45 protein-coding genes, 1 tRNA gene, 1 rRNA gene and 2 pseudogenes (1 of these 49 running past the window's edge) are annotated in these 57,671 nt (G+C 72.2%); 33 read left to right on the forward strand and 16 right to left on the reverse strand.

Annotated elements, in window-relative coordinates:
* The 3 genes from rrf to ACIRPP_RS29115 form a co-directional block, all read left to right on the forward strand.
* A 5S ribosomal RNA gene (rrf, locus tag ACIRPP_RS29105) occupies nt 1–94 on the forward strand; the annotation flags it as partial.
* A gap of 114 nt (nt 95–208) precedes the next feature.
* Complete coding sequence (locus ACIRPP_RS29110; RefSeq protein ID WP_403649017.1) at nt 209–877, forward strand: DegT/DnrJ/EryC1/StrS family aminotransferase; 669 nt, start codon at nt 209–211, stop codon at nt 875–877.
* Between the two features lie 76 nt (nt 878–953).
* A tRNA-Thr gene (locus ACIRPP_RS29115) sits at nt 954–1,026 on the forward strand.
* A gap of 91 nt (nt 1,027–1,117) precedes the next feature.
* On the opposite strand, the gene ACIRPP_RS29120 is transcribed toward ACIRPP_RS29115, so the two are convergent.
* A complete protein-coding gene (locus ACIRPP_RS29120) occupies nt 1,118–3,874 on the reverse strand; it encodes a SpoIIE family protein phosphatase (protein ID WP_403648838.1) in 2,757 nt (918 codons plus the stop codon).
* A gap of 411 nt (nt 3,875–4,285) precedes the next feature.
* On the opposite strand from ACIRPP_RS29120, the gene ACIRPP_RS29125 reads away from it, so the two are divergent.
* From ACIRPP_RS29125 to ACIRPP_RS29170, 10 genes are all read left to right on the forward strand, one after another.
* A complete protein-coding gene (locus ACIRPP_RS29125; protein WP_403648841.1) occupies nt 4,286–9,751 on the forward strand; it encodes a HAMP domain-containing protein in 5,466 nt (1,821 codons plus the stop codon).
* Between the two features lie 307 nt (nt 9,752–10,058).
* On the forward strand, nt 10,059–10,736 hold the full coding sequence (locus tag ACIRPP_RS29130) for a two-component system response regulator (RefSeq protein ID WP_164334149.1): 678 nt from the start codon (nt 10,059–10,061) through the stop codon (nt 10,734–10,736).
* A 179-nt stretch (nt 10,737–10,915) separates the two neighbouring features.
* Complete coding sequence (locus tag ACIRPP_RS29135) at nt 10,916–13,663, forward strand: DNA translocase FtsK (RefSeq protein WP_403648843.1); 2,748 nt, start codon at nt 10,916–10,918, stop codon at nt 13,661–13,663.
* A gap of 252 nt (nt 13,664–13,915) precedes the next feature.
* Nucleotides 13,916–14,746, forward strand: a complete 831-nt coding sequence (locus tag ACIRPP_RS29140) for a helix-turn-helix domain-containing protein (RefSeq protein ID WP_403648846.1) — start codon at nt 13,916–13,918, stop codon at nt 14,744–14,746.
* Nucleotides 14,747–14,839: 93 nt separating this feature from the next.
* Nucleotides 14,840–16,315 carry a 30S ribosomal protein S12 methylthiotransferase RimO gene (gene rimO, locus ACIRPP_RS29145; RefSeq protein ID WP_403648849.1) on the forward strand — a complete coding sequence of 492 codons (1,476 nt, stop codon included), beginning with the start codon at nt 14,840–14,842 and terminating at the stop codon, nt 16,313–16,315.
* The gene (pgsA, locus tag ACIRPP_RS29150; RefSeq protein ID WP_403648852.1) at nt 16,312–17,157 is read left to right on the forward strand and encodes a CDP-diacylglycerol--glycerol-3-phosphate 3-phosphatidyltransferase; all 846 of its coding nucleotides are present in this window, start codon (nt 16,312–16,314) and stop codon (nt 17,155–17,157) included. Before rimO ends, pgsA begins: the two co-directional genes overlap by 4 nt.
* Nucleotides 17,154–17,699 carry a CinA family protein gene (locus tag ACIRPP_RS29155; RefSeq protein ID WP_403648854.1) on the forward strand — a complete coding sequence of 182 codons (546 nt, stop codon included), beginning with the start codon at nt 17,154–17,156 and terminating at the stop codon, nt 17,697–17,699. The genes pgsA and ACIRPP_RS29155 overlap by 4 nt, the downstream gene beginning before the upstream one ends.
* 109 nt (nt 17,700–17,808) lie before the next feature.
* On the forward strand, nt 17,809–18,189 hold the full coding sequence (locus ACIRPP_RS29160) for a helix-turn-helix domain-containing protein (protein ID WP_164332985.1): 381 nt from the start codon (nt 17,809–17,811) through the stop codon (nt 18,187–18,189).
* A 207-nt stretch (nt 18,190–18,396) separates the two neighbouring features.
* The gene (locus ACIRPP_RS29165) at nt 18,397–18,867 is read left to right on the forward strand and encodes a Dps family protein (RefSeq protein WP_164332986.1); all 471 of its coding nucleotides are present in this window, start codon (nt 18,397–18,399) and stop codon (nt 18,865–18,867) included.
* A gap of 91 nt (nt 18,868–18,958) precedes the next feature.
* Nucleotides 18,959–19,195: a hypothetical protein gene (locus tag ACIRPP_RS29170; RefSeq protein ID WP_164438426.1), complete on the forward strand. Its 237-nt coding sequence runs from the start codon at nt 18,959–18,961 to the stop codon at nt 19,193–19,195.
* A 20-nt stretch (nt 19,196–19,215) separates the two neighbouring features.
* Here ACIRPP_RS29170 and ACIRPP_RS29175 read toward each other — a convergent pair.
* From ACIRPP_RS29175 to ACIRPP_RS29185, 3 genes and pseudogenes are all read right to left on the reverse strand, one after another.
* A pseudogene (locus ACIRPP_RS29175) lies at nt 19,216–19,979 on the reverse strand (SDR family NAD(P)-dependent oxidoreductase); the annotation flags it as partial.
* A 32-nt stretch (nt 19,980–20,011) separates the two neighbouring features.
* A complete protein-coding gene (locus ACIRPP_RS29180) occupies nt 20,012–20,812 on the reverse strand; it encodes an Fpg/Nei family DNA glycosylase (RefSeq protein WP_403648859.1) in 801 nt (266 codons plus the stop codon).
* Between the two features lie 279 nt (nt 20,813–21,091).
* Nucleotides 21,092–25,993: an ATP-dependent helicase gene (locus tag ACIRPP_RS29185; protein WP_403648862.1), complete on the reverse strand. Its 4,902-nt coding sequence runs from the start codon at nt 25,991–25,993 to the stop codon at nt 21,092–21,094.
* A gap of 144 nt (nt 25,994–26,137) precedes the next feature.
* Between ACIRPP_RS29185 and ACIRPP_RS29190 the strand changes: the two are divergent.
* The 3 genes and pseudogenes from ACIRPP_RS29190 to ACIRPP_RS29200 form a co-directional block, all read left to right on the forward strand.
* A pseudogene (locus ACIRPP_RS29190) lies at nt 26,138–26,890 on the forward strand (AraC family ligand binding domain-containing protein); the annotation flags it as partial.
* Nucleotides 26,891–27,048: 158 nt separating this feature from the next.
* The gene (locus ACIRPP_RS29195; protein ID WP_403648865.1) at nt 27,049–27,846 is read left to right on the forward strand and encodes an AzlC family ABC transporter permease; all 798 of its coding nucleotides are present in this window, start codon (nt 27,049–27,051) and stop codon (nt 27,844–27,846) included.
* Nucleotides 27,843–28,151 carry an AzlD domain-containing protein gene (locus tag ACIRPP_RS29200; RefSeq protein ID WP_164345168.1) on the forward strand — a complete coding sequence of 103 codons (309 nt, stop codon included), beginning with the start codon at nt 27,843–27,845 and terminating at the stop codon, nt 28,149–28,151. Before ACIRPP_RS29195 ends, ACIRPP_RS29200 begins: the two co-directional genes overlap by 4 nt.
* A gap of 256 nt (nt 28,152–28,407) precedes the next feature.
* Here the strand turns inward: ACIRPP_RS29200 and ACIRPP_RS29205 are convergent, their stop codons facing one another.
* On the reverse strand, nt 28,408–29,367 hold the full coding sequence (locus tag ACIRPP_RS29205; RefSeq protein ID WP_403648868.1) for a hypothetical protein: 960 nt from the start codon (nt 29,365–29,367) through the stop codon (nt 28,408–28,410).
* A gap of 79 nt (nt 29,368–29,446) precedes the next feature.
* On the opposite strand from ACIRPP_RS29205, the gene ACIRPP_RS29210 reads away from it, so the two are divergent.
* From ACIRPP_RS29210 to recX, 4 genes are all read left to right on the forward strand, one after another.
* Complete coding sequence (locus ACIRPP_RS29210; protein ID WP_164337572.1) at nt 29,447–29,641, forward strand: DUF3046 domain-containing protein; 195 nt, start codon at nt 29,447–29,449, stop codon at nt 29,639–29,641.
* Nucleotides 29,642–29,700: 59 nt separating this feature from the next.
* Nucleotides 29,701–30,975, forward strand: a complete 1,275-nt coding sequence (locus tag ACIRPP_RS29215; RefSeq protein ID WP_403648872.1) for an AI-2E family transporter — start codon at nt 29,701–29,703, stop codon at nt 30,973–30,975.
* A gap of 221 nt (nt 30,976–31,196) precedes the next feature.
* Nucleotides 31,197–32,318 (forward strand): recombinase RecA, encoded by a 1,122-nt coding sequence (gene recA / locus ACIRPP_RS29220; RefSeq protein ID WP_164344395.1) that lies wholly within the window; start codon nt 31,197–31,199, stop codon nt 32,316–32,318.
* Between the two features lie 2 nt (nt 32,319–32,320).
* A complete protein-coding gene (recX, locus tag ACIRPP_RS29225; RefSeq protein ID WP_403648875.1) occupies nt 32,321–33,184 on the forward strand; it encodes a recombination regulator RecX in 864 nt (287 codons plus the stop codon).
* Between the two features lie 111 nt (nt 33,185–33,295).
* Here the strand turns inward: recX and ACIRPP_RS29230 are convergent, their stop codons facing one another.
* The 8 genes from ACIRPP_RS29230 to ACIRPP_RS29265 all read right to left on the reverse strand — a co-directional run bounded on the left by ACIRPP_RS29230 (nt 33,296) and on the right by ACIRPP_RS29265 (nt 39,965).
* Nucleotides 33,296–33,739: a rhodanese-like domain-containing protein gene (locus ACIRPP_RS29230; RefSeq protein WP_403648878.1), complete on the reverse strand. Its 444-nt coding sequence runs from the start codon at nt 33,737–33,739 to the stop codon at nt 33,296–33,298.
* Complete coding sequence (locus ACIRPP_RS29235) at nt 33,736–34,302, reverse strand: cysteine dioxygenase (RefSeq protein WP_403648881.1); 567 nt, start codon at nt 34,300–34,302, stop codon at nt 33,736–33,738. The genes ACIRPP_RS29230 and ACIRPP_RS29235 overlap by 4 nt, the downstream gene beginning before the upstream one ends.
* 97 nt (nt 34,303–34,399) lie before the next feature.
* Nucleotides 34,400–34,486 (reverse strand): putative leader peptide, encoded by an 87-nt coding sequence (locus ACIRPP_RS29240; protein ID WP_360596883.1) that lies wholly within the window; start codon nt 34,484–34,486, stop codon nt 34,400–34,402.
* A 192-nt stretch (nt 34,487–34,678) separates the two neighbouring features.
* Nucleotides 34,679–36,307 carry an FAD-dependent monooxygenase gene (locus ACIRPP_RS29245; protein ID WP_403648884.1) on the reverse strand — a complete coding sequence of 543 codons (1,629 nt, stop codon included), beginning with the start codon at nt 36,305–36,307 and terminating at the stop codon, nt 34,679–34,681.
* Nucleotides 36,308–36,562: 255 nt separating this feature from the next.
* Nucleotides 36,563–37,468 (reverse strand): amino acid ABC transporter permease, encoded by a 906-nt coding sequence (locus ACIRPP_RS29250; RefSeq protein WP_403648887.1) that lies wholly within the window; start codon nt 37,466–37,468, stop codon nt 36,563–36,565.
* The gene (locus tag ACIRPP_RS29255) at nt 37,465–38,142 is read right to left on the reverse strand and encodes an amino acid ABC transporter permease (RefSeq protein ID WP_403648890.1); all 678 of its coding nucleotides are present in this window, start codon (nt 38,140–38,142) and stop codon (nt 37,465–37,467) included. Before ACIRPP_RS29255 ends, ACIRPP_RS29250 begins: the two co-directional genes overlap by 4 nt.
* Before the next feature lie 118 nt (nt 38,143–38,260).
* Nucleotides 38,261–39,106, reverse strand: a complete 846-nt coding sequence (locus tag ACIRPP_RS29260; protein WP_403648893.1) for a glutamate ABC transporter substrate-binding protein — start codon at nt 39,104–39,106, stop codon at nt 38,261–38,263.
* Nucleotides 39,107–39,188: 82 nt separating this feature from the next.
* Nucleotides 39,189–39,965: an amino acid ABC transporter ATP-binding protein gene (locus ACIRPP_RS29265; protein WP_164338348.1), complete on the reverse strand. Its 777-nt coding sequence runs from the start codon at nt 39,963–39,965 to the stop codon at nt 39,189–39,191.
* 285 nt (nt 39,966–40,250) lie between these two features.
* Between ACIRPP_RS29265 and ACIRPP_RS29270 the strand changes: the two genes are divergently transcribed.
* Together ACIRPP_RS29270 and ACIRPP_RS29275 are read left to right on the forward strand one after the other, a co-directional pair.
* Nucleotides 40,251–40,937 carry a response regulator transcription factor gene (locus ACIRPP_RS29270; protein ID WP_164338347.1) on the forward strand — a complete coding sequence of 229 codons (687 nt, stop codon included), beginning with the start codon at nt 40,251–40,253 and terminating at the stop codon, nt 40,935–40,937.
* A gap of 9 nt (nt 40,938–40,946) precedes the next feature.
* Entirely contained in the window at nt 40,947–42,371 is a 1,425-nt protein-coding gene (locus ACIRPP_RS29275) for a sensor histidine kinase (protein WP_403648897.1), read from the forward strand.
* On the opposite strand, the gene ACIRPP_RS29280 is transcribed toward ACIRPP_RS29275, so the two are convergent.
* The gene (locus ACIRPP_RS29280) at nt 42,361–43,356 is read right to left on the reverse strand and encodes a TAXI family TRAP transporter solute-binding subunit (protein ID WP_403648900.1); all 996 of its coding nucleotides are present in this window, start codon (nt 43,354–43,356) and stop codon (nt 42,361–42,363) included. The two genes, ACIRPP_RS29275 and ACIRPP_RS29280, sit on opposite strands and share 11 nt — an antisense overlap.
* 119 nt (nt 43,357–43,475) lie before the next feature.
* On the opposite strand from ACIRPP_RS29280, the gene ACIRPP_RS29285 reads away from it, so the two are divergent.
* The 5 genes from ACIRPP_RS29285 to ACIRPP_RS29305 all read left to right on the forward strand — a co-directional run bounded on the left by ACIRPP_RS29285 (nt 43,476) and on the right by ACIRPP_RS29305 (nt 49,594).
* On the forward strand, nt 43,476–43,880 hold the full coding sequence (locus ACIRPP_RS29285; RefSeq protein WP_403648903.1) for a MazG nucleotide pyrophosphohydrolase domain-containing protein: 405 nt from the start codon (nt 43,476–43,478) through the stop codon (nt 43,878–43,880).
* 175 nt (nt 43,881–44,055) lie between these two features.
* Nucleotides 44,056–45,993, forward strand: a complete 1,938-nt coding sequence (locus ACIRPP_RS29290; protein ID WP_403648906.1) for a glycoside hydrolase family 5 protein — start codon at nt 44,056–44,058, stop codon at nt 45,991–45,993.
* A gap of 123 nt (nt 45,994–46,116) precedes the next feature.
* Nucleotides 46,117–46,968, forward strand: coding sequence for an NAD(P)H-binding protein (locus ACIRPP_RS29295; RefSeq protein ID WP_403649020.1), 852 nt, complete (start codon nt 46,117–46,119; stop codon nt 46,966–46,968).
* A gap of 146 nt (nt 46,969–47,114) precedes the next feature.
* A complete protein-coding gene (gene miaB / locus ACIRPP_RS29300; RefSeq protein WP_403648909.1) occupies nt 47,115–48,641 on the forward strand; it encodes a tRNA (N6-isopentenyl adenosine(37)-C2)-methylthiotransferase MiaB in 1,527 nt (508 codons plus the stop codon).
* Nucleotides 48,642–48,841: 200 nt separating this feature from the next.
* Nucleotides 48,842–49,594, forward strand: coding sequence for a class III extradiol dioxygenase subunit B-like domain-containing protein (locus ACIRPP_RS29305; RefSeq protein WP_403648912.1), 753 nt, complete (start codon nt 48,842–48,844; stop codon nt 49,592–49,594).
* 143 nt (nt 49,595–49,737) lie between these two features.
* Here ACIRPP_RS29305 and ACIRPP_RS29310 read toward each other — a convergent pair whose 3' ends face one another.
* Together ACIRPP_RS29310 and ACIRPP_RS29315 are read right to left on the reverse strand one after the other, a co-directional pair.
* The gene (locus ACIRPP_RS29310) at nt 49,738–50,010 is read right to left on the reverse strand and encodes an antitoxin (RefSeq protein WP_403648915.1); all 273 of its coding nucleotides are present in this window, start codon (nt 50,008–50,010) and stop codon (nt 49,738–49,740) included.
* Nucleotides 50,011–50,035: 25 nt separating this feature from the next.
* Nucleotides 50,036–50,341 carry a hypothetical protein gene (locus ACIRPP_RS29315; protein ID WP_403648918.1) on the reverse strand — a complete coding sequence of 102 codons (306 nt, stop codon included), beginning with the start codon at nt 50,339–50,341 and terminating at the stop codon, nt 50,036–50,038.
* A gap of 139 nt (nt 50,342–50,480) precedes the next feature.
* Here ACIRPP_RS29315 and miaA point away from each other — a divergent pair, with 139 nt between their 5' ends.
* The 6 genes from miaA to hflX all read left to right on the forward strand — a co-directional run.
* Nucleotides 50,481–51,419, forward strand: coding sequence for a tRNA (adenosine(37)-N6)-dimethylallyltransferase MiaA (gene miaA / locus ACIRPP_RS29320; protein ID WP_403648920.1), 939 nt, complete (start codon nt 50,481–50,483; stop codon nt 51,417–51,419).
* Nucleotides 51,420–51,527: 108 nt separating this feature from the next.
* On the forward strand, nt 51,528–52,031 hold the full coding sequence (locus ACIRPP_RS29325) for a hypothetical protein (protein ID WP_403649023.1): 504 nt from the start codon (nt 51,528–51,530) through the stop codon (nt 52,029–52,031).
* A gap of 55 nt (nt 52,032–52,086) precedes the next feature.
* Nucleotides 52,087–52,956 carry a diaminopimelate epimerase gene (gene dapF, locus ACIRPP_RS29330; protein WP_403648923.1) on the forward strand — a complete coding sequence of 290 codons (870 nt, stop codon included), beginning with the start codon at nt 52,087–52,089 and terminating at the stop codon, nt 52,954–52,956.
* 300 nt (nt 52,957–53,256) lie between these two features.
* Complete coding sequence (locus ACIRPP_RS29335) at nt 53,257–55,419, forward strand: RelA/SpoT family protein (protein WP_403648926.1); 2,163 nt, start codon at nt 53,257–53,259, stop codon at nt 55,417–55,419.
* Between the two features lie 297 nt (nt 55,420–55,716).
* On the forward strand, nt 55,717–57,237 hold the full coding sequence (locus ACIRPP_RS29340; RefSeq protein WP_403648929.1) for a M1 family metallopeptidase: 1,521 nt from the start codon (nt 55,717–55,719) through the stop codon (nt 57,235–57,237).
* Nucleotides 57,238–57,461: 224 nt separating this feature from the next.
* A protein-coding gene (gene hflX / locus ACIRPP_RS29345) for a GTPase HflX (protein ID WP_403648932.1) crosses the window boundary here: on the forward strand, nt 57,462–57,671 show its 5' end (the start). 1,284 nt of this gene lie beyond the right edge of the window; only the first 210 of its 1,494 coding nucleotides appear in the window; the start codon lies at nt 57,462–57,464; the stop codon falls past the right edge of the window.

A 57,671-nucleotide genomic window follows, 5' to 3' on the forward strand; every position in this document is an offset into this window, starting at 1 on the left:
AACGCCCGGTTACATTCCGAACCCGGAAGCTAAGCCTTACAGCGCCGATGGTACTGCAGGGGGGACCCTGTGGGAGAGTAGGACGCCGCCGAACTATACGTGACAGGGTTGGACCCGGAACTTCGGTTTCGGGTCCAACCCTTTTTTGTTTCCCGTCACTTGACGTTCACGTCACGCAACGAGCATCCGGCACATGGGTATTGCCGCACTGCTCAGGGCCGCCGGCGTAGGCGTCGGGGACGAGGTCCTCGTACCCGCCTTCGGAAACGTGGAGATCGCCCGGGCCGTCATCCTGACGGGCGCCGTGCCGGCGTTCGCCGACATAGATCCGGTGACCTACGCACTGTCTCCGGCCGCCGTGGCGGAAGCCGTAACTGCCCGGACCGCGGCTGTTGTTGCTGTGCACCGGTTCGGCAGGCCCGCCGACCTGGCGGGCCTGCGAGCGCTCGGGCAACGGCACGGGCTGCTCGTGATCGAGCACCGGGACGGGGACGGCGAAGTGCCGCACGACGAGATCGCCCGGCGCAGGGAACGGGCCGCCTACCTCGACGCGCGACTGCGGGGCGTCGAAACACCCGACCGCGGTGCCGGACACACCTACGAGCAGTACGTCGTGCGGGTGCCCGGCAACGGTCGGCCCGACCGCGACGCGTTCGCGCACGCCGTACGGGCCAGGGGCGTTGCCTGTTCGGTGCCGGTGAAGACTCCTGTGCACCGGCTGCCCGGCTTCCGGCGGTGCGTGTCGCTGCCCCAGACCGAGCGGGCCGCCGACGAGACGCTGGCTCTCCCCGTGCACCCGGCGCTGACCAAGCGGGACATGCAGAAGATCGCGTCCGCGTGCAATGCGCTCGGTGGTCTGCTCCAGTCCGCCTCCTGAGGGCGGTTGGGAGCAGGGCGTTGTTCGGGGTATGATCTATTCCGTTGCCGCAGGGAAAGGTCCCAGCAGGTAACAGGCCCCTATAGCTCAGTCGGTAGAGCGTCTCCATGGTAAGGAGAAGGTCAACGGTTCGATTCCGTTTGGGGGCTCCGACAAAAAGGCCCCGCCCTCCACCAAGGGCGGGGCCTTTCTCGTGTTCACGGCCGGACGCCCGACAAGGGCGGCCGGGGCCCCTCCCCGTCAGTCCGTGTGCAGCCCGGGGACGCGCATCGCCAGGATCGCCATGTCGTCGGACGGGGCGTCCGAGGCAAACCGCTCGACCGCGCGCATGATGCGGGCCGCGACAGCGCCGGCCGTGAGGCCCGTGCACGTCGTCAGGACGTCCGCGAGGCCGTCGTCGCCGAGCATGCGGGAGCCCTCCCGGCGTTCGGTGACACCGTCCGTGACGCACAGCAGGACGTCACCGGGATCGAGGACGACCGTCTGCTCGTACAGCTCCAGGTCCTCCAGCACGCCGAGGAGGGGCTGCGGTTCGGCGGCGGGCTCTACGGTGCCGTCCTGGCGCAGCCGCAGTGGGAGCGGATGGCCGGCGCAGACGACCTTCAGTTCCGCGCTGCCGTCCTCCTGCGGGCGCAGCTCGCCGTAGAGGAGCGTGAGGAAGCGGCTGCGGGCGCCCTCGTCGAGGATCGCCGAGTTGAGGCGCTCCAGGACGGCCGGGCCGCTGAGACCCTCGCGGGCGAGCAGCCGCAGGGCGTGGCGGGCGAGGCCGGTGACGGCCGCCGCGTTCGGCCCCGTGCCGCAGACGTCGCCGATCGCGAAGCCGTAGGCGCCGTCGCTGATCGGGAACAGGTCGTAGAAGTCACCGCCGACCTCGTTGCCCTCGCCGGCCGCGCGGTAGATGACCTCGACCTCGACGCCGTCGACCAGGGGCAGCTCGGGCGGCAGCAGGCTGCGCTGGAGCGACTGGCTGATGGCGGTGCGCTCCGAGTACAGACGGGCGTTGTCCAGGGCCAGCGCGGCCCGGCGGGAGAGGTCCTCGGCGAGCTCCAGGATCTCCTGGCGGAAGTGCTCGTCGGTGGGCTTGCCCAGCGTGAGCATGCCGATGACGCGGTTGCGGGCGACCAGCGGCAGGACGACGATCTCGCCGCCGACGGCGGAGGCCGTGGCGAGCGTGGGACCGATGCCCGGGGTGACGCGGTGGTCCGGGCCGCCGCTCAGACCCAGGCTGCGCATGGAGGTGCGCAGGGCCGCCTGGTGGGCGACCTCGCCGGGCGCCGACCAGACACGGGCACCGGGAGTGGGGACCGGATCGGGCGGGGGGATCTTCGACAGCAGGGACTTGATGCCGTCGATGAGTTCCTCGTCCTCGTGCAGCACGTAGGAGAGGTACGGCTCGGACGACTGGTCGGCGATCGTGTAGACGGCGCACCAGGTGGCGAGGGTGGGGACCGTCATCTGGGCCATGAGGGCCAGGGTCTGGTCGCGGTCGAGGGTGCCGGCGAGCAGGTCGGACGCCTCGACGAGGAAGCTCAGGGAGCCGCGCCGCAGCCGCTCCAGTTCACCGAGGCGGGCCGACTCGACGGCCAGGGCGATCCGGTCGGCCGCGAACTGCAGGCGCAGCGCCTCCTCGTTGGAGTAGCGGCCGGGTGCCTCGGCGGCGACGCCGAGGGAACCGGTGAGACGGCCCTCGACCTTCAGCGGGACGGTGACGACGGAGCGCATGCCGGTGCCGTTGAGGAGGGGGACCGGGCCGTGAACGGCGGTGAGGTCGTCGTGCACGGCGGGCATCCGGGCGGAGCCGTAGCGGCCGGGGCCCGCCTCGACGGGCACGCGGGCGAAGCGCTGGCGGGCCGAGGGCAGCCCGGTGGAAGCGCGGACCTCCAGTTCCGTCTCGTCGTCGGTGGCGAGCAGCAGGAAGGCGGCGTCGCCGTCGAGCATGTCGCGGGCGCGTTCCACGGTGCGCTGGAGGAGTCCGTCGAGGTCGTCCGGGGCGGGGGAGCCGATGAACACCTCGAACGGGTCGGTGTTCTGGCCCTCGGAGGACGAGCCGGAGCCGTCGGACGCGGGCGTGCGCAGCGGTGTCTGGAGCACCGCGCGTTCGTGGTCGCGCACCAGCAGGCACACGGTGGACGGTTCGCCGTCGGTGTCGCGGACGCGCAGGTGGGAGGCGTACACGGGCAGCACGCGGCCGTGGGCGCCCCGGATGCCGTAGCTTCCCTCCCAGCGGGAGAGCTGGAGGGCCTCGGCGATGCCGGTGCCGGTGCCGGGGGTGTGCGGCCAGGCGGCGAGGTCGGTGAGCGGCTTGCCGGTGACCTGCTCGGCCGGGTAGCCGAAGAGTTCCTCGGCGTCCTCGTTCCAGGCCGTGATGGTGCCGGCGCGGTCGATCTGCAGGACGGCGACCCGGACCCGGCCGTCGGCGAGCGGGAGGAGGTCGGCGGGCAGGGCCGGACCGGCCGCGCGGGTGCCCACGGGGCGCTCCGGCAGGTCCAGCTGGAACCAGACGGTCTTGTGGGCGGGTGTGTACTCCACGCCCCAGCGGGAGGCCAGCGCCGCGCAGAGCTGCAGGCCGCGTCCGCCCTCCCGGTCGAGGCTGCCCATGGTGACGGCGGTGCCCTGGAGGGGGACCTCGCGCTCCGGATACCGGTCGGCCACCTCGATCCGCACGCCTTCGTCGCCGCGCAGACAGAGCAGGTCGGCGGCGGTGCCGGCGTGCACCACGGCATTGGTCACCAGTTCGCTGGTGAGAACGACGGCGTCGTCGACGATGTCACCGAAGCCCCAGCCCTGCAGGGTGTCGCGGACGAAGGCGCGGGCGCTCGCGACCGAGCGCCCGACGGGCTCGAAGGTGGCGGCCGCACGCGCGGTGATCACAGAACTCCTCGACCGGTACTCGACGGGCATGACTCCGTGGCCGACCGGCTCTCGCCGCTGTTGCGGCAGCTCACCCGTCGGCCGGGGGTCCGGGGGCTGTTCCCCCGGGATCAGTCCGGTGGTCATTGGTGCGGCCGCCCTCCGATGCCCGCTCGTCTGAAGTCCACCTCCCAGGCCGGACGGACCGGGGTGGCTGGACAGCCGCATGCAAGGTTACTTACCTTCGCGGTCCGAGCGGATGCCGGTCTGCTGTGTTTCCGTCCGGAGGGGTCTGCCGTCCGGAACGTGTGCGGACGATGTGCGAAGCTGCCGAACTGTTATGGCCTGGTTCGGTGGGGGTGAAACACTGGGCAGGCTAGTCGTGAAGGTCCGGGCAGGCGGAGTTTCTTTCGCGCCGGATGGGCAGCAGCCCTTCGGGGGCGCCCTGCCGTGCCGGGCGGACATCGCAGTAGTACAGAAATGCGCAGTAGTAACCGGTACACCGTGCGGTGATACCGGAGCACAGCGGTAACGGTCTACCCCTGCGGGAGGGACACAGTGGAGTCTGGCGCAGCGACGCGGAGCACGAAGACGCGCGCGAAGGGCGGACCGTCCTCCAGTGGCCCGGGCAAGAAGCGGTCCGGGACCACCGTGGTGGACACCGCGGCCCTGAACCGGCTCCTGGTGGCTCTGGTGGCGATGCGGGACGGCAATTTCCGCAGGCGGCTCACGGTGTCCGGCGACGGCGTGATGTCGGAGATCGCGGCGGTCTTCAACGAGGTGGCCGACCGCAATCTGCACCTGACCGGTGAGCTGGCGCGGGTGCGGCGGATGGTCGGGCGGGAGGGCAAGCTCACCGAGCGGCTGGAGACCGGGGCCTGTGAAGGCTCCTGGTCGACCGCGATCGACCACTCCAACGCGCTGGTCGACGACCTGGTGCGGCCGGTGTCCGAGGTGAGCCGGGTGCTGTCGGCGGTGGCCGAGGGTGATCTCTCGCCGCGCATGGAGCTGCGGACGCAGGCTCCGGACGGGACCGGGCATCCGCTGCGCGGGGAGTTCCTGAAGGTCGCGCGGACCGTGAACAACCTGGTCGACCAGTTGTCGACGTTCACCGACGAGGTGACGCGGGTGGCCAGTGAGGTCGGCACCGAGGGCAAGCTGGGCGGTCAGGCCCGGGTGCGCGGCATGTCCGGCTCGTGGAAGGACCTCACGGACTCGGTCAACACCATGGCGGAGCGGCTGACCGCGCAGGTGCGCGACATCGCCCTGGTGACGACGGCGGTCGCGCGCGGTGACCTGTCGCGCAAGGTGACCGTGCACGTCGAGGGCGAAATGCTGGAGCTGAAGAACACCGTCAACACGATGGTGGACCAGCTCTCCGCGTTCTCCTCCGAGGTGACGCGGGTGGCGCGCGAGGTGGGCACCGAGGGCGCGCTGGGCGGGCAGGCCCAGGTGCCCGGGGTGGCCGGGGTGTGGAAGGAGCTCACCGATTCGGTGAACACCATGGCCGGCAATCTGACGGCCCAGGTCCGGGGGATCGCCGAGGTGACGACGGCCGTCGCCAATGGTGACCTGTCCCGGAAGGTGACCGTGCCGGCCCGGGGCGAGGTCGCGCAGCTCGCCGAGACGATCAACCAGATGACCGAGACGCTGCGGATCTTCGCCGACGAGGTGACGCGGGTCGCCAACGAGGTCGGGGCCGAGGGGCGGCTGGGCGGCCAGGCGAACGTGCCGGGCGCGGCGGGGACGTGGAAGGACCTGACGGACTCCGTCAACACGGTGTTCCGGAATCTCACCACCCAGGTGCGGGACATCGCCGCGGTGACGACGGCGGTCGCCAACGGTGATCTGTCCCAGAAGGTCACGGTCGACGTGGCCGGCGAGATGCTGGAGCTGAAGAACACCGTCAACACGATGGTGGACCAGCTGTCGTCCTTCGGTGCCGAGGTCACGCGCGTGGCGCGGGAGATCGGTGTGGAGGGCGAGCTGGGCGGGCAGGCCCAGGTGCCGGGCGCGGCGGGGACGTGGAAGGACCTGACGGACTCCGTCAACACGGCGTTCCGCAACCTCACCGGACAGGTGAGGAACATCGCGCAGGTGACGACGGCGGTCGCCAACGGTGACCTGTCGCAGAAGGTCACGGTCGACGTCTCCGGCGAGATGCTCCAGCTGAAGAACACCGTGAACACGATGGTGGACCAGCTGTCGTCGTTCGCCGACCAGGTGACCCGCATGGCCCGGGACGTGGGGACGGAGGGCCGGCTCGGCGGTCAGGCCCGGGTCGACGGCGTCTCGGGCACCTGGAAGGAACTGACCGACTCCGTCAACTCGATGGCGGGCAACCTGACCTCCCAGGTCCGCAACATCGCGCAGGTGACCACCGCCGTCGCGCGCGGTGACCTGTCGCAGAAGATCGACGTCGACGCGCGCGGGGAGATCCTGGAGCTGAAGAACACCATCAACACGATGGTGGACCAGCTGTCGTCGTTCGCGGACCAGGTCACGCGCGTGGCCCGCGAGGTGGGCACCGAGGGCCGTCTCGGCGGTCAGGCGCAGGTGCCCGGCGTCGCCGGGGTGTGGCGGGACCTGACGGACTCGGTGAACGGCATGGCGTCGAACCTGACCGGCCAGGTGCGCAACATCGCGCAGGTGGCGACGGCGGTGGCACGCGGCGACCTGTCCCAGAAGATCACCGTGGACGCGCGCGGGGAGATCCTGGAGCTCAAGAACACGCTGAACACGATGGTGGACCAGCTGTCGTCGTTCGCCGAAGAGGTCACCCGGGTGGCCCGCGAGGTCGGTACCGAGGGCATCCTCGGCGGCCAGGCCGAGGTGCAGGGCGTGTCCGGCACCTGGAAGGACCTCACCCAGTCGGTGAACGGCATGGCGAACAACCTGACCCTCCAGGTGCGCAACATCGCCGAGGTCACCACCGCCGTGGCCAAGGGCGACCTGTCGAAGAAGATCACCGTGGACGCCAAGGGCGAGATCCTCGAGCTGGTCACCACCGTCAACACCATGGTCGACCAGCTGTCGTCGTTCGCCGAGCAGGTGACCCGGGTGGCCCGCGAGGTGGGCACCGAGGGCATCCTGGGCGGCCAGGCGCACGTGCCCGGTGTCACGGGCATCTGGAAGGACCTGAGCGACAACGTCAACCTGATGGCGAAGAACCTCACCACCCAGGTGCGCAACATCTCCCAGGTGTCCGCCGCGGTCGCCAACGGTGACCTGACGCGGCAGGTCAGCATCGAGGCACGCGGTGAGGTGGCGCAGCTCGCCGACACCATCAACATCATGGTGAAGACGCTCAGCGCGTTCGCCGAGCAGGTCACCAAGGTGGCGCGCGAGGTGGGCACGGACGGCATCCTGGGCGGCCAGGCGCACGTCCCGGGGGTGGCCGGCACCTGGAAGGACCTCACCGAGTCCGTGAACCAGATGGCGTCCAACCTGACCGGGCAGGTCCGCAACATCGCGATGGTGACCACCGCCATCGCCAAGGGCGACCTGACCAAGAAGATCGACATCGACGCGCGCGGTGAGATCCTGGAGCTGAAGACCACCATCAACACGATGGTCGACCAGCTGTCCTCCTTCGCCGAGGAGGTCACGCGCGTGGCCCGCGAGGTGGGCACCGAGGGCCAGCTCGGCGGCCAGGCGCGCGTGCGGGACGTGGACGGCACCTGGCGCGACCTGACCGAGTCGGTGAACGAGATGGCCGGGAACCTCACCCGGCAGGTGCGCGCCATCGCGCGGGTGGCGACCGCGGTGACGCGCGGCGACCTGAACCTGAAGATCGACGTGGACGCGTCCGGGGAGATCCAGGAACTCCAGGACTACATCAACAAGATGATCGCCAACCTGCGCGACACCACGATCGCCAACAAGGAGCAGGACTGGCTCAAGGGCAACCTCGCCCGGATCTCCGCGCTGATGCAGGGGCGCCGCGACCTGGAGGACGTGGCCTCGCTGATCATGAGCGAGCTGACGCCGGTGGTCTCCGCCCAGCACGGTGCGTTCTTCCTGGCGATGCCGCTGGTGGACGGCGAGGACCTGCACTCCGCCGACGACGACCAGTTCGAGCTGCGGATGCTCGGCTCGTACGGCTACTCCATGGGCTCCATGCCGACGTCGTTCCGCCCCGGCGAGGGGCTGATCGGCACCGCCGCCATGGAGAAGCGCACGATCCTCGTGGAGAACGCACCCAGCGGCTACCTGAAGATCTCCTCGGGGCTCGGTGAGGCGCCGCCCGCACAGGTCATCGTGCTGCCGGTGCTGTTCGAGGGCCAGGTGCTCGGCGTGATCGAGCTGGCCTCCTTCACGCCGTTCACGCACATCCAGAAGGACTTCCTCAACCAGATCGCCGAGATGATCGCGACCAGCGTCAACACCATCTCGGTCAACACCAAGACGGAGCGGCTGCTGCGGCAGTCGCAGGAGCTGACCGAACAACTGCGGGAGCGGTCGGCGGAGTTGGAGCAGCGGCAGAAGGCCCTCCAGGCGTCCAACGCGGAACTGGAGGAGAAGGCCGAGCTGCTGGCCCGTCAGAACCGGGACATCGAGGTGAAGAACACCGAGATCGAGGAGGCCCGGCAGGTCCTGGAGGAGCGCGCCGAGCAGCTCGCGGTCTCGATGCGCTACAAGAGCGAGTTCCTCGCCAACATGTCGCACGAGCTGCGCACGCCGCTCAACTCGCTGCTGATCCTGGCCAAGCTGCTCGCGGACAACGCCGAGGGCAACCTCTCCCCGAAGCAGGTCGAGTTCGCCGAGACCATCCACGGTGCCGGGTCCGACCTGCTGCAGCTCATCAACGACATCCTCGACCTGTCGAAGGTCGAGGCGGGCAAGATGGACGTCTCCCCGACGCGGATCGCGCTGGTCCAGCTCGTGGACTACGTGGAAGCCACCTTCCGGCCGCTGACCGCGGAGAAGGGCCTGGACCTGTCCGTGCGGGTGTCGCCGGAGCTGCCCGCGACGCTGCACACCGACGAGCAGCGCCTGCTCCAGGTGCTGCGCAACCTGCTGTCGAACGCGGTGAAGTTCACCGACTCCGGGTCGGTGGAACTGGTCATCCGGCCTGCCCGGGACGACGTCCCGCAGCGGATCAGGGAGCAGTTGCTCGAGACGGGTTCGCTGACCGATCCGCACGCCGATCTGATCGCGTTCTCGGTGACCGACACCGGCATCGGCATCGCGGCCAGCAAGATGCGGGTCATCTTCGAGGCGTTCAAGCAGGCGGACGGCACGACCAGCCGGAAGTACGGCGGCACCGGCCTGGGGCTGTCCATCTCCCGGGAGATCGCGCAGCTGCTCGGTGGTGAGATCCACGCGCAGAGCGAGCCGGGTCGCGGCTCCACCTTCACGCTGTACCTGCCGCTGCACCCGAGCGAGCTGCCGCCCAACGGCTACCAGCAGGCGCTGCCCGTCCTGGAGAGCGGCGCCCCGTCGGCCGCGGCCGGGCCCGAGACGGCCGGGTCGCCGGCCGAGCCCACGTCGTACGACACCGGGAACGGCAACGGCAACGCGGCGCTGTTCCGGCGCCGGCGCCGGAACCTGCCCGCGCTGGAGCAGCAGAGCTCCGCGCCGCAGCCCGAGCAGTGGACAGGGGCTGAGCAGGAGCCCGCGCCCCGGTCGGTGCGCGGTATCCGCTTCGGCGGGCAGAAGGTGCTGATCGTCGACGACGACATCCGCAACGTGTTCGCGCTGACCAGCGTGCTGGAGCAGCACGGGCTGTCGGTGCTGTACGCGGAGAACGGCCGCGAGGGCATCGAGGTCCTGGAGCAGCACGACGACGTGGCGGTCGTCCTGATGGACATCATGATGCCCGAGATGGACGGGTATGCGACGACCACCGCGATCCGGCGGATGCCGCAGTTCGCGGGGCTGCCGATCATCGCGCTGACGGCGAAGGCGATGAAGGGCGACCGGGAGAAGGCGATCGAGTCGGGCGCCTCCGACTACGTGACGAAGCCGGTCGACCCCGATCATCTGCTGTCGGTGATGGAGCAGTGGATGCGGGACCAGTGAAGCCGTCGTCCGCGTGGTGTGCGACCGTGGCGGGAGGCGTCGGTGTTCCCGCGGGGCCGCCGACGCCGTGTGCGGAAAGCCGTGTAGAAGGGCCGCATTCGGGGAACCTTCTGGTCTCCCGCCGCGTTTCCGGTGTGTGCACAGTGACATCACGGTGACAGGGTGTGGCGACGGGCGGGGTGCGGCTACGATGACCGGCACAAGGACGGGCGGCGCAAGGGAGCCGTCCCTCGGGGTGGCACCTGCCGGTGCCGTTCCCGGTCCTGCGAGTAGGGGAGGCCCCACGCCGGGGCGAGGAGGGCGGGCCATGGTGCAGAAGGCCAAGATCCTCCTGGTCGATGACCGGCCGGAGAATCTGCTGGCGCTGGAGGCGATCCTCTCGGCGCTCGATCAGACGCTGGTGCGGGCATCGTCCGGGGAGGAAGCGCTCAAGGCGCTGCTCACGGACGATTTCGCGGTCATTCTGCTGGATGTCCAGATGCCGGGCATGGACGGTTTCGAGACCGCCGCCCACATCAAGCGACGGGAGCGGACCCGGGACATCCCGATCATCTTCCTCACCGCGATCAACCACGGACCGCACCACACCTTCCGCGGCTATGCGGCCGGAGCGGTCGACTACATCTCCAAGCCGTTCGACCCGTGGGTGCTGCGGGCCAAGGTCTCGGTCTTCGTCGAGCTGTACATGAAGAACTGCCAGCTGCGAGAGCAGGCCGCGCTGCTGCGGCTCCAGTTGGAGGGCGACGAGAAGAACTCCGAGGAGCCGAAGGAGCCGGCCGGACTGCTCGCCGAGCTCTCGGCGCGGCTCGCCGCCGTCGAGGAGCAGGCCGAGGCGCTCACCAAGCAGCTGAACGACGAGTCGACCGACGCCGCCGCGGTGGCCACGGCGGCCCATCTGGAGCGGAAGCTGACGGGTCTGCGGCGCGCGCTCGACGCGCTGGAACCGGGCGCGGGAAACACCTCCTCGGTCCCGTCGCAGAACTGAGCCGTGCGGGCGGGCACAACCGCCGCCGCACGCAGGGGGGTTGCCCGTCCGCCGGGTTCCGCAGGGCATGAGGTTCCGTCAGCACCCGCGTCACCTTCACGCCTCAACGAATACGACACGAACGGGTGAAGCAGTGGGCACGCGTGTCCCCTGGCGTCTCCGGCGGTAACCTCACACCCATGGCCTCACGTCCCTCCGCAGCCAAGAAGCCGCCCGCGAAGAAGGCGGCCGCTTCCGCGAAGGCTCCGGCGAAGAAGGCCGCGGCCAAGAAGGCCCCTGCGAAAAAGGCCCCCGCCCGGAAGGCCACCGCGAAGAAGCCCGCACCCGCGCCCGCCCCGAACCCGACCAACGGGATCTACCGCCTGGTCCGCGCGCTGTGGCTCGGCCTGGCCCACGCCGTCGGCGCGGTCTTCCGCGGCATAGGGCAGGGGGCCAGGAACCTCGACCCGGCCCACCGCAAGGACGGGCTCGCCCTGCTGCTGCTCGCCATCGCCCTGATCGTCGCGGCGGGCACCTGGGCCGACCTCCAGGGGCCGGTCGGTGACCTGGTGGAGATCCTGGTGACCGGCGCCTTCGGCCGGCTCGACCTGCTGGTGCCGATCCTGGTGGCGGTCATCGCCGTGCGCTTCATCCGGCACCCGGAGAAGCCCGAGGCCAACGGCCGGATCGTGATCGGCCTGTCCGCCCTCGTCGTCGGCATCCTCGGCCAGGTCCACATCGGGTGCGGCTCACCCGCCCGCAGCGAGGGCATGCAGGCCATAAGGGACGCCGGCGGCCTCATCGGCTGGGCGGCGGCCACCCCCCTGTCGTCCACCATGACCGACGTCCTCGCCGTGCCGCTGCTGGTGCTGCTCACGGTCTTCGGTCTGCTCGTCGTCACCGCCACCCCGGTCAACGCCATCCCGCAGCGCCTGCGGCTGCTCGGCGTGAAGCTGGGCCTGGTCCACGACCCCGAGCCGGAGGACCTCGGCGAGGACGACCAGCGCTACGAGGAGCAGTGGCGCGAGGCGCTGCCCGCGAGCCGCCGCAGGCGGGGCCCCGCGCCCCAGGAGTACGACCCGGACACCGCGGAGCAGGAGGCGCTGACCCGGCGCCGGGGCCGCCCCCGCCGGTCCGCCGTGCCGCAGCCCGACATGGACCGGCCCATGGACGCGGTCGACGTGGCCGCCGCGGCGGCCGCAGCCCTCGACGGTGCCGTGCTGCACGGCATGCCGCCCTCCCCGGTCGTCGCCGACCTCACCCAGGGCGTGCGGGTCGGCGACGGGGAGCCGACCACCCCGACGCCCGTCCCGGCCGCCCGGCCGCAGAAGGACAAGCCCCGCCAGGACAGGGCGAAGCAGCAGCCGCCGAAGCAGGACCGGCCGCCGGCGGGCGTGCTGGACATGACCAAGGCGCCGCCCCCCGAGCCCCGGGACCTGCCCGCCCGCGCGGAGCAGCTCCAGCTCTCCGGCGACATCACGTACGCGCTGCCCTCCCTGGACCTGCTGACCCGCGGCGGGCCCGGCAAGGCACGCAGCGCGGCCAACGACGCCATAGTGGACGCGCTGCGGAAGGTCTTCACCGAGTTCAAGGTGGACGCCGCCGTCACCGGCTTCACCCGCGGCCCGACGGTCACCCGCTACGTGGTGGAGCTCGGCCCGGCCGTCAAGGTGGAGCGGGTCACCGCCCTGACCAAGAACATCGCCTACGCCGTCGCCAGCCCCGACGTGCGGATCATCAGCCCGATCCCCGGCAAGTCCGCCGTCGGCATCGAGATTCCCAACACCGACCGCGAGATGGTGAACCTGGGCGACGTCCTGCGCCTCGCGGAGTCCGCCGAGGACGACGACCCGATGCTGGTCGCCTTCGGCAAGGACGTCGAGGGCGGCTACGTCATGCACTCGCTGGCGAAGATGCCGCACATGCTGGTCGCGGGCGCCACCGGATCCGGCAAGTCGTCCTGCATCAACTGCCTGATCACCTCGATCATGATGCGGGCGACCCCGGAGGACGTCCGGATGATCCTCGTCGACCCCAAGCGCGTCGAGCTGACGGCCTACGAGGGCATCCCGCACCTGATCACGCCGATCATCACCAACCCCAAGCGGGCCGCCGAGGCCCTGCAGTGGGTCGTCCGCGAGATGGACCTGCGCTACGACGACCTCGCGGCCTACGGCTACCGGCACATCGACGACTTCAACCGGGCGGTCCGCGAGGGCAAGGTCAAGCCGCCCGAGGGCAGCGAGCGTGAACTGCAGCCCTACCCGTACCTGCTGGTGATCGTCGACGAGCTGGCCGACCTGATGATGGTCGCCCCGCGGGACGTCGAGGACGCCATCGTGCGCATCACGCAGCTCGCGCGCGCGGCCGGCATCCACCTCGTGCTCGCCACGCAGCGGCCCTCCGTGGACGTCGTCACCGGTCTCATCAAGGCGAACGTGCCCTCGCGGCTCGCGTTCGCGACCTCCTCCCTCGCCGACTCCCGCGTCATCCTCGACCAGCCCGGCGCCGAGAAGCTGATCGGCAAGGGCGACGGGCTGTTCCTGCCGATGGGGGCGAACAAGCCGACCCGTATGCAGGGCGCCTTCGTGACCGAGGAAGAGGTCGCGGCGGTCGTGCGGCACTGCAAGGACCAGATGGCGCCCGTCTTCCGGGACGACGTCGTGGTCGGCACCAAGCAGAAGAAGGAGATCGACGAGGACATCGGCGACGACCTCGACCTGCTGTGCCAGGCCGCCGAACTGGTGGTCTCCACCCAGTTCGGGTCGACGTCCATGCTCCAGCGCAAGCTGCGCGTGGGCTTCGCCAAGGCGGGCCGGCTCATGGACCTGATGGAGTCCCGGAACATCGTCGGACCGAGCGAGGGTTCGAAGGCTCGTGACGTTCTTGTGAAGCCTGACGAACTGGATGGCGTGCTCGCGCTGATCCGGGGGGAGTCTGAAGGGTAGGCATGCGGGACACGGTCGTCGCCCCGGCGCGGCCAGGTGGACGATCGTGACTCACCCGTAAGGGATCCGTGAGCAACCGTTTCCCCGTGACGTACGTCAAGTTGAGGGAAACAACCAAAAGCAGGAGCGTCGTCGGGGTGTCGGGCCATACCGATGGCGTACAAAGTCCGACCGCCCGGTTGCCCCACCCTCTCGTACCCCTCCTAGACTGAACCTCCAGCACAGGCGGCTACACGCTCGAAAGGCGCCCCCGTGTCCATCGGCAACTCCCCTGAAGACGAGCGTCCGTTCGAAGACGTATCCGAGGAAGCCCGCCCCTCCGTCGGCCGTGCCCTGCAGCAGGCCCGCATCGAGGCCGGGCTCACCGTGGACGACGTCAGTACCGCCACCCGGGTCCGGATCGCCATCGTGCACGCCATCGAGGCGGACGACTTCGCGCCCTGCGGCGGCGACGTCTACGCCCGCGGGCACATCCGTACCCTGGCCCGCGCCGTCGGCCTCGATCCGGCGCCGCTGATCGCCCGGTTCGAGACCGAGCACGGCGCCCGGCCGGCACCGACCCCGGCGGCCCCGCTGTTCGAGGCGGAGCGCATCCGTCCCGAACGCCGCGGACCCAACTGGACCGCCGCCATGGTCGCCGCGATCGTCGCGGTGATCGGCTTCGTCGGATTCACCATGGTCAAGGGCGGTGACGACGGCGGCAAGGCCAATGTGGCCGACGGCGCCACGCCCAGCGCCTCGACCTCACCCACCCCCAAGGCGGAGAAGCCCGCCGCCCCCGAGCCCGAACCCTCCGACAGCGCCATTGCCGCCGCACCCCAGGACAAGGTGACCGTCCGGGTCAGCGCCACCGACGGACCCAGCTGGATCTCTGCCAAGGGCCACAACGGCCGGATGCTCTTCGACGGCCTGCTCAAGAAGGGCGAGTCGAAGACGTTCCAGGACAGCTCGAAGATCAACCTGGTCCTCGGCGACGCCGGTCCGGTCGAGCTGTTCGTGAACGGGAAGAAGATCGAGGACGACTTCCAGCCGGGCGCCGTGGAGCGCCTGACCTATACCAAGGGCGACCCCCAGGCCGGCTAGCCGGACCCGGGGACCGACCCGCCGACGGGACCGGCCGGGACCGGCCAACCCCGTCGGCGGGGGGTGTCGGCGGGACGAAGTAGTCTTGAGCCCATGCCTGAACGCCGCACCGTCGCACTCGTCACCCTTGGCTGCGCCCGTAACGAGGTGGACTCGGAGGAGCTCGCAGGCCGTCTGGAGGCGGACGGCTGGCAGCTCGTCGAGGACGCCGGGGCCGCCGACGTCGCGGTCGTGAACACCTGCGGCTTCGTCGAGGCCGCCAAGAAGGACTCCGTCGACGCCCTCCTGGAGGCCAACGACCTCAAGGGACACGGGAGAACACAGGCCGTCGTCGCGGTGGGCTGCATGGCCGAGCGGTACGGCGAGGAACTCGCCGACGCCCTCCCCGAGGCCGACGGCGTACTCGGCTTCGACGACTACGCCGACATCTCCGACCGCCTCCAGACCATCCTCAACGGCGGCATCCACGCCTCCCACACCCCGCGCGACCGGCGCAAGCTGCTGCCGATCAGCCCGGCCGAGCGGCAGGATTCCGCCGCGTCCGTCGCGCTGCCCGGCCACGCCCCGGTGGACCTGCCCGACGGCCTCGCCCCCGCCTCGGGCCCCCGCGCGCCCCTGCGCCGCCGCCTGGACGGCACCCCGGTCGCCTCGGTGAAGCTGGCCTCCGGCTGCGACCGGCGCTGCTCCTTCTGCGCCATCCCCTCCTTCCGCGGCTCCTTCATCTCCCGCCGCCCCAGCGACGTGCTGAACGAGGCGCGCTGGCTCGCCGAGCAGGGCGTGAAGGAGATCATGCTGGTCTCCGAGAACAACACCTCCTACGGCAAGGACCTCGGCGACATCCGCCTGCTGGAGTCGCTGCTGCCCGAGCTCGCGGAGGTCGACGGCCTGGAGCGGGTGCGCGTCAGCTACCTCCAGCCCGCCGAGATGCGCCCGGGGCTGATCGACGTGCTGACCTCCACCCCGAAGATCGCCCCCTACTTCGACCTGTCCTTCCAGCACTCCGCGCCCGACGTGCTGCGCGCCATGCGCCGCTTCGGTGACACCGACCGCTTCCTGGAACTGCTCGACACCGTCCGGAGCAAGGCGCCCCAGGCGGGCGTGCGCTCCAACTTCATCGTCGGCTTCCCCGGCGAGTCCGAGGCCGACCTGGCCGAGCTGGAGCGGTTCCTCAACCATGCCCGCCTGGACGCCATCGGCGTCTTCGGCTACTCCGACGAGGAGGGCACCGAGGCGGCCACCTACGACCGCAAGCTGGACGAGGACCTCGTCGCCGAGCGGCTGGCCCGCGTCTCCCGGCTGGCCGAGGAACTGGTGTCGCAGCGCGCGGAGGAGCGCCTCGGCGAGACCGTCCACGTGCTGGTGGAGTCCGTCGACGAAGAGGAGGGCGTGTACGGCCGTGCCGCGCACCAGGCTCCGGAGACGGACGGCCAGGTGCTGCTCACGAGCGGCGAGGGTGTGAGTGTCGGCCGTATGGTCGAGGCGAAGGTGGTGGGCACCGAGGGTGTCGACCTGGTGGCCGAGCCGCTGTTCCAGGGCTCGCTCGCACGCACTGAGGAGGCGGGCAGATGACGGGCGCCCCGGCATCCGCGGCAGGCGGCCCCTCCGGCGCGAGGAGGCCGGCGGCAGCGAGTGCCGCCCCGGAAGCTGTTCCGGGGCCGGTGACCGGCCGTCCGGCGGCGCGCCGGGCCGAGGGCGCGGCACCGGGGAACGACCGGCTGTACGGCGACCCGACCGCCCCCTCCCGGGCGGCCGAACCGTCCGGTACCGACGACGGCGCCACCAGGGCCGCCCGCGGCAAGAAGATCACGGCGGCGGCCGTGAACCAGGCCAGCGTCTGGAACATCGCCAACCTGCTGACCATGCTCCGGCTGCTGCTGGTCCCGGCCTTCGTGATGCTGATGCTCGCCGACGGCGGATACGACCCCGCGTGGCGCTCGCTCGCCTGGGCCGCCTTCGCCGTCGCGATGATCACCGACCTGTTCGACGGGCACCTGGCCCGCGCCTACGACCTGGTCACCGACTTCGGGAAGATCGCCGACCCCATCGCCGACAAGGCGATCATGGGAGCGGCGCTGATCTGTCTGTCCGCGCTGGACGATCTGCCGTGGTGGGTCACCGGCGTCATCCTCGGCCGGGAACTCGGCATCACCCTCCTGCGTTTCCTGGTCATCCGCTACGGAGTGATCCCGGCCAGCCGCGGGGGCAAGCTGAAGACCCTCACCCAGGGCGTGGCCGTCGGGATGTACGTCCTGGCACTCACCGGCCCGCTGGCGACCCTGCGCTTCTGGGTGATGGCGGCCGCCGTGGTGCTGACGGTCGCCACCGGGCTCGACTACGTGCGCCAGGCCGTGGTCCTCCGCCGGCGGGGAATTGCCGAGCGCCGCGCGTCGTTGGAGGAGAAGGAAGCGTGAGTTCGACGGCCGCCCAGGTGGTGCGACTACTCACGGTGAACGGTGCGACGCTGGCCGTCGCCGAGTCGCTGACCGGCGGCCTGGTGGCGGCGGAGATCACCGCGGTACCCGGGGCCTCCAAGGTCTTCCGCGGTTCGGTGACGGCGTACGCCACCGATCTGAAGCACCGACTGCTCGGCGTCGACGACGCCCTGCTGGCAGCGCGAGGCGCCGTGGATCCGCAGGTCGCTGCGGAGATGGCGGCCGGTGTGCGCAGGGCTCTGGGCGCCGACTGGGGCATCGCCACGACGGGAGTGGCGGGCCCCGATCCCCAGGACGGACAGGACGTCGGCACGGTCTTCGTGGCCGTCGACGGGCCCTTCGGGACCGGTTCCGGTTCCCTCGCCGATGGAAAAGTGGAGCGTCTGCGGTTGAACGGCGGCCGCGCGGAAATTCGTATGGAGAGTGTACGCAGCGTACTCGCACTGCTTCTGAGGGAGCTTGCGGGCGAACAGACCGGAAATGAGCGGGCACAGGATACGGAACGGAACGGGGGGTTTTGATGTTTGCAGCCCAGAGTGAACACGACATCGCTCCCCGCACGGCCGCGGCGCGAGGCGGTACGGTGGGGCGAGAAGGATGCGGCTACACGGTCCGAGGAGGGAGCCACCGATGATTCTGCTCCGTCGCCTGCTGGGTGACGTGCTGCGTCGGCAGCGCCAGCGCCAGGGCCGTACTCTGCGCGAAGTCTCCTCGTCCGCCCGAGTCTCACTCGGCTATCTCTCCGAGGTGGAGCGGGGGCAGAAGGAGGCTTCCTCCGAGCTGCTCTCCGCCATCTGCGACGCGCTGGACGTACGGATGTCCGAGCTCATGCGGGAAGTGAGCGACGAGCTCGCCCTCGCCGAGCTGGCCCAGTCTGCTGCAGCGACCCCCAGCGAGCCCGTCACCACGCCGGTACGTCCGATGCTCGGCTCCGTCTCGGTGGCCGGTGTGCCGCCGGAACGGGTGACCATCAAGGCGCCCGCCGAAGCGGTGGACGTCGTCGCCGCCTGACGGCGGTGGCGCACGCCCGAGTGGTGTGACGCTCCAAGAGGCCCCGGTAGGGGCCCTTCCGGAATCTCCGGGAGGGTGCCGCCGGGGTTTTCGTCTGTCCGGGGCCGCCCGTCCGGGCGCCGGGGTGTGCCGTGGTGTGCGTTTGCCGGTACGCCGTGTGCCGGTCATCGTTGAGGGGACACACGGGGGTGACCCACGGAGGTGCGGATGTACGTCGTGAAGAGCCCGTTGTCCGATGCGAACCTGAAGACCGTGTCCGAGGCGTTGCAGGGTGCCCTCGTCGACCTGGTGGACCTGTCGCTGGTGGCGAAGCAGATCCACTGGAACGTCGTCGGGCCGCGTTTCCGGTCCGTGCACCTGCAGCTCGACGAGGTGGTGACGGTCGCCCGTTCCCACTCCGACACGGTCGCGGAGCGCGCCGCGGCGCTCGGCGTCTCACCCGACGGGCGGGCCGCTACGGTCGCCGTCGGCAGCGGTATCGGGGTGACGCCGGAGGGCTGGGTCGACGACACGGCCGCGGTGGGCGCGCTGGTGGACGCGCTGGGTGCGGTGATCGCCCGGATGCGCGAGCGGGTGACGTCGACCGAGGAGGCGGATCCGGTGAGCCAGGACATCCTCATCGCCGTGACCGCGGACCTCGAGAAGCAGCGCTGGATGTTCCAGGCCGGGAACGGCTGAGCGGCTTGTCGTCCGCTGCCGCAGCGGCCCGGCGGCGCGGGGGATGCCCGAGCCGCCCCGGGCGCACGGCGTCGGGCCGGAGGTGGCGGCGGTGACCGGGCGAATAGCGCGCCGGGGGGCCGCGATCGGGCTGGGCGCCCTGTGGTGGTGGGCGGTGGCCCGGCTCGTGTGGTCGCCCGACGCGGGTGTCCTGGAGGGCGCCGTCGCGGCCGGCGGCTGGGGGCTGAGCGTGCTGCCGGTGCACTGCACGCCGAAGTCGCGGGCCGAGGGGGCGCTCGCGGCGGGGCGCTGGCGGCGGGCCTGGCAGGCCGGCCGGGACGGGGCGTAGGGCGTCACCGGGTTACGTCGCCAGGGCATCGCCACGCCCCCGTCCGGCCGGAGGATCTGGCCGGTGACGAACGCCGAGGCGTCGGAGGCGAGGTACAGCACCGGGTGCGCGACATCCTCCGGTTCGCCCACCCGGCCCAGCGGCGCCGTCCGGGCCATCGCGGACTCGGTGTGGGGCCGCGTGCCGTGGCCGGGCCGGTCGGTCATCGGGGTGCGGATCATCCGGGCGGGACCGCGTTGACGCGGATGCCGTGCCGGCCCGTCTCGGTGGCCAGGGTCCTGGTCAGCTGGACCACGGCCGCCTTCGCCCCCCCGTAGCAGAACAGGCCGGGGCCGCCGGTGTCGACGGCGCCGGAGGCCATGGTGACGATGCTGCCGCCGCTGCCGCGGTCGATCATGAGCCGGGCTGCTGCCGCCCGGCAGGCGTGCAGGACACCCCTGAAGTTGACGTTGAGGACCCGGTCGAGGTCCTCGTCGCGGGTTTCCAGCACCGTGCTGCTGTGCATGATGCCGGCGACCGCGGCCAGGACGCCCAGGCGTCCGCAGGCGGCGACCGCCGCCTCCACCCGGGCGCGGTCGGTGACGTCCAGGGGGTGGACGCGGCAGGTGCCGCCCTCGGCCTCGATGCGGCGGGCCGTCCGGCGCAGGCCCGCGGTGTCGCGGTCGGCGCAGTGCACCTCGGCGCCGGCCTCGGCCAGCAGAATCGCGCAGGCGCGGCCGATGCCGCTCGCCGCGCCGGTGACGAAAGCGGTGCGTCCGGTGAGGTCGTACGCGGCGAGCGGCATGCGGGGACCGTACGAGCGGATCTGACGAGCCGTCAATCGGTCGGTGCCGGACCGGACTGGCAGACCGGGCACCAGTAGGTGGGGCGTTCCCGGGAGCCGTCGCCCTGCTCGGCGACCCGGACGGGGGTACCGCAGCGCCGGCACGGGCGGCGCCGGCGGCCGTACACGTAGAGGTCCTCGCCCCGGCGGCCGGTGGTGGTGCGGACCGGGCGCTCGCGGTTGAACTCCAGCAGCTCCCGGGCGAGGCCGGCCAGCCTCGCGGTCCGGTCGGCGGGGAGCTGTCCGACGGGCAGCCACGGGGTGACGCCGAGCAGGAAGCAGAGCTCGCTCTTGTACACGTTGCCGATGCCGGCGAGGTTGCGCTGGTCCAGCAGGGCCTCGCCGATCGGGCGGTCCCGATCCTGGAGGAGGTTGGCCAGCGCCAGGTCCGGGTCCCAGTCGGGGCCCAGGAGATCGGGGCCGAGGTGGCCGACGGCCCGGTCCTCCTCGGTGGTGCGCAGGAGTTCCAGGACGGGCAGGCGGTAGCCGACGGCCGCCCGGTCGGCGTTGGCCAGGATCGCGCGGATCTGGTGGGCCGGGCCTCCGTTCCAGCGCTGTCCGGGCGCGAACACGCGCCACGAGCCGTCCATCCGCAGATGCGAGTGCAGGGTCAGGCCGCCCTCGATCCGGGTCAGCAGGTGCTTGCCGCGCGGGGTGACGTCCAGGACGGTCCGGCCGGTGAGGTCGGCGGTGGCGAACCGGGGCACGCGCAGATCGCTGCGGGTGAGCACCCGGCCAGCGAGGGCGCCGTGCAGTCGCTTCGCGGCCTGCCAGACCGTGTCTCCTTCGGGCATGGACCCAGAGTGGCACGCCGGGCCTGGTCCGGGTCGGGGGCAGGAGTGCGGCCTCGGCTGTGGTGGGGGGTGCGGCCTGGTCGCGGTTGTGGTCGGGGGCGCGGTCTCGTCCCGGCTGCAGTCGGGTGCGCGGCCAGTACCGGCCGCGGTCGGGGGTGAGACCTGGTCCCGGTCATGATCGTCCCGGCCGCGGTCAGGCGCGCGGGTAGTGCCGGCCGCGGTCGGGGGCGCGGCCCAATCCTGGTTGTGGTCGCGGGCGCAGCCTGGTCCCGGCCGTGGTCAGGGGCGCAGCCGCAGGCCGCGTGGGGTGGCGACGAAGCCCGCCCCCTCCAGGAGGGCGCCCAGCGGGGAGGTCAGGGACGGGGTGCCGTTGACGCGCTCCACCGTGACCGTGCCGAGGGAGCCCGCCCGCGCCGCGGCCGCCAGGGCCTGCGCGGCGGCCGGGAGGCGGGCGTCGTCGGCGGGCTCGCCGTCCGGGTCGGCCGGCCAGGCCAGCAGGGTCTTGCCGCCCCGCTCCATGTACAGGGTCAGGTCCCCGTCGACCAGGACCACCAGGGAGCCCGCCTTGCGGCCCGGCTTGTGCCCGGCGCCGTCGGGCGGCTCGGGCCAGCCCAGGGCGGCCCCGTAGGCGTTGGCCGGGTCGGCGGCGGCGAGGACCACCGCGCGTGAGGCGTCGTCCGGTCCCGTGCGACGGCCGGCGAACGGGTCGTACGAGGGGCGCCCGCCGTTCTGCCAGGGCGGCGGGGCGGGCTGCCGGGGCCGGTCGCGCCGGGAGACGTAGTCGCCCGGGCCCGGCCGGTACGACTCGGCGAAGCCGTCGGCGCCCGGCTCGGGAGGGAAGGCCGGCAGGCCGTCCCGACCGGGGAACGCGTCGGGGCCGGAGCCGGGCGGGGAGCCGGCGTCACCGGCGGCGAAGGGGTCGGGGGCGGGAACGTCGCCGCGGTCGCGGGCGTTGGCCGCCGCCCGGAGCCGGTCCACCGCGCCGTCCATCGCGAACTGGGCGGCACCGAGCCCCTCCACCACATAGCCGCGCCGTGCCTGGCCGGTCTCCTCGAAGGCGGACAGGATGCGGTACACCGCCGAGAAGCCGCCCTCGACTCCTTCCGCGCCGACGGCGCCCCGGGTCACCACGCCGTGCCGGTCCAGCAGGGTGCGGGCCAGGGCATGGGCGCGCACCGTGGTGTCGGGTTCGCGGGCCGGCAGCAGGGACCAGCGGCCGCCGACGGTGGGCGGTCCGGTGCGCGCGCTGCTGCGGGCGGCGGCGGTCAGCGAGCCGTAGCGCCCGCGCGGGACCTGCCGCTTCGCACGGTGGGCCGTGGAACCGGCGGTGCGGCCCGAGCCCAGCAGGGCACGCAGGGGACTGAGCGTGTCGTTCGTCAGCCGCCCCGACCAGGCCAGGTCCCACAGGACGTCCGCAAGCTGCGGGTCGGTGGCCTCGGGGTGCGTGGTGGCCCGGACCTGGTCGGCGATCTGCCGGAAGAACAGGCCGTAGCCGCCCGAGAGTGTGGCCAGCACGGACTCGTGGAGCGCGGTGAGCTCCAGGGGGTGCGGGGGAGGGAGGAGCAGGGGGGCGGCGTCCGCCAGGTAGAGCGAGACCCAGCCGTCCTTCCCCGGCAGCGAGCCGGCCCCGGCCCACACCACCTCCCCGGCGGCCGTGAGTTCGTCCAGCATGGCCGGCGCGTAGCCCGCCACGCGGGACGGCAGCACCAGTTTCTCCAGCGCGGAGGCGGGGACCGAGGCTCCCTGGAGCTGTTCGACGGCGCGCACCAGGCCGTCGATTCCGCGCAGGGCGTGCCCCTTTCCGATGTGCTGCCACTGGGGGAGGAACTGGGCCAGCGCCTGGGGCGGCACCGGTTCCAGCTCGTGTCGCAGGGCGGCCAGGGAACGACGGCGCAGCCGGCGCAGAACGGCCGCGTCGCACCACTCCTGGCCGATCCCGGCCGGGTGGAACTCGCCCTGGACGACCCGGCCCGCCGCGGACAACCGCTGCAGGGCGCCCTCGGTGACCGCCACGCCCAGGCCGAAGCGGGCCGCGGCGGTGGCAGAGGTGAACGGGCCGTGGGTGCGGGCGTACCGCGCCAGGAGGTCCCCGAGGGGGTCCTTGACCGGTTCGGTGAACGCCTCCGGAACCCCCACCGGCAGTGCGGTGCCCAGGGCGTCCCGCAGGCGTCCGGCGTCCTCGATCGCCGCCCAGTGGTCGGCTCCGGCCACCCGGACCCGGATGGCGCGCCGGGCGGCGGCCAGCTCCGGCGCCCACTGCGGTTCGGCGCCCCGCTCGGCCAGCTCCGCGTCGGTGAGCGGTCCGAGCATCCGCAGCAGGTCGGCGACGCCCTCGGCGTCCTTCACGCGCCGGTCCTCGGTGCGCCACTGCAGTTCCTGCTCCAGTTCGGTGAGCACCTCGGCGTCGAGCAGTTCGCGCAGTTCCGCCTGGCCGAGCAGCTCGGCCAGCAGACGGGAGTCCAGGGACAGAGCGGCGGCGCGGCGCTCGGCGAGGGGCGAGTCGCCCTCGTAGAGGAACTGCGCCACGTAGCCGAACAGGAGGGATCGGGCGAACGGGGACGGCTCGGGGGTGGTGACCTCCACCAGCCGCACCTTGCGGGCCTCCAGGTCGCCCATCAGCTCCACGAGCCCGGGCACGTCGAAGACGTCCTGGAGGCACTCGCGGACCGCCTCCAGCACAATCGGGAACGACCCGAACTCCCCCGCCACCTGCAGCAGCTGGGAGGCGCGCTGCCGCTGCTGCCACAGCGGGGTCCGGCGGCCGGGATTGCGGCGCGGCAGCAGCAGGGCGCGGGCGGCGCACTCGCGGAACCGGGACGCGAACAGGGCCGAGCCGCCCACCTGGTCGGTGACGACCTGGTCGACCTCGCCCTTGTCGAAGACGACGTCCGCCGCGCCCACGGGCGCCTGGTCGGAGTCGTACGCGGTGCCCGCCCGCGCCGGCTCCTGGTCGAGCAGGTCCAGGCCCATCAGGTCGGCGTCGGGCAGCCGCAGCACGATGCCGTCGTCGGCATGCATCACCTGAGCGTCCATGCCGTACCGCTCGGACAGGCGGGCGCCGAGCGCGAGCGCCCAGGGAGCGTGCACCTGCGCGCCGAACGGGGAGTGCACGACGACCCGCCAGTCGCCCAGCTCGTCGCGGAAGCGCTCCACGACGATGGTGCGGTCGTCCGGGACGTGGCCGCACGCCTCGCGCTGTTCGCCGAGGTAGGACAGCACGTTGTCCGCGGCCCAGGCGTCCAGCCCGGCCGCGAGCAACCTCAGACGGGCGTCCTCCGCGGGCAGCGAACCCACTTCGCGGAGGAAGGCGCCCACCGCCCTGCCCAGTTCCAGGGGGCGGCCCAGCTGGTCGCCCTTCCAGAACGGCAGCCGCCCGGGAACCCCGGGGGCGGGGGAGACCAGGACCCGGTCGCGGGTGATGTCCTCGATGCGCCACGAGCTGGTGCCGAGGGTGAAGACGTCGCCCACGCGGGACTCGTAGACCATCTCCTCGTCGAGCTCGCCGACCCGTCCGCCGCCCTTCTTGGGGTCGGCGCCCGCCAGGAACACCCCGAACAGGCCCCGGTCGGGGATGGTCCCGCCGGAGGTCACCGCGAGGCGCTGCGCTCCCGGGCGGCCGGTGATCTCGCCCGTGACACGGTCCCACACCACACGCGGGCGCAGCTCCGCGAAGGCGTCGGACGGATAGCGGCCGGCCAGCATGTCCAGCACGGCGGTGAACGCCGACTCGGGGAGGGAGGCGAAGGGCGCCGCGCGCCGGACCAGGGCCAGGAGGTCGTCGAACGGCCAGGTGTCCATGGCGGTCATGGCCACGAGTTGCTGGGCGAGGACGTCCAGCGGGTTGGCCGGGACCCGCAGGGACTCGATGGAGCCGGTGCGCATCCGCTCGGTGACCACGGCCGCCTGGACGAGGTCGCCCCGATACTTGGGGAACACCACACCCGTGGACACCGCGCCCACCTGGTGCCCGGCGCGCCCGACGCGCTGCAGCCCCGAGGCCACGGACGGCGGCGACTCGACCTGCACGACCAGGTCCACGGCGCCCATGTCGATGCCCAGTTCGAGACTGGAGGTGGCGACCACGGCCGGCAGCCGCCCGGCCTTGAGGTCCTCCTCCACCTGGGCCCGCTGCTCCTTGGACACCGAGCCGTGGTGGGCCCGCGCGATGACCGCGGGCGCGCCCTGGGCGGCCCCCGAGCCGCCCATCAGCTCGGCGGGGGAGTGCTGCTCGTCGAGCGGCTCGCCGGTGGCCCGCTCGTAGGCGATCTCGTTGAGCCGGTTGCACAGGCGCTCCGCCAGGCGGCGGGAGTTGGCGAACACGATCGTCGACCGGTGGGACTGGACCAGATCGGTGATCCGCTCCTCGACGTGCGGCCAGATCGACGGGCGTTCGGCGCCCTCCGAGCCGTCGGCGACGGGCGAACCGCCCAGCTCCCCCAGGTCCTCCACCGGGACCACGACGGAGAGGTCGAACTCCTTGCCCGACTCCGGCTGGACGATCTCCACCCGGCGGCCCGGGGACAGGAACCGGGCGACCTCGTCGACCGGGCGGACCGTCGCCGACAGGCCGATGCGCCGGGCCGGTTCGGGCAGCAACTCGTCGAGCCGCTCCAGGGACAGCGCGAGATGCGCCCCGCGCTTGGTGCCGGCGACCGCGTGGACCTCGTCGAGGATCACCGTCTCCACGCCCGACAGGGCGTCACGCGCGGCCGAGGTCAGCATGAGGAAGAGGGACTCCGGCGTGGTGATCAGGATGTCCGGCGGGCGCGTGGACAGCGCGCGGCGCTCGGCGGGCGGGGTGTCGCCGGAGCGGATGCCGACCTTCACCTCGGGCTCGGGCATGCCCAGGCGCACCGCCTCCTGCCGGATCCCGGTCAACGGGCTGCGCAGATTGCGCTCGACGTCGACGGCCAGGGCCTTCAGCGGCGAGACGTAGAGCACCCGGCAGCGCTTCTTGGGGTCAGCGGGCGGGGGCGTGGACGCCAGCTGGTCCAGGGCCGCGAGGAAGGCGGCCAGGGTCTTGCCGGACCCGGTCGGGGCGACGACCAGCACGTCCGAACCCTCGTGGATGGCCTGCCACGCACCGGCCTGGGCCGCGGTGGGCGCCGAGAACGCCCCCGAGAACCAGCCACGGGTCGCGGGGGAGAAGCCGTCCAGGGCTCGATGCGGAGTGCCGACCATGCGTCCATCCTGCACCCGGACACTGACAATGGCCCTGAGCTGCACGGACGGGGCGGGTCCGGCCCTCGCGGCGGGGCAGGCTGGGGGCGGAGCCGGGGGCCGGGGCCCCGCGAGCCTCGGACCGGAACGCGTGACAATGGCCGTATGGCCGAAAGGGGCGGGGAGCGCGCACGGCACTGGCAGTACGAGGAACTGCCCGGTGTCGACCTGCTGCGTGCCCGGTACATCCGGAAGACGTTCGTCCGGCACACCCACGAGCACTTCGTGATCGCCGCGATCGCCGACGGCGTGGAGATCTTCCATCACGGCAGCGGCGACCAGTACGCCGGCGCCGGGGCCCTCGCCCTCGTCAACCCGGACACCCCGCACACCGGCCGGGCCGGAGTGCCCGAGGGCTGGCGGTACGGGGCCGTCTACCCCTCGCCCGAGGTGGTGGGCGCGATCGCCGCCGAGACCACCACCCTGCGCGGCACACCCGGCTTCGTGACTCCCGTGCTGGACGACCCCTACACGGTCCGCCTGGTCCACCAGGTGCTCCGGGCCACCGACGAGGGCAACGCGCTCGCCGCCGACACCCTCCTGAAGGTCGCCGTGACCCGTCTGCTCAGGCTGAACGGCGGCTTGCTGGCGCGGCGGGAGGTGCGGACGGCCGGCGCCCGCACCGCGGCCCGCGCGCGTGCGCTGCTGGAGGAGCGGATGGCCGCGCCGCCGACGCTGGAACAACTGGCCGTCGAACTGGGGACCAGCCCGTTCGCCCTGCTGCGGGCCTTCCGGGACACTTACGGCATGCCGCCGCACACCTGGCTCACCGACGCCCGGGTCCGGCGCGCCCGTCGGCTGCTCGACGCGGGGACGGCACCGTCGCAGGCCGCGCTGGAGGTCGGCTTCACCGACCAGCCCCACCTGAACCGGCACTTCAGCCGCATGATCGGCGTACCGCCGGGTGCCTACCAGCGGGAGCGCAGGAACGCGGCCCGGGACGTGCGGGGCAGTGTGCGAAGCGGGCGCAAGAATGTACAAGACGCAACTACCGGCCTTGTCCTACCGTCGGGTGTGTGGCAGCAGAACAGACAGCTCTCGCGCAACCCCGGAGCACCGGGGAGGACAAACCCGACGGTGCCGTCGTCCGGGACGCCCTCGGGGTCGGTGTCGCCGTCGGACTCTCCGGGTTCGCCTTCGGAGTGACCTCGGCGGGCAGCGGGCTCACGCTGCTCCAGACCTGTGTGCTGAGCCTGCTGGTGTTCACCGGCGCGTCCCAGTTCGCGCTGGTCGGGGCGATCGCGGCCGGCGGCAGCCCCTTCACGGCGGCCGCCGGGGCGTTCTTCCTGGGCGTGCGCAACGCCTTCTACGGCCTGCGCCTGTCGCAGCTGCTGGCCCTCCCGCGCGCGGTGCGGCCGTTCGCCGCCCAGTGGGTCATCGACGAGACGACCGCCGTCTCCCTCGCCCAGCCCACCCGGCGCAGCGCCCGCCTCGGCTTCGTGGTGACCGGCCTGAGCCTGTACGTCCTGTGGAACCTGACCACGCTGCTCGGCGCCCTGGGCGCCGAGGCCATCGGCGACACCGCCGCCTGGGGTCTCGACGCGGCCGGCCCGGCGGTGTTCCTGGCGCTGCTCGCGCCGATGCTGCGGACCACCACCGAGCGGCTCGTGGCCGGACTCGCCGTCGTGCTGGGGCTCGGCCTGCTGCCCTTCCTGCCGGCCGGTGTGCCCGTCCTGGTCGCGGCCCTCGCCGCACCGGCCGTCCTGTGGGCCCGAGGCCGGGCCACGGGCCCACCGCGCGACCATGCATCCGCCGCAGCTGACGCATCTGACACATCCGACGCACCTGCCGCATCCGAGGAGGAGGACCGTTGAACATCTGGATCGCCATCGGTGTGACCGTCCTCGGCTGCTACGCCGTCAAACTGGCCGGCCTCATGGTCCCGGCCGGGGTGCTCGAACGGCCTCTCGTGCGGCGTCTGGCCGCGCTGGTGCCGGTCGCCCTGCTCGCCGCCCTCACCGCCCAGCAGACGTTCGCCGACGGGCAGGCCCTGGTGCTGGACGCGCGGGCGGCGGGACTGGGGGCAGCTGCCGTGGCCCTGGTGCTGCGGGCTCCGTTCCTGGTCGTCGTCGCGGCGGCCGTCCTCGTCACGGCGGGCGTGCGGGCCCTGGGTGGCTGACCCGGGGCGGGACCGGCCGCGCGCGTGAGGCGCGGGCCGACTACGCGGGGGCGCGGACCGGCCTCACGCGTGGGGCACGGACCGACTACGCGCGGGGGGCGGACCGGCCTCACAGGCGGGCCGCGGACCGGCCTCACGCGTGGGGCGCTGAGCGGTACGCGGTCGGGTGTGCGGGCGCGGACCGGGCACCCGGCACCGGCGGCCGGTGCCGGTCGGTCTCAGTGCAGCCACCGGGCCGGGCCGCCCGCACGCCGCGTCAGTCGACGGCGCGGCCGTACGCCCGCAGGGTGCGCAGCGCGTCGATCGTCACCAGCGGACCGGCCTCCAGGGCAGGTGCCGGTGCCCAGGGGCGCCACCGGACCGGCCAGCCGCCGTCCTCCCGCTGCTCGGCCACGAGGAAGTCCAGCGACCGCGCCATCTCCGCATCCGTGAACCACGCCCGGGCGAGCGAGCGCGGGGCCGGCGCGTAGTCGTGCGGGAAATGGTGCTCCCCGGGGGCGTAGCCGGGCGCGACCGGGTACGGGTCCCGGTCGTCCGGGTCGAGCACGGCGAGCCGCTGCCGGCGCACCAGCCGGCCCAGCCGGTCGGCGGCGGCCTGTGCCCGCGGGCGGTCCGGGACGGAGTCCAGGAAGGCCACGGCGGCCCGCACTTCGTAGGGGTGGGACTCCGTCAGGTTCTCGACGGCCTGCCAGCAGAAGTCGGTGGCCCGGAACAGCCACGCGTGCCACACCTCGTTGCGGTGCAGCAGTCCCACCACCGGGCCGGTCGCGAGCAGAGAGCTGGGCGGGTCGTCCACCACCGGCACGAAGGGCGCCGTCGGGTAGCCGCGCTGGACCGGGTGGACGGCAGGCAGCGCGCCGTCCGCGGTGGACACGGACGTCAGGTAGCGGCACACGTGCTCCGCGCGCCGGCCGCCGCAGCGGCCCACGGCGTCCAGGACCCGCAGGGCGTGCGCGGTGTGCAACGGCTGGCTGACCGGTCCGCGCAGATCGGGCTCCAGTGCGTGGCCGTAGCCGCCGTCCGGGTTGCGGTAGGCGTCCAGGGCGGTCTCCACCGGGTCGGCGCCGCCGCCCCGGAAGTCGTGGGCGAAGAGTCGCTGTTCGAGCACACGCGCGGTGAGCCAGACGAACCGCTCCGCGCGCGCGAGCGGGGTGTGCGTCCGGGACGTGGGGGGTGCCGGGGACGGTGTGGCTGTGGAAGCTCCTGATTCGGCCATGGTTCCGACCGTAGAGCGCGAGGCGGTCCCGGCAGGGTGCCCCGGCCCCGGGGCACCCCGCAGGCGGGATACTGAAGGCATGCGGTTGACGGTCTTCTGGCAGCGGATGGCGGAACACTTCGGTTCCGGCTATTCCGACACGTTCGCGCGCGACCATGTCATGGCCGAGCTCGGCGGGCTCACGGTGCACCAGGCACTGGCGGCCGGCTGGGACGCCAAGGACGTCTGGCAGGTCGTCTGCTCGGTGATGGACGTTCCCCGGGAAAAGCGCTGATCGTCACAGTGACCGCCGGACGGCAGACGGCTGCCGGTGACGTGGGCGAAACTTGATCCGTGGCACCCACTGACGAGACCGGGCAGGCAGCCCAGCACCCCCCGACGCCCGGCGCGCTGCCCCCTGCCGGGCCGCCCCCTGCCGACCCCGCGGCCGGACAGAGCTCGGGCATGCCGCGGTGGCTGCCGCGCGCGATGGTGCTCGCCCTCGCCCTGATCGCCGTGTTCCAACTGGGCAGCTGGGCCTTCCACGAGCTCACCGGCCTGCTGATCAACATCCTCATCGCGTTCTTCCTGGCGCTCGCCGTCGAACCCGCGGTGAGCTGGATGGCCGCGCGCGGGGTGCGCCGGGGCTTCGGCACCTTCCTGGTCTTCCTCGGCGTGCTGATCGTCGCGGCGGGTTTCGTCACCCTGCTCGGGTCGATGCTCGCGGGACAGATCATCAAGATCGTCGAGGACTTCCCGGAATACCTCGACTCCGTCATCAACTGGATCAACGGTCATTTCCACACCGAGCTGCGGCGGGTGGACATCCAGGAGGGGCTGCTGCGCTCCGACTGGCTGCGCAACTACGTGCAGAACAGCGCCACCGGTGTGCTGGACGTCTCCGCGCAGGTCCTCGGCGGGCTGTTCCAGCTGCTGACCATCGCCCTGTTCTCGTTCTACTTCGCCGCCGACGGCCCCCGCCTGCGACGCACCATCTGCTCCGTCCTGCCCCCCGCCCGGCAGGCAGAGGTGCTGCGCGCCTGGGAGATCGCCGTGAACAAGACCGGCGGCTACCTGTACTCGCGCGGGCTGATGGCGCTGATCTCCGGCATCGCGCACTACATACTGCTGGAGTTCCTCGAGGTGCCCTACGCGCCGGTGCTGGCGGTGTGGGTCGGCCTGGTGTCCCAGTTCATCCCGACCATCGGCACCTATCTCGCGGGCGCCCTGCCCATGCTGATCGCCTTCACGGTCAACCCCTGGTACGCGCTGTGGGTGCTGATCTTCGTGGTGATCTACCAGCAGTTCGAGAACTACGTGCTGCAGCCCAAGCTGACTGCCAAGACCGTCGACATCCACCCGGCGGTCGCCTTCGGCTCGGTCATCGTCGGTACCGCCCTGCTCGGCGCCGTCGGGGCACTGATCGCCATCCCCGCGATCGCCACGCTCCAGGCGTTCCTGGGCGCGTACGTCAAGCGGTACGACGTCACCGACGACCCGCGCGTGCACGGCCACCGGGCCGTCGACGCCGGACGCGGCGTCGTCCGCGGCGTCCGGCGGCTCTGGCAGCACCGCCCGGGGGCGACACCTCCCGGGGACGGCGGTCCGGGTTCCTCGCCGGAGGACTGAGCGACCCCGCGCCGCGACCGCGTGGTGCGCTTGACACTGAAATCGAACATCCATTCTCATAGAGGCGCCGGCGAGGCTCGACGGTGGGTGTTCTGTTCCGGTTCACGGTGAATTGCACCCCCGTTGTCCACAGGTGGGACGTGCGTCGGGGCGCGTTGTCAGTGGCAGGCGCTAGCGTCTTTGACGTGAAGCGATCGACTCAAGCAAATCGGGTGGAACCCATGGCAGGAACCGACCGCGAGAAGGCGCTCGACGCCGCGCTCGCACAGATCGAACGACAATTCGGCAAGGGCGCGGTCATGCGCATGGGTGACCGGACGAAGGAGCCCATCGAGGTCATCCCGACCGGGTCGACCGCGCTCGACGTCGCCCTCGGCGTCGGTGGCCTGCCCCGCGGCCGTGTGGTGGAGATCTACGGTCCGGAGTCCTCCGGAAAGACGACCCTGACCCTGCACGCGGTGGCCAACGCGCAGAAGGCCGGCGGCCAGGTCGCCTTCGTGGACGCGGAGCACGCCCTCGACCCCGAGTACGCGAAGAAGCTCGGCGTCGACATCGACAACCTGATCCTGTCCCAGCCGGACAACGGCGAGCAGGCCCTGGAGATCGTGGACATGCTGGTCCGCTCCGGCGCCCTCGACCTCATCGTCATCGACTCCGTCGCCGCGCTCGTCCCGCGCGCGGAGATCGAGGGCGAGATGGGCGACAGCCACGTGGGCCTCCAGGCCCGCCTGATGAGCCAGGCCCTGCGCAAGATCACCAGCGCGCTCAACCAGTCCAAGACCACCGCGATCTTCATCAACCAGCTCCGCGAGAAGATCGGCGTGATGTTCGGCTCCCCGGAGACCACGACCGGTGGCCGCGCGCTGAAGTTCTACGCCTCCGTGCGTATCGACATCCGCCGCATCGAGACCCTCAAGGACGGCACCGAGGCGGTCGGCAACCGCACCCGCTGCAAGGTCGTCAAGAACAAGGTGGCGCCGCCCTTCAAGCAGGCCGAGTTCGACATCCTCTACGGCCAGGGCATCAGCCGCGAGGGCGGCCTGATCGACATGGGCGTGGAGCACGGCTTCGTCCGCAAGGCCGGCGCCTGGTACACGTACGAGGGCGACCAGCTGGGCCAGGGCAAGGAGAACGCCCGCAACTTCCTCAAGGACAACCCCGACCTCGCCAACGAGATCGAGAAGAAGATCAAGGAGAAGCTGGGCGTCGGCGTGCGGCCCGAGGAGCCTGCCGCCGAGGCGGGCGCGGACGCCGCGGCTGCCGCCGCTCCGGCCGCACCGGCCGCCGTGCCCGCCCCCGCGGCCAAGGCGGCCAAGTCCAAGGCCGCCACGGCCAAGAGCTGACCGTGACCCGGCGGACCGACTGGGCCGAGTACGACATCGCCGCCTCCGACGTCCCGGCGAGGGGCCGAAGAGGCGGCGACGGCCCCGACCCCGGCGGAGACCGGATGTACGGGGACCAGGCTCACGACGGACAGGCGTACGGGGACGAGACGGGCGGCACGCAGAGACGCCGCGCGCACGGCGATGCCGACGCGGGCGCACCGTTCCGCGCGCGTGGCCCACGGGGGGACGGCCCGCGTGACGGCGGCCCGCGTGACGGCGGGCCGCGCGGCGGACGCGGCCGCAGGCGCCGGAGCTCCGGCGACGCGGGCGCCATGGACGGGGGCACCTCTTCCTCGTCGAGGGCCGAGCGGGAGGAGCCCCCCGGGGACCCGGTCGAGCGGGCACGGGCCATCTGCCTGCGTCTGCTCACCGGGACCCCGCGCACCCGGAAGCAACTCGCCGACGCCCTCCGCAAGCGGGACATCCCGGACGAGGCCGCCGAGGAGGTGCTGTCCCGGTTCGAGGAGGTCGGACTGATCAACGACGGTGCCTTCGCCGACGCCTGGGTGGAGTCCCGGCACCACGGCCGGGGACTGGCGCGCCGCGCGCTCGCCCGGGAGCTGCGCACCAAGGGCGTCGATCCGACGCTCATCGACGCCGCCGTCTCCCAGCTCGATTCCGAGCAGGAGGAGACCACCGCCCGCGAACTGGTCGACCGCAAGCTGCGCGCCACCCGCGGCCTGGACCGCGACAAGCGGCTCCGCCGCCTCGCCGGCATGCTCGCCCGCAAGGGCTACCCCGAGGGCCTCGCCCTGCGCGTGGTCAGACAGGCACTCGAGGAGGAGGGCGAGGACACCGGCTTCCTCGGTGACGCCACCGACTGAAGTGCCCAGGGCGCCGGGGAGATCTCCTCCGAGCGGGGGCCCGTGCCCCCCTCCGAGCCGGGGGGTGCCCGTGCCGTCCCCGCGCACGTAACCCTCGCGGAGGCACCGCCGTCAGCCCGCCGGAGGCTCCACCGGCAGCCCCGCGGCACGCCACGCCTGGAAGCCGCCGACCAGATCGGTGGCCCGGCGCAGCCCCAGCCGGTGCAGGGACTCCGCCGCCAGACTGGAGGCGTACCCCTCGTTGCAGACCACCACCACGCGCAGGTCGTGCCCGGTCGCCTCGGGCAGGCGGTGACTGCCCGTCGGATCCAGCCGCCACTCCAACTCGTTGCGCTCGACGACCACAGCGCCCGGGATCAGACCGTCCCGTTCCCGGAGCGCGGCGTAGCGGATGTCCACGAGCAGGGCCTCGCCCGCGCGTGCCGCCTCGTGGGCCGCCTGAGGTCCGACGCGCGTGTAGCCCGCACGCACCTGTTCCAGCAGGTCGTCGATCCCCCGGGCTCGGTCCGGCCCGGTGTCCGGTGTCCGGATGCTCTCCGCGTTCGGGTCGCTCACTGCCAGTCCTCCGGGCGTTCCACCTGTTCCAGACGCAGGATCCGGCCGCTGCGGCTGTAGCGGCGGATCCGCGGCAGGGGCGGGTGGTAGGCGTGCACGGACACCGCGTGCCGGTCCGGGGACTCGTTGAGCACCTCGTGCACGTGATGCTGTCCGAAGGCGCGGCCCCGCCCGGCCGGCAACAGGCGTTGCCGGTCCACGCCGTCGGTCAGTTCCAGCGTCCGCCAGCCGTCGGTGGGCAGCCGGGCGGCCAGCGAGTTCTCCTTCAGCTGGCCCGAGGCGGTCATGAAGGCGCCGACCGAGTCGGCGTGGTCGTGCCAGCCGGTGCCGGTGCCCGGCGGCCAGCCGATCAGCCATGCCTCGCTGCCACCCGGCCCGTCGAGCCGCACCCAGGTACGGCCCTCGGGATCGAGCGGCAGGGCGGCGATCAGCTCGGTGTCGGCGGCGACGCGCCGTACGAAGTCCAGGAGTTCCGCCTGCGTGGGCGCCGGATCGCCGGACGACACCGACGGGGCGGGGGAGGAGCCAGTGGGGGAGACAGGGTCAGTGGGGAAGACAGACACGTGCACCGTCCTGAGGAACGTTCGCCAAGACGCGCGGCGGCAACAGCAGCACACGGGGGCAGCCGGCGGCGCGCGGGAGGAAAGGGAGGAACGCGAATCAACAGGACGTGCGACACACGCAGCCCGCGTAGCGGACGAGGTCCATGTGGACCCTCCGCCACAGGTGTACGCAGGTGTCGGTCACGGTCCGGAGTACACCACGGGGCGACCCGCGGCTTCAACTCACGCCCGGCATGTGACACCCGGACCGGTGAGCGGCACCAAGCCGTGACGCCGTTTCACCGGCCGGACGGGCAGCGGCGGGCCGTACTGGTCACGGGGCCATGCGCCTCATGGCGCATGGCGCGCATGGGGGGTGCTTCCCCCCGGCACACGCTCAGGACGACACCGTCTCGGCTTCCGCCTCCGCCTCCGACTGCTTCTCCGCGCCCGTGCTCGCCGGTCCCCCGAGCACCGTCTCGGCCGCCGCGTACAGGTCCGCCGGACGTACCCCGTTCAGGGCCGTGACGAGGTGTCCGTCGGGACGCACCAGCAGCACGGTGTGCGCCGCCGCTCCCGGATATTCCTCCGCGACCAGCAGTTCGGCCGGGTGCGGCAACGCCTCCACCGCCGCCGCGAGCCGGGGCATGATGCCGGCGGACACCCAATGCCGGCGCGCCCACACCCCCGTACCGGGGGCGATCAGCACGACGAGCAGGGCACCGCGCCCGAGCCGTTCCCGCAGGGGCACGAAGGTGCCGTCCTCCGCCGTCACGACGACGTCCGTGACCGGCGCGCCGGGAGGCGTGTCGACGGGCACGGCCCCCTCCAGGTCACGCGGCGTCAGCGGTGAGGGGTCGTACACGCCCGGTGTGCCGACCGGCCCCTCCCCGAGGTGGCCGTCCATCAGCAGGGAGTCGTGGCCCCGGCCCGTCCCGGGCAGCCGGGACCGCAGCCCTCCGCCGCCGCGCAGCAGCGGCAGCACCTGGTCGGCGGCCCGCAGCCGGGCCGCGACCAGGGCCCGCCGCTCGGCCTGATAGCTGTTCAGCAGCGCTTCGTGCGGGCCGTGGTGCCAGGCCAGGGCCAGTTTCCAGGCGAGGTTGTCGGCGTCCCGCAGCCCCTCGTCCACCCCATGGGTCCCCAGCGCGCCCAGGAGGTGGGCCGCGTCCCCGGCGAGGAACACGCGGTCCGCCCGCCAGCGTCGGGCGAGCCGGTGGTGGACGGTGTGGACGCCGGTGTCCAGCAGTTCGTAGGACGGGGTCGTGCCGTCGGTCCAGCCGGCCAACGTCTCCCTGACCCGGGCCAGCAGCAGCTCGGGAGTGACGAGGTCCTTGCCGGGCGGGAGGAGCCAGTCCAGCCGCCACACCCCGTCCGGCAGGGGGCGCGCGGTGATCTCCCCGGCGGAGGGCCCGCTGGTGCGCCACGGCGGCAGCCGGTGCAGCAGGGCGACGTCGTCCCAGGGCAGGTCGGCCCGCAGGGCCGCCACGGCGTACCGCTCCACCGCCGTACGGCCCGGGAAGCGGATGTCCTGCAGCTTGCGCACGGTCGAGCGGGGGCCGTCGCAGCCCACGAGGTAGCTGCCGCGCCACCAGGTGCCCGCCGGGCCGCGGGTGTGGGCGGTGATGCCTGAAGGTTCCTGCTCCAGGGAGTCCAGACGGCTGTCCACGGCCACCTCGACCAGCCGCTCGCCGGCCAGGGCGGCGCGCAGGGCATCGGTCAGCACGTGCTGGGCGATGTGCAGCGGGGCGGGCTCGCCGGTGCCGTCGAAGAAGACCTCACGCATCACCTGCTTGCGCCGCATCGACCGCCATCCGGCCCAACGCGCGCCGTACTGCTCCAGGGGCAGCCCGGTCAGTCTCTCCATCAGTGCCGCGGTGTCCTCGCGCAGCACGACGGTGCGCGCCGGACGCGCATCGTCCTTGCCCGGTCCCTCGTCGAGGACCACACAGGGCACCTCCTGACGCGCCAGCGCCAGGGCGAGCGTGAGCCCGACGGGCCCCGCTCCGACGATGATCACCGGGTCCACGGCGCCGCGTCCCCTGCTCGAAGTGACGTCCCGGGGGACAGGGGTGAACAGGAAGATGGAGCAGGGTGCACGATCACACAACGTATGCAACCCATTGCCGGTGCTTGCGTCAAGTGACCGAGGCGAGTGGCGATCATGAGCCGCGGGCAGAGCATGTCACACGACGCGACCGCTGATGACACGCGCCCCTCCTCACACGGCTGTGGCCCGCCGGTCGGCCGGCGGGCCACAGTCCTGTCCTGCGGTGACGACGCGTCACACGGTCTTGCCCCCGCCGGCGCCGGGTGCCCCGACCTCACCGGCGTTCAGGTCGTCGACGTCGTCGGCCCCGAGCACCGCACCCGTGCTGCGCTTGCTGCTGCGCAGCTTGACCTCGAGCCAGGAGGCGAAGGAGGTGAGGATGAAGTTGAGCACGATGAAGATGATCGCCACGACGATGAAGCTGGGGATGACGTTGGCGTAGTTCGCCGCGAGGGTGCCGCGCGAGTTGAGCAGTTCGGTGAAGCCGAGCATGACGCCACCGAGCGCGGTGTCCTTCACGATGACGACGAGCTGGCTGACGATGGCCGGGAGCATCGCGGTGACCGCCTGCGGCAGCAGGATGCTCTTCATCGCCTGGCTCTTGCGCAGGCCGATCGCGTAGCCCGCCTCGGCCTGGCCCTTGGGCAGCGAGAGGATGCCCGCCCGGACGATCTCGGCGAGGACCGAGGCGTTGTAGAGCACCAGGCCGGTGACGACCGCGTACAGGGGGCGGTCGTCACTGCTGACGTCCGTGGACCGCGCGAAGAACTCGTTCGCGAACAGCATCAGGAGGAGCACCGGGATGGCCCGGAAGAACTCCACGATGACAGCGGCCGGCGCGCGGACCCACCAGTGGTCCGACATCCTGGCGATGCCCAGAACGGCGCCCAGGGGGAGGGCGATGATCATGGACAGGGCAGAGGCCTTGAGCGTGTTGGCGAGACCGGGCAGTAGATAGGTGGTCCAGGCGTTGCCTTCGGTGAAGGGCTTCCACAGGGACCAGGCCCACTGGCCCTTGTCGTCCATCGCCTTGTAGGCCCACCACAGGGCGTAAGCCAGCACGGCGAAGAAGACGACCGAGAGAATGACATTGCGCCGCTTGGCCCTGGGGCCCGGGGCGTCGTACAGAACGGAGGTCACCGCTTCACCGCCAGTCGCTTGCTCAGCCAGTTGAGGAACAGGCCGGTCGGCAGGGTCAGTACCACGAATCCGAAGGCGAAGACCGCGCCGATGAGCAGCGTCTGCGCCTCGTTCTCGATCATTTCCTTCATCAGCAGAGCCGCTTCTGCGACGCCGATGGTGGCCGCCACCGTCGTGTTCTTGGTCAGCGCGATCAGCACGTTCGCGAGCGGTCCGATGACGGAGCGGAACGCCTGCGGCAGCACGATCAGGGTGAGCACCTGGGTGAAGTTCAGCCCGATGGCGCGGGCCGCCTCCGCCTGGCCGACCGGCACGGTGTTGATGCCGGAGCGCAGCGCCTCGCAGACGAATGCCGCGGTGTAGGCGGCCAGGCCGAGCACTGCGAGGCGGAAGCCCTGGAGTGCGAAGTCGTCGGGCGCGCCCATGGTCATACCGAAGATGTCGGCGAGGCCGAGCGAGGTGAAGACGATGATGACGGTGAGCGGGATGTTCCGGACGACATTCACGTAGGCGGTGGCGAACCCCCGCATCAACGGGACGGGACTGACCCGCATCGCCGCCAGCACGGTGCCCCAGACCAGGGAGCCGACGCCCGAGAACACGGTGAGCTTCACCGTCATCCAGAACGCACCCAACAACGTTGGATCGTCATAGTTAGAAATAAAATCGAACACGATCTCCCGCGCTTCCGGGTGTGTGGCGTACGTGGCGGACGCGGCGCGCCGCCGCCCTGATCGCGACGGACGGCGGCGTGCCCCTGTGACCCCGGATGATTACCGGGTGGTCCTGTGCTTACTTGACGATGTTGCCGATCTCCGGGGCCTGCTCGTTCTTGTAGCCGGCCGGACCGAAGTTCGCCTCGACCGCCTTCTGCCAGGCACCGTCCTTGACCATCTTCTCGAGCGCGGCGTTCACCTTGTCCACGGTCTCGGTGTCGCCCTTCTTGACGCCGACGCCGTAGTTCTCGTTGCTGAGCTTCAGGCCGGCCAGCTTGAACTGACCCTTGTACTGGTCCTGCGAGGCGTAGCCGGCGAGGATCGAGTCGTCGGTGGTCAGCGCGTCCACGGAGCCGCTCTGCAGGGCCGCGACGCACTCCGAGTAGGTCGGGAGCTGCTTGAGCTGGGCCTTCGGTGCGAAGTCCTTCTTGACGTTCTGCGCGGAGGTGGAGCCGGTCACCGAGCAGAGCTTCTTGTCGTTCAGGTCGGTCGCCTCGGAGATGTCCGAGTCCTTCTTCACCAGCAGGTCCTGGTGGGCCAGCAGGTAAGGACCGGCGAAGTCGACCTTCTGCGCACGCTCGTCGTTGATCGAGTACGTCGCCGCGATCAGCTTCACGTCCCCGCGTGAGAGGGCGTTCTCACGGTCGGCGCTCTTGGTCTCGACCCACTCGATCTGGTCGGGCTCGTAGCCGAGCTCCTTGGCGACGTAGGTGGCGACGTCCACGTCGAAGCCGGAGAAGGAACCGTCCGGCTCCTTCAGGCCCAGGCCGGGCTGGTCGTACTTGATGCCGATCTTGATCTTGCCGCCGCCCCCGGAGGACGACGAACCGCTGTCGCTGCTGTCGTCACCGCCGCACGCGGTGGCGGTGAGGGCGAGGGCGAGTACGGCGGCCGAGGCGGCAGTGACCTTACGGAGCTTCATGGTGCACATCCTTTGGCTGTGAAGTGGTGCGGCCCGGTAGGTGTGTCCGGTGACGCAAGTCGTCGGGGCGCTGGATGCGCCGTCAGTGATGCAGGATCTTCGACAGGAAGTCCTTGGCACGGTCGCTGCGCGGGTTGCTGAAGAACTGGTCCGGCGAAGCCTGTTCGACGATGCGGCCGTCGGCCATGAACACCACGCGGTTGGCGGCCGAACGGGCGAATCCCATCTCGTGGGTCACGACGATCATGGTCATGCCGTCCCGGGCGAGCTGCTGCATGACTTCCAGCACCTCGTTGATCATCTCCGGGTCGAGGGCCGAGGTCGGCTCGTCGAAGAGCATGACCTTGGGCTCCATGGCCAGGGCGCGCGCGATGGCGACGCGCTGCTGCTGGCCACCGGAGAGCTGCGCGGGGTACTTCTCCGCCTGCGCACCGACGCCGACCCGGTCGAGCAGGGCACGGGCCCGCTCCTCGGCCTTCTTCTTGTCCGCCTTGCGGACCTTGACCTGGCCCAGCGTCACGTTCTCGAGCACGGTCTTGTGCGCGAAGAGGTTGAAGGACTGGAAGACCATGCCCACGTCGGCCCGCAGCCGGGCGAGCTCCTTGCCCTCGGCGGGCAGGGGCTTGCCGTCGATCACGATCGAGCCGGTGTCGATCGTCTCCAGGCGGTTGATGGTGCGGCACAGGGTGGACTTCCCGGACCCGGAGGGCCCGATGACCACGACGACTTCACCTCGGGCAACCGTCAGGTCGATGTCCTGGAGTACGTGCAACGCGCCGAAGTGCTTGTTGACGCTCTTCAGGACGACCAGGTCGCCGGTCGCGGCCACATCTTCCTTGGCCACCGATACTTCGGTCATCGCTCTCAGGCTCCGTCCTCCTCGGTTTCGGAGGACAGTAGTAATCGTTCAGACCTGCGTCATTACATCTGAGGGGAATCTGAGCATCACGATCCGATAGCAATCGGACACCTGTCGTGGCACTTGTGAGCAGGGGTGATTTCGTGCGGGTAACGGTACCGAAGCGCAACCGGAACCCTCTTGACGCCGTCCTCATCCATCGGCGTGACTGCAAGGTGCACGCGCGCGTGCACGCGTTTTTCTACACGCATCGATCGTACGGCCGATGAACCGAGAGGGGCCCGGATGAGACTGCTGCTCGTCGAGGACGACAACCATGTCGCCGCCGCCCTGTCGGCGGTGCTGGCGCGGCACGGTTTCGACGTCACTCACGCGCGCAGCGGCGAGGAGGCCCTCCAGGCGCTCGTACCGGAGGGCGACGGCTTCGGCGTCGTCCTGCTCGACCTGGGCCTGCCCGACCAGGACGGCTACGAGGTCTGCGGCAAGATCCGCAAGCGCACCAGCACCCCGGTGATCATGGTCACCGCCCGCTCCGACGTGCGCTCGCGCATCCACGGCCTCAATCTCGGCGCCGACGACTACGTCGTCAAGCCCTACGACACGGGCGAGCTGCTGGCCCGGATCCATGCCGTCAGCCGGCGTTCCGCGCCCGAGGACGTGGCCGCCGCGAGCGAGACCGAGCTGCGGCTGGGGCCGGTGCACATCGAGCTGCCGACTCGCCAGGTCAGCGTCAACGGGTCGGTCGTCCAGCTGACCCGCAAGGAGTTCGACCTGCTGGCCCTGCTCGCCCAGCGCCCGGGTGTCGTCTTCCGGCGCGAGCAGATCATCAGTGAGGTGTGGCGCACCAGCTGGGAGGGGACCGGGCGCACCCTGGAGGTGCATGTGGCCTCGCTGCGGGCGAAGCTGCGGATGCCGGCCCTCATCGAGACCGTGCGCGGCGTCGGGTACCGGCTCGTCGCGCCCGCAGCGTAGCGGGGCCGGGTGCACACGCGTCTGCTTCCGCTGCTCATCGTGCTGATGGCGGCCGTCCTGCTCGCGCTGGGCGTGCCCCTCGCGGTGAGTCTGGCCGGTGCGCAGCAGCAGAAGGTGGTCGTCGACCGGATCGACGACACGGCGCGTTTCGCGGCGCTGGCCCAGTTCGTCACCGAGCCCGCCGACCCCGTCGCGGGGGACGTCAACGAGCGGCGGGAGACCCTCGGCAGGGAGCTGAGCAGCTACCACGACGTCTACGGGATCAGGGCCGGCGTCTTCTACCGGAACGACTCGCCCATGGCGCATGCGCCGGCCGACTGGTTCCTGCCGCGCTCGGGCGAGGTCCGTGACGCGTTCCAGGAGGCGCTGCTCAGCCGTCGCAGCCACGACCCCGAGCAGGTGTGGCCCTGGCAGCGGCGCAATCTGGTCGTGGCCTCGCCGGTGATCCGGGACGGTGACGTGGTCGCGGTGGTCGTCACCGACTCGCCGACCGGCCAGATGCGCTCACGCATCCTGCAGGGCTGGCTGGTGATCGCGGCGGGCGAGGCGGCCGCGATGCTGCTGGCCGTCGGCGCCGCCCTGCGGCTGACCGGCTGGGTGCTGCGGCCGGTCCGGATCCTGGATGCCACCACCCACGACATCGCCACCGGACGGCTGAAGTCCCGTGTCGCGGTGGCGGGCGGGCCGCCGGAGCTGAGACGGCTGGCCCGCTCGTTCAACGAGATGGCGGACAACGTCGAGAGCGTGCTGGAGCAGCAGCGCGCCTTCGTCGCGGACGCCTCCCACCAGCTCCGCAACCCCCTCTCGGCGCTGCTGCTGCGCATCGAGCTGCTCGCCCTGGAGCTGCCCGAGGGCAATGAGGAGATCGCCTCCGTCCAGGCCGAGGGCAAGCGGCTGGCGCGGGTCCTGGACGACCTGCTCGGCCTGGCGCTGGCCGAGCACAGCGAGCCGCACCTTCAGGTCACCGACATCGGCGCGCTCGCCGCCGAGCGGGTGGCGGCGTGGGCGCCCACCGCGGAGGCGAAGGGGGTGCGCCTGGTCGGCAGCTGCCCGCCCACCACCGCGTGGGCGGACCCGGTCGGGCTGTCCAGCGCCCTGGACGCGGTGATCGACAACGCCGTGAAGTTCACGCCGGAGGGCGAGACCGTCGAGGTGACGGTCGGCTCCGACCGGGACACCTCCAGCGTCGTGATCACCGACAACGGGCCGGGGCTGACCGACGAGGAGCTGACCCGCGTGGGCGACCGGTTCTGGCGCAGCGGCCGGCACCAGAACGTCAACGGGTCGGGGCTCGGCCTGTCCATCACGCGGGCCCTGCTGTCGGCGGGCGGCGGCTCGATCGCCTACGACCACCACGAACCGCACGGGCTGCGGGTCACGGTCACCGTGCCGAGGCACGGGTTCGCGGCCGGGGAGACCTGCCTCAGGGCTTGACGGACCGGTAGTAGCGGCGCGCGCCCTCGTGCAGTTGGAGCGGGTCGGTGTAGATGGCGGTGCGCACGTCGACCAGCTGGGCCGAGTGCACGTGCGCGCCGATCCCGTCCCTGCTCTTGAGCACGACGCGGGTCAGCCACTCGGTGATCCGGGGATCCACGTCCGACCGGGTGATCAGCAGGTTGGTGACGGCCATCGTCGGGACGGAGGCGCCGTGCTGGCTGCCGGGGTAGGCCGACTCGGGCATGTTGGTGGCCCGGTAGTGGCGGGCGGCGCCGCCCAGCCGGTGCAGCTCACCGACCAGGCTCGTCTCGATCGGCACGAAGCGCAGGGCCGAGTCCTCGGCGAGGTGCTTCAGCCCGTCCGTGGGCAGGCCGCCGGACCAGAAGAACGCGTCCAGGCCGTGTCCGAGCCGCTCCGGGCCGATGTCGATGCCCTCGGAGGAGGGCCGGATGTCCGTCTCCGGGTCGATGCCGGCCGCCTCCAGGACGCGGTTGGCGATGAGCCGGACCCCGGACTTGGGCGGCCCTATGGCGACGCGCTTGCCCCGCAGATCGGCGACCGAACGGATGTCCGAGCCGGGTGCGACCACCAGCTGGACGTAGTCGTCGTAGAGGCGCGCGACGCCGCGCAGCCGGTCGGCGCCCGGCCCGCCCCGCAGCCGGTACGTCTCCACGGCGTCGGCGGCGGCGATCGCGTAGTCGGCCTGCCCCGTCGCCACGCGCCGGAGGTTCTCCTGCGAGCCGTCGCTGGTCTGCAGCCGTATGTCGAGGTCCGGCATGTGCCTGCCGAGCGAGGAGCGCAGGAGCTCGCCGTACTTCTGGTAGACACCCGCGCGGGTGCCCGTGCTCATCGTCACCGTGCCGCCGGGCGGCTCCTCGGCCCAGGGCTTGTGCCACCACAGCAGCAGTCCGAGCGCGACAAGGGCGGCGACCGCGCCCCGCAGGGCCCGACGCCTGCCGACCCGGGACAGCGCGTGGAGCATGCGCGCGATCCTGCCAGCCCGTGTGCCCCGCTGACCAGGGCGGGGCTCACAGGGCGGGTGCGGAACCAGGGCCGGGCCGGAGCGCGGGCGCTGTCCGAGGGGGCCACTACAGTCGCGGCATGAGTGCTTCGCCCGCCGACCTCGTCCGCGCCTTCCACCGGGCCTTCGGCCTGGACACGCGCGCCGTGCCGTCCCAGGTCCCGCCCGAGCTCGCCGCCCAGCGGGGCGAACTGTTGGCGGAGGAGGCCGCGGAGGTCGCCGAGGTGTCCGTGGCGGGCCCGCTCGACCGGCTGGCGCACGAACTGGCCGACGTGGTCTATGTCGCCTACGGGACGGCGCTCGTCCACGGCATCGACCTCGATGCGGTGATCGCCGAGGTGCACCGCTCGAACATGACGAAGCTGGGCCCCGACGGCCGGGTCACCCGCCGCGCCGACGGGAAGGTCCTGAAGGGCGACCACTACCGGGCGCCGGACGTGGCGGCCGTGCTGCGGCGGCAGGGCTGGAATCCGGACAGCGGCTGACCCACAGGCCGGTTTGTCACGCGCACGCCTGGACCTCCGGCCACCATTCCCTCATGATGACGGATCCATGACAACGATGGCATCGGTCCTCGGTCCTCGGTCCTCGGTCATCGGCCATCGGCACCGGTCATCGGTTTTGGCATGGGCACTGGCATCGGCATCGAGGGCGGTCATCGTGCGCGGACTTCTCGTCAGGGCCACACTGGCCGCGGCCCTCCTCGTCGCGCCCCTGTCCACGGCCACCGCCGCCTCGGCACAGGACCGGGACGCGCCCGCCACGGCCCCCGCCGGACCCAGCGCCGTCACCGACGCCGAGGCCGGCTGGACCCCGCCGCTCAGCACCCGGGGCCGCTGGATCGTCGACGCCGACGGCAACCGCTTCCGACTCCGCTCGGGGAACTGGCACGGTGCCAGCGGCACCTGGAACGGCTCGGGCAGCCGGGACGACGACGCCAACCACCATGCGGGCGAGAACGCGGGCCGCGTCCCGCTCGGACTGGACCGCGCCCCCATGGCCGAGATCATCGCGGGCTTCCGGGAGATCGGGATCAACAGCATCCGGCTGCCGTTCTCCAACGAGATGATCCACGACACCGCGCCCGTCACCGACGACGCCGTGGCCGCCAACCCGTCCCTGCGCGGCATGACCCCGCTGAAGGTGTACGACACGGTGGTGCGCGAACTGACCGCCGCCGGCCTCGCGGTGATCCTCAACAACCACACCAACACCACCCGCTGGTGCTGCGGGGTGGACGGCAACGAACGCTGGAACGCGAGCCGCACCGCCGCCGAGTGGGAGGACGACTGGCTGTTCATGACCCGCCGCTACCGGGACAACGACCGCGTGGTGGGAGCCGACCTGTACAACGAGGTGCGCCGGTCCGTCTGGGACGACCCGAACTGGGGGCTCGGCGACCGGCACGACTGGTTCGCCGCCTCGCAGCGGGTCGCCGACCGCATCCTCACCGAGGCCGACCCGGACCTGCTGATCGTCGTCGAGGGCATCAACTGGACCGGCCTCCCCGTCGACGGCCTCCCGCACGGGCGCCCCACCCTGGAACCGGCCCGCCACCTCTCCCACACCCTCGTCGACTCCGGGAAACTGGTCTACTCGGCCCACTTCTACGGGTACACCGGCCCCCGCCACACCGGCGCCACCGGCCTGGGCGAGACCAGCGACCCCCGCTACCAGGACCTGACCCCGGCCGAACTCGTCGACGTCGTCGACCGGCAGGCCCTGTTCGCGGCGGCCGACTCCGGCCGGCACTACACGGCTCCCGTGTGGATCAGCGAGTTCGGCGTCGGGGGCCGCGAGGAGACCGCCGCCGCACCCCGCGCCTGGTTCGAGAACTTCGTCGACCACCTGATCCGCAGCGACGCCGACTTCGCGTACTGGCCGCTCGTCGGCTGGCACGACAACCGCCGGGGCAACGGCTGGGCCCTCCTGCACTGGGACGCGGAGGGCCACCGCATGGGCGTGTACGACGGCGACGACTGGCGGGCCGCTGCCTGGAGCCGCCTCGTCGGGGCAGCGGGCCGGACCGGCCCGGTGGCGCCGGCCGCCGACTGGTCCATGCTCAGCCCCGACCACGGGGACTTCGTCCAGTCCCGCCGGATGCGCGCACTGCCCGACTTCGACCCGGGCGCGCGCAAGGCCGTCTGCCCGGACGGACAGCGGCTGATCGGGCTCGGCCACACCGGCCGCCGCGGCCTGTGCTCGGACGTGGCCGCCGGGAACCTCGCCGCGAAGGGCGGCGGACACCGCGTCGTCGTCGACGAGCGGTACGTCGAGGCGGGCCGCGACTGGGCCGGCGGCTACACCAAGCTGCAGTGCCCCGAGGGGTACTTCATGGCGGGGTACGCCGTGCGCGGCTCGGCCGTCTCCTCCGCACTCTGTTTCGAAGCGGCCCCCGACCTGCTCGGCGGGAACGGCCGCACGGTGTGGTTCGACCGCGGTGACAACCGGGGCCCGGCTCCCGAGGGCGGCGACTTCGCCCACGGCCACTACAAAGGCCAGTGTGCCGACGGGGAGTACCTGGCCGGGGTCGCCTACACCGGCCGCGTCGGCTCGTGGCGCACCCCGGACGCGCTGTACTGCCGCGCCCTGCGCTGACCGCTGTCCGCAGTTCGCCGCCCGGCCGCCCACCGACGGATGAGACGGGCGCGCATGGGTGTGAGCCTGTGGGCCATGGAGCGTCTCACCCCCGCCGACTTGAATGACGACATGAACGACAACATGAGCCATCAAGCGCAGAACACCGCATCGGCATCGGTATCCGCACCCGCACCCGTCCTCGTCATCGGCGGCACCGGCAAGACGGGCCGACGGGTCGTCGACCGCCTCCGGGCACTCGGCCGCCCCGCGCGCGTGGGGTCCCGCAGCAGCGCGACTCCCTTCGTGTGGGAGGACGAGGGCACCTGGCAGGCCGCGCTGGACGGGGTCTCCGCCGCGTACGTGACCTACTACCCGGACCTGGCGTTCCCCGGGGCGAAGGAGGCCGTCGGCAGGTTCGCGGCCTTCGCCGTCGCCCGCGGGGTGCGCCGGCTGGTGCTGCTCTCCGGCCGGGGCGAGGAGGGCGCCGTCGCCGCCGAGGACGCCCTCAAGGCGTCCGGCTGCGACTGGACCGTCGTCCGGGCGAACTGGTTCGCCCAGAACTTCAGCGAGGGCTTCTTCCTCGAACCGGTCCGCTCGGGCGAACTGGTGCTGCCCGCCGGGGACGCCGTAGAACCCTTCGTGGACGCCGGCGACATCGCCGACGTGGTGGTCGCGGCCCTCACCGACGACCGTCACACCGGCCGGACCTATGAACTGTCCGGACCCCGCCTCCTGAGCTTCCACGACGTGGTCCGCGACCTGTCGGCCGCCACCGGCCGGACCATCACCTACGTCCCGGCCGGATCCGACGACTACCGCGCGGCACTGCGGGCGGCGGGCGAGCCGCAGGAGTTCGCGGACCTCTTCACCCTGATCACCGACGGCCGGAACGCCAGTGTCGTGCACGGCGTCCGGGACGTGCTCGGGCGGGAGCCCAGGGACTTCTCGGCCTACGCCGACGAGGCCGCGGCCACGGGCGTCTGGGACGTCTGACCACCGTCACCCCGTCGCGGCACCCACCGGTCCGGGCGGGCCGCGACGGACCCCGGTCGGGGCGCTCGCCGGGCCCGGGATCCCACCGCGGGGGCCGGAGGGGAGGACGGGGGCGGAGGGCTTCGCGAAGCGCCTACCCTTGAGCAATGACCAGCAGCAGCAACCGGAGCCCGGCAGTGGACGTTCGATCATCTAAAACGTATGAAATTCGCACCTACGGGTGTCAGATGAACGTCCACGACTCCGAGCGATTGGCCGGGCTGCTCGAGGACGCGGGCTACGTGCGCGCCCCGCGGGGCTCCGAGGGGGACGCGGACGTCGTCGTCTTCAACACGTGCGCCGTCCGGGAGAACGCCGACAACAAGCTCTACGGCAACCTCGGCCACCTCGCCCCCAAGAAGGCCAGCCGGCCCGGCATGCAGATCGCGGTCGGCGGCTGCCTGGCACAGAAGGACCGCGACACCATCGTGAAGCGGGCCCCTTGGGTGGACGTCGTCTTCGGCACGCACAACATCGGCAAGCTGCCCGTCCTGCTGGAACGCGCCCGCGTCCAGGAGGAGGCCCAGGTCGAGATCGCCGAGTCGCTGGAGGCGTTCCCCTCCACGCTCCCGACCCGCCGGGAGAGCGCCTACGCCGCCTGGGTGTCGATCTCCGTCGGCTGCAACAACACCTGCACCTTCTGCATCGTCCCCGCGCTGCGCGGCAAGGAGAAGGACCGCCGTCCCGGCGACATCCTCGCCGAGATCGAGGCCCTGGTCGCCGACGGCGTCTCCGAGATCACGCTGCTCGGCCAGAACGTCAACGCCTACGGCTCCGACATCGGCGACCGTGAGGCGTTCAGCAAGCTGCTGCGCGCCTGCGGAGGCATCGACGGCCTGGAGCGCGTCCGCTTCACCTCCCCGCACCCCCGGGACTTCACCGACGACGTCATCGCCGCCATGGCCGAGACGCCCAACGTGATGCCGCAGCTCCACATGCCGCTGCAGTCCGGCTCCGACCCGGTCCTCAAGGCGATGCGCCGCTCCTACCGGCAGGAGCGCTTCCTCGGGATCATCGACAAGGTCCGGGCCGCGATCCCGCACGCGGCGATCAGCACCGACATCATCGTGGGCTTCCCCGGCGAGACCGAGGAGGACTTCGAGCAGACCCTGCACGTGGTGCGCGAGGCGCGCTTCGCCCAGGCGTTCACCTTCCAGTACTCCAAGCGGCCGGGCACCCCGGCCGCCGAGATGGACGGCCAGATCCCGAAGAAGGTCGTCCAGGAGCGCTACGAGCGGCTGGTCGCCCTCCAGGAAGAGATCTCCTGGGAGGAGAACAAGAAGCAGATCGGCCGGACCGTGGAGCTCATGGTCGCGGAGGGCGAGGGCCGCAAGGACGACACCACTCACCGCCTGTCGGGCCGCGCCCCGGACAACCGGCTGGTGCACTTCACCAAGCCGGACGACGAGGTGCGCCCCGGTGACGTGGTCACCGTCGAGATCACCTACGCCGCCCCGCACCACCTCCTCGCGGAGGGCGCCGTCCTCGACGTCCGGCGCACACGCGCGGGCGACGCCTGGGAGAGGCGCACCGCGGAGAAGGCCGCCCAGCCCGCGGGCGTCATGCTCGGCCTGCCGAAGGTCGGCGTCCCCGAGCCGCTCCCGGCCGCGACCGGCGGCTGCAGCATCGACTGACGGACGGCGCCCCCGGCCCGAACCCGAGGCGGCGGTGGTGGCGCCGCGCGTCGGGCGGGAGCCGCTCCGGCTCCAGGGCCGTGGGCTCTCCGCGTCCGGCAGGAGCCCGGGGAAAGGGCTCCGCTCCTGCCCTCGGTCCACCGCCGGTGCGCGGGCGTGCGGTGGGCCTGGCCGGCGGGGCGCGGGCTACGCTGCCGATCATGCTTGTCGCCGCTGCCGTCTGCCCCTGCCCGCCGCTGCTCGTCCCCGAGGTCGCCGCGGGCGCCGCCCCCGAACTGGACGCCGCACGCGCAGCCTGCGCGGACGCTCTCGGCGTACTCGCCGCGGCCCGGCCCGACCTGCTCGTGGTGGTCGGTCCCGCCGACGGCACGAAGCCCGAGGCCTCTCCGCAGGGCACCGCGGGGTCCTTCCGCGGCTTCGGGGTGGACCTCGGGGTGCGGCTCGGCGCGAGCCCGGACGGAACCGGGGACGCGGCGGACGCCCGGCCGGACACCGAAGGGGACAGGGGCCTGTCGCCCGCCCTGTCCGTGGGCGCCTGGCTGCTCGACCGGGCCGGATGGACGCATGCCCCGGTCGAGGGACTCGGCGTGCCGGAACCGTTTGCGGCCGAGCGGTGTATCCAAGAGGGGAGGGTCCTCGCCGCCCGGGCGGAGCGGGTGGCGCTGCTGGTGATGGGCGACGCCAGCGCGTGCCGCACGCTCAAGGCACCCGGGTATCTCGACGAGCGGGCCGCGCCCTTCGACGCGGAGGTGGCGCGGGCGCTGGAGGCGGCCGACACGGCGGCCCTGCGTGCGCTGGACCCCGTCCTGGCGCGGGAGCTGAAGGTGTCGGGGCGGGCCCCCTGGCAGGTGCTGGCGGGCGCGGCGGAGGACTCCCCGTTCGCGGGGGCGCTGTTGTACGAGGACGCCCCCTACGGCGTGGGCTATCTGGTGGCCACGTGGTCCCGGCCGTGAGCCGCTCGGACCGGTGAGCAGGAACGGCGGACGTCACGGAACGGCGGACGTCACGGAACGGCGGACGTCACGGAACGGCGGACGTCACGGAACGGCGGACGGCCGGGAGCCGTCGTGCTCCCGGCCGCCCGCCGTACCACCGCTCAGGATGCGGGCGGGGGCCCCGCCGGCGGCGTGCTGCCGCCGCCTGTGCCGGAACCGGGCTCGTCCTTGTGCGCGAGCCGGTCCACGGCGTCCTTGGCCTTGCCCGTGCCCGTCTGGATCCTGTCGCTGTACTTGCCCTTGGTCCGCTGGTCGACGGTCTTCGCGGCCTTGTCCAGGCCGCTCTGGATCTTGTCCCCGTGCTGCTGGGCGAGGTCGGAGACCTTGCCCTTCGCCGGGCCCAGTTTGGCCTTCAGATTGTCCAGGAGACCCATGGTTCACCTTCCGTCACGGCCGGTCCTATGTGCGGGCGCCCTCACCGGCGTCGCTGCCGGCCGCCTCGGCGGACTGCTGCTTCGGGATCCCGACGCCGTCGGCGCCGGAGGCGGAGCCGCCCGCCGGTCCGCCGGACGGCTCCGGTTCCCCGGCGGACTCCTTCGTCGCCGTGGCCGGTGCCGCGTCATCGGTCGCCGGTCCGGCTGCCGCCTCGTCCGTCCGCTCTCCGTCCGCCTGCGTCCCGTCCGCCGGGGTGCCGGCGGGCGGTGCTTCCTCCGTCTCCGCGGTCCTGGCCCCGGATCTGCGAAGAAGCCGTGCGAAAACGCCCATGTCAACTCCATACGGTACTCGTGCGGGAGGCGTCCCGCGTCGTCGCGCGTCGTCGCGCGTTGCTACGGGAACGACCTCGTCCGGGTCCCGTCACGTAACTCGTTCGAGGCCGGGGTGAGAGGTTTGGGAGACTGGATCAGTGAGCAGCGCAGCCCCCTCCCCCCGCGTCATCGCCGTCGTCGGCCCCACTGCGGCCGGAAAGTCCGATCTGGGCGTTTTCCTGGCGCAACGCCTCGGGGGTGAGGTCGTCAACGCCGACTCGATGCAGCTCTACCGAGGGATGGACATCGGCACCGCCAAACTGACGCCCGAGGAGCGCGGCGGGGTGCCGCACCACCTCCTGGACATCTGGGACGTGACCGTCACGGCCTCGGTCGCGGAGTACCAGCGGCTCGCGCGGGAGCGGATCGACGCCCTGCTCGCCGAGGGCCGCTGGCCCGTCCTGGTGGGTGGCTCCGGCCTCTACGTCCGCGGCGCCGTCGACAACCTGGAGTTCCCCGGTACCGACCCCGACGTGCGGGCCCGTCTGGAGGAGGAGCTCACGCTGCGGGGCTCCGGCGCGCTGCACGCCCGGCTGGCCGCCGCCGATCCCGCGGCCGCCCGGGCCATCCTGCCGGGCAACGGACGGCGGATCGTCCGCGCCCTGGAAGTGATCGAGATCACCGGCCGGCCGTTCACCGCCAACCTCCCCGGCCACGACTCGGTCTATGACACGGTCCAGATCGGCGTGGACGTGGCCCGGCCCGAGCTGGACGAGCGGATCGCCCGCCGGGTCGACCGCATGTGGGAGGCCGGTCTGGTCGACGAAGTGCGCGCACTGGAGGCGCAGGGGTTGCGCGAGGGGCGTACGGCCTCGCGCGCGCTCGGCTACCAGCAGGTCCTCACGGCGCTCGCGGGCGAGTGCACCCTCGACGAGGCGCGGTCGGAGACCGTGCGTGCCACCAAACGCTTCGCGCGCCGTCAGGATTCATGGTTCAGGCGCGACCCGCGGGTGCACTGGTTGAGTGGGGCCGCGGAGGATCTGGGGGAACTTCCGCAGCTTGCGCTGTCGTTGGTCGAACGACCGGTTACAGCCTGATCACGTCATGGCATCGGGACGCCCAGGCCGTCATCCGGGCCTGTGACGGCGTGCCATCATCGAGCTTCGATCGACCAAGTGGAGTCCAAGTTGGGAGGGCGCGTGGCGATGGAGGCCGGCCCTCGCGACACCGCACACGGCACCGAACACCTCACCACCGAGCGGGGTGACCGGGAGCAGGAATCCGACCGTCTCAGCCCCGACGGGCCCGAGGAGACGCAGGGCGGTGTGACCGACGACGGCCCGGAGCCGGACGAGATGTTCCAGGGCGGCGACGAGGTCGAGGTCGAGCTGCGCCCGCAGCGCCGACTGCGCCTGTGGCAGCTCGCGCCCATCGTCGGTCTGGCCGCGGTCGGCTCCCTGATGTTCGCGTTCCCGCTCGCCTTCGACTTCGGCGACAGCGGCGCCGTGATCGCCATGCTGGGCCTGCTGATCTGCTCCTGCTCCGCGGGGTGGGGCATGATGGCCGCCCGCCGGGTGGGCTACACCTGGCCCGGCCTGCCGTCCCGCGGCTCCGGCCGCAGACCCGACTGGCGGGTCGTGGCCGCGTACGCCGTGCTGGTCGTCGGGGTCGTCGCCCTGGCCGTCTGGCGGGTCGCCCGGCTCCGCTGACCCACAGGTCCGGAGGCGGCGAACACGCCCGCGCGCCACCCCGTACGATCGAGGAATGAGCACGCGGACCGCCTTCCTCAAGGGGCACGGCACCGAGAACGACTTCGTGATCGTCCCGGACCCCGAGAACACCGTCGATCTGCCCCCGGCCGCCGTCGCCGCCCTGTGCGACCGCCGCGCGGGCATCGGCGGCGACGGGCTGCTGCACGTCGTGCGGTCCGCGGCGCACCCGGAGGCGCGCGCCATGGCGGCCGACGCCGAATGGTTCATGGACTACCGCAACGGAGACGGCTCGGTCGCCGAGATGTGCGGCAACGGCGTGCGGGTCTTCGCGCGCTACCTCCAGCGCGCCGGGTACGTGACCGAGGGGGACCTCGCGATCGCCACCCGCGGAGGCGTGAAGAGCGTGCACCTCGCCAAGGACGGCGACATCACCGTCGGCATGGGCCGCGCCCTGCTCCCCGAGGGCGAGGTCACCGTGAGCGCCGGTCCCCGCAGCTGGCCCGCGCGGAACGTGAACATGGGCAACCCGCACGCGGTGACCTTCGTGGACGACCTGGCCCACGCCGGCGACCTGTCGGCCCCGCCCCCCGTCAGCCCCGCCTCCGCCTACCCGGACGGAGTGAACGTCGAGTTCGTGGTCGACCGCGGCCCGCGTCATGTGGCGCTGCGGGTGCACGAGCGCGGGGCCGGCGAGACCCGCTCCTGCGGCACCGGCGCCTGCGCGGTCGCCGTGGCCGCCGCCCGCCGCGACGGCGTCGACCCGACGGCCACCGGGACCCCCGCGACCTACACCGTGGACGTGCCCGGAGGACGGCTGGTGATCACCGAGCGGCCCGACGGCGAGATCGAGATGACCGGACCGGCGGTGATCGTCGCCGAGGGCTGGATCGAGCCCGAGTGGCTGGAGAAGGCGCTCGGTTGAGGACGGTGGTGGCTTGATATCCCAGAGGCGTGTGTGTCTGCCGATGCCGTTCGCGGTGTCGGGAGCCGCGTCCGGCTTCGGGATGACGGGCGCCGTCCCCGGCCGTGGCGCGAAATCGTCCCTGCACCCGGCTTCGCTCGAATGGGTGATCCGTTTCACGCTCGGCCGGAGGCGGTCGGTTGCGCATGCTGGGGTCGGTAGCATCAAGCACCGGCCCGGACGGGAGGACGCACAGCGTCTCCCGAGCCCGAGTCCGCCCTGGGGCGCCCCGTCCGCCGGTCCATGCAGCCGGAGGTGCCCATGAATGCGGAGGCCGTCAATCCCGCGACGCCGGGTCGTGCGACAGCGGGGCACGACACACCGGCGGGACCACGCAGGAAGGCCCGCCCCCGGCTCGATCTGCGCCGGCTCGGCCGCGCCGCCCTCCTCGGCCCCGCCGCCCGGGACCGGCTGCCCGACGCCATCGGCCACGTCGTCGAGGCCCACCGCGCGCACCACCCCGACGCCGACCTCGAACCACTGCGCCGCGCCTATCTCCTGGCCGAGTCCTCGCACCGCGGCCAGATGCGCAAGAGCGGCGAGCCGTACATCACCCATCCGCTCGCGGTGACCCTCATCCTCGCCGAACTCGGCGCCGAGACCACCACGTTGACGGCCTCACTGCTGCACGACACCGTCGAGGACACCGAGGTGACCCTTGACCAGGTGCTCGAGGAGTTCGGCGAGGAGGTCAGCTACCTCGTCGACGGCGTCACCAAACTCGAGAAGGTCGACTACGGCGCCGCGGCCGAGCCGGAGACCTTCCGCAAGATGCTGGTCGCCACGGGCAACGACGTGCGCGTGATGTCGATCAAACTCGCCGACCGGCTGCACAACATGCGCACCCTCGGCGTGATGCGCCCGGCGAAGCAGGAGCGCATCGCCAAGGTGACCCGGGACGTCCTCATCCCGCTCGCCGAGCGGCTCGGCGTCCAGGCCCTGAAGACGGAACTCGAGGACCTGGTCTTCGCGATCCTCCACCCCGGGGAGTACGAGCACACCCGCGAGCTGATCCTCCGCAACGCGGACCGCGGCGACGACCCGCTCGCCGAGGTCGCCGACGACGTCCGCACGGTCCTCCGCGAGGCCGACATCACCGCCGAAGTGCTGATCCGGCCACGCCACTTCCTCTCCGTGCACCGCGTGTCCCGCAAACGGGGGCGGCTGCGCGGCGCCGACTTCGGCCGCGTGCTGGTCCTGGTCGGCGAGGACGCCGACTGCTACGGCGTCCTGGGCGAACTGCACACCTGCATGACCCCCGTGGTCTCGGAGTTCAAGGACTTCATCGCCGTCCCCAAGTTCAACCTCTACCAGTCGCTGCACACCGCTGTGGCGCGCGAGGACGGACAGGTCGTCGAAGTCCTCATCCGCACGCACCAGATGCACAAGGTGGCCGAGGCCGGGGTCGTCGCCCTCGGCAACCCCTACGCCGCGCCCCCCGAGGAACTGTCCGCGCCGGACGGCGAACGCGCGGACCCCACCCGACCTGGCTGGCTGTCCCGCCTGCTCGACTGGCAGCGGGCGGCCCCCGACCCCGACACCTTCTGGTCCACCCTGCGCGAGGACCTCTCCCAGGACCGCGAGATCACCGTCTTCCGGCCCGACGGCGGCACGCTCGGCCTCCCCGAGGGCGCCAGCTGCGTGGACGCTGCGTACGCGCAGTACGGCGAGGACGCGCACGCCTGCATCGGCGCCCGGGTCAACGGGCGCCTGGCCACGCTCAGCACCGTGCTGAAGGACGGCGACACGGTGCAGCTCCTCATGGGTCAGGACCCCGCCTCCGAACCCTCCCGGGAGTGGCTGGACCACGCCCACACCCCCGCCGCGCGGATCGCCATCCAGCGGTGGCTGACCGCCCACCCGGCCCAGGAGGAGACGACCGGGACCCCGGCGGTGCCCTCCCGCCCCGCGGCCGACGGGCCCGCCGCGGCTCCCTCGTCCCGGGCAGTACCGGACCGCCCCGCCGCCTCCCACGCCCAGGTCCTGGCCGACCGCCCCGGAGCGGCCGTACGGCTCGCCCGCTGCTGTACGCCGGTCCCACCGGACGAGGTCACGGGGTTCGCCGTACGCGGCGGCGTGGTCACCGTGCACCGGGCCGGGTGCGCCGCCGTGGCCCGCATGAAGGCAGCGGACCGGGAAGAGGTCGGTGTGCGCTGGGGCGAAGGCGCCGAATGCCGGGTCACCCTGGTCGCCGAATCGTTCGTCCGGCCCCACCTGCTCGCCGACCTCACCGAGGCCATGGCGGTCGAAGGCGCCGAGATCGTCTCCGCGACCGTCGAGCCCCCGACCCAGCAGCAGGTACGGCACACGTACACCGTGCAACTCCCGGACGCCGCCCACCTGCCCGCCCTGATGCGCGCCATGCGCAAGGTCGCCGGGGTCTACGACGTGAGCCGCGCCCAGCCGCAGACCTCCGGCGCCTGACCCGGCCCACGCCCGCAGCCGGCGCCCCGCGTGCGCGGGGGGCCGGGCGTTGCGCACCTGGCTCGCGTAGCGGCCTCTCACGCGTGAGGACCGGTCGCGCGTGAGGACCTGGGCGCGCGTGAGGGCCCGCCCGGCACCTGCCGTGCCAACCGCAGTGACGTGCGGCGGACGCCTGCGCCCGGGACCCGCCGGCGGGCTCCCGCACCCGGCGTACGGACCGACCCCCGGCGCACCCGATCGGGTGCGCCGGAAGCGCGCCGTCGCCGCGGCCCGGGCCCGCGCTGATAGCCGTGGGGCATGCCGCTCACTCCCGCCGGCCGGGCCACCCACGGCCGCGCCCTCCCCACCGCCGTCCCGCGCGCCCGCCGGAGGCGTGCGGCCGCCGCGCTGCTCGCCTCGGCCGTCTCCGTCTGCCTGGTCGCCGCGAGCGCCCCCGCCACCCCGCTGGGCGTCGGCGACCGCCTCTTCCCGCACCTGGGCAACCCCGGCTACGACGTGGCGTCGTACGACCTGCGGCTCGACTACTCCGGCAGCAACGACGTACCCCTGCGCGCCGTCACCACCATCGACGCCTGGACCACCGCCGAACTGGACCGGATCAACCTCGACTTCGCCCACGGAACCGTCCAGTCCGTGGAGGTCGACGGCGAACCCGCCGCCTTCACCGGCGCGGGCGAGGATCTGGTGATCACCCCGGAGGACGAACTGGACCGGGGCGAGTGGACGCGCATCACCGTGCGGCACACCAGCGATCCGGTGAGCCCCGAGGACCGCGAAGGCGGCTGGATCCGCACGGCCGACGGTCTCGCGATGGCCAACCAGGCCGACGCCGCACACCTGGTGTTCCCCTGCAACGACCACCCGTCCGACAAGGCGATGTTCACCTTCCGGATCACCGCCCCCGACGGCCACACCGCCGTCGCCAACGGACTGCGCACCCGCGTCGACCGCGCCCGCGGTGCCACCACCTGGACGTACCGGACCCAGCACCCCATGGCCACCGAACTCGCCCAGGTGTCCATCGGCCGGTCCAGCGTGGTCCACCGCGCCGGTCCGCACGGACTGCCCGTGCGGGACGTGGTGCCGGCCGGGCACCGCGAGAAGCTGGAACCCTGGCTGGCCAAGACGCCCGGCCAGATCTCCTGGATGGAGGACAAAGTCGGGCGTTACCCCTTCGAGACGTACGGGCTGCTCCTGGCCGACGCCTCCACCGGCTTCGCCCTCGAGACCCAGACGCTCTCCCTCTTCGAGCGGGAACTCTTCACCGACCCGGCGTACCCGGAGTGGTACGTGGAGTCGATCATGGTGCACGAGCTGGCCCACCAGTGGTTCGGCAACAGCGTCAGCCCCGGCACCTGGTCGGACCTCTGGCTCAGCGAGGGCCACGCGACCTGGTACGAGGCCCTGTACGCGGAGGAGAAGGCGGGCCGCTCCCTGGAGGCCGGCATGAAGGCCGCCTACGAGGCCTCCGACCGCTGGCGCGCGGCCGGCGGGCCGCCCGCCGAACCCGACGTCCCCGACCCCGGCCGGAAGATCAGCATCTTCCGGCCCAACGTCTACGCGGGGGCCGCGCTCGTGCTGTACGCGCTGCGGCAGGAGATCGGGCACGGGGACTTCGACCGCCTGCAGCGCGCGTGGGTTACCCGTCACCGGGACGGCAACGCCACGACGGCGGACTTCGTCCGGCTCGCCTCCGAGACCGCCGGACGCGACCTCAGCGCGTTCCTGCACCCCTGGCTGTACGGCGAGAAGACGCCGCGCATGCCCGGACACCCGGACTGGACGTCCGGCACACGGGCCGCCGCTCCCGCGCATTGAGTGGGCCGGAAGCGGGCAATAACACGGTGACGAGACGGGCCGTGCCGTGCGACCATCGTCGCGTCGGCACGGCACGGCACACCGGGGAATCTCCCGGGGTACTCGTGCGTTGTGGACAGTGACGGACCAGATTCCGTGCACGCGACTCCGCAGCCGGAGCGCCCGGCCGGCAGCCGGGGGCCAGGGCGTCGCCGCAGACGGTTTCCCATCTACGTAAGGATCCAATGACCTCCTCTTCATCCCCTTCCCAGGACACCCAGCGCCTCGCGCACAGCCACCCCGAGGGTCTTCGGGCCGATGCCCTGATGGAAGAGGACGTCGCCTGGAGCTTCGAGATCGACGGAGAGCGGGACGGCGACCAGTTCGACCGCACCGAGCGTGCGGCCCTGCGCCGTGTCGCGGGCCTGTCCACCGAGCTCGAGGACGTCACCGAG

Source organism: Streptomyces sp. NPDC101219 (assembly GCF_044767675.1).
GTDB lineage: Bacteria > Actinomycetota > Actinomycetes > Streptomycetales > Streptomycetaceae > Streptomyces.

Excerpts from the sequence above, each read along its gene's own strand:
- ACIRPP_RS29120 (WP_403648838.1), bottom strand. The coding sequence starts at position 3,874 with ATGACCACCGGACTGATCCCGGGGGAACAGCCCCCGGACCCCCGGCCG.
- ACIRPP_RS29130 (WP_164334149.1), top strand. The coding sequence starts at position 10,059 with ATGGTGCAGAAGGCCAAGATCCTCCTGGTCGATGACCGGCCGGAGAAT.
- ACIRPP_RS29135 (WP_403648843.1), top strand. The coding sequence starts at position 10,916 with ATGGCCTCACGTCCCTCCGCAGCCAAGAAGCCGCCCGCGAAGAAGGCG.
- rimO (WP_403648849.1), top strand. The coding sequence starts at position 14,840 with ATGCCTGAACGCCGCACCGTCGCACTCGTCACCCTTGGCTGCGCCCGT.
- pgsA (WP_403648852.1), top strand. The coding sequence starts at position 16,312 with ATGACGGGCGCCCCGGCATCCGCGGCAGGCGGCCCCTCCGGCGCGAGG.
- ACIRPP_RS29160 (WP_164332985.1), top strand. The coding sequence starts at position 17,809 with ATGATTCTGCTCCGTCGCCTGCTGGGTGACGTGCTGCGTCGGCAGCGC.
- ACIRPP_RS29165 (WP_164332986.1), top strand. The coding sequence starts at position 18,397 with ATGTACGTCGTGAAGAGCCCGTTGTCCGATGCGAACCTGAAGACCGTG.
- ACIRPP_RS29180 (WP_403648859.1), bottom strand. The coding sequence starts at position 20,812 with ATGCCCGAAGGAGACACGGTCTGGCAGGCCGCGAAGCGACTGCACGGC.
- ACIRPP_RS29185 (WP_403648862.1), bottom strand. The coding sequence starts at position 25,993 with ATGGTCGGCACTCCGCATCGAGCCCTGGACGGCTTCTCCCCCGCGACC.
- ACIRPP_RS29205 (WP_403648868.1), bottom strand. The coding sequence starts at position 29,367 with ATGGCCGAATCAGGAGCTTCCACAGCCACACCGTCCCCGGCACCCCCC.
- ACIRPP_RS29210 (WP_164337572.1), top strand. The coding sequence starts at position 29,447 with ATGCGGTTGACGGTCTTCTGGCAGCGGATGGCGGAACACTTCGGTTCC.
- recA (WP_164344395.1), top strand. The coding sequence starts at position 31,197 with ATGGCAGGAACCGACCGCGAGAAGGCGCTCGACGCCGCGCTCGCACAG.
- ACIRPP_RS29260 (WP_403648893.1), bottom strand. The coding sequence starts at position 39,106 with ATGAAGCTCCGTAAGGTCACTGCCGCCTCGGCCGCCGTACTCGCCCTC.
- ACIRPP_RS29265 (WP_164338348.1), bottom strand. The coding sequence starts at position 39,965 with ATGACCGAAGTATCGGTGGCCAAGGAAGATGTGGCCGCGACCGGCGAC.
- ACIRPP_RS29270 (WP_164338347.1), top strand. The coding sequence starts at position 40,251 with ATGAGACTGCTGCTCGTCGAGGACGACAACCATGTCGCCGCCGCCCTG.
- ACIRPP_RS29280 (WP_403648900.1), bottom strand. The coding sequence starts at position 43,356 with ATGCTCCACGCGCTGTCCCGGGTCGGCAGGCGTCGGGCCCTGCGGGGC.
- ACIRPP_RS29285 (WP_403648903.1), top strand. The coding sequence starts at position 43,476 with ATGAGTGCTTCGCCCGCCGACCTCGTCCGCGCCTTCCACCGGGCCTTC.
- ACIRPP_RS29295 (WP_403649020.1), top strand. The coding sequence starts at position 46,117 with ATGAGCCATCAAGCGCAGAACACCGCATCGGCATCGGTATCCGCACCC.
- miaB (WP_403648909.1), top strand. The coding sequence starts at position 47,115 with ATGACCAGCAGCAGCAACCGGAGCCCGGCAGTGGACGTTCGATCATCT.
- ACIRPP_RS29305 (WP_403648912.1), top strand. The coding sequence starts at position 48,842 with ATGCTTGTCGCCGCTGCCGTCTGCCCCTGCCCGCCGCTGCTCGTCCCC.
- ACIRPP_RS29310 (WP_403648915.1), bottom strand. The coding sequence starts at position 50,010 with ATGGGTCTCCTGGACAATCTGAAGGCCAAACTGGGCCCGGCGAAGGGC.
- ACIRPP_RS29315 (WP_403648918.1), bottom strand. The coding sequence starts at position 50,341 with ATGGGCGTTTTCGCACGGCTTCTTCGCAGATCCGGGGCCAGGACCGCG.
- ACIRPP_RS29325 (WP_403649023.1), top strand. The coding sequence starts at position 51,528 with ATGGAGGCCGGCCCTCGCGACACCGCACACGGCACCGAACACCTCACC.
- dapF (WP_403648923.1), top strand. The coding sequence starts at position 52,087 with ATGAGCACGCGGACCGCCTTCCTCAAGGGGCACGGCACCGAGAACGAC.
- ACIRPP_RS29335 (WP_403648926.1), top strand. The coding sequence starts at position 53,257 with ATGAATGCGGAGGCCGTCAATCCCGCGACGCCGGGTCGTGCGACAGCG.
- ACIRPP_RS29340 (WP_403648929.1), top strand. The coding sequence starts at position 55,717 with ATGCCGCTCACTCCCGCCGGCCGGGCCACCCACGGCCGCGCCCTCCCC.